The sequence below is a fragment of the Hydrogenophaga intermedia genome, from assembly GCF_023715105.1.
Lineage (GTDB): Bacteria > Pseudomonadota > Gammaproteobacteria > Burkholderiales > Burkholderiaceae_C > Hydrogenophaga > Hydrogenophaga intermedia_A.
Genome location: NZ_JAMBNO010000025.1, coordinates 1 through 45,884, shown reverse-complemented (window position 1 = coordinate 45,884; position 45,884 = coordinate 1). Strand labels below are relative to the sequence as shown.

The 45,884-nt window shown below is 65.3% G+C and carries 47 protein-coding genes and 2 pseudogenes; 37 read left to right on the top strand and 12 right to left on the bottom strand.

Annotated elements, in window-relative coordinates; all coding sequences use genetic code 11:
- Positions 1–240 precede the first annotated feature (240 nt).
- The 3 genes from M3149_RS19245 (at position 241) to M3149_RS19235 (ending at position 2,260) form a co-directional block, all read left to right on the top strand.
- Positions 241–1,002 (top strand): DUF2285 domain-containing protein, encoded by a 762-nt coding sequence (locus M3149_RS19245; protein WP_009523269.1) that lies wholly within the window; start codon positions 241–243, stop codon positions 1,000–1,002.
- An 83-nt stretch (positions 1,003–1,085) separates the two neighbouring features.
- Complete coding sequence (locus M3149_RS19240) at positions 1,086–1,376, top strand: helix-turn-helix transcriptional regulator (protein ID WP_103245942.1); 291 nt, start codon at positions 1,086–1,088, stop codon at positions 1,374–1,376.
- A gap of 26 nt (positions 1,377–1,402) precedes the next feature.
- Positions 1,403–2,260 (top strand): replication initiator protein A, encoded by an 858-nt coding sequence (locus M3149_RS19235; protein ID WP_059400232.1) that lies wholly within the window; start codon positions 1,403–1,405, stop codon positions 2,258–2,260.
- A 159-nt stretch (positions 2,261–2,419) separates the two neighbouring features.
- Here M3149_RS19235 and M3149_RS23070 read toward each other — a convergent pair whose 3' ends face one another.
- Positions 2,420–2,551, bottom strand: coding sequence for a hypothetical protein (locus M3149_RS23070; RefSeq protein WP_255581933.1), 132 nt, complete (start codon positions 2,549–2,551; stop codon positions 2,420–2,422).
- Between M3149_RS23070 and parA the strand changes: the two genes are divergently transcribed.
- From parA to M3149_RS19210, 5 genes are all read left to right on the top strand, one after another.
- On the top strand, positions 2,550–3,188 hold the full coding sequence (parA, locus tag M3149_RS19230; RefSeq protein ID WP_059400215.1) for a ParA family partition ATPase: 639 nt from the start codon (positions 2,550–2,552) through the stop codon (positions 3,186–3,188). The two genes, M3149_RS23070 and parA, sit on opposite strands and share 2 nt — an antisense overlap.
- Entirely contained in the window at positions 3,185–3,469 is a 285-nt protein-coding gene (locus tag M3149_RS19225) for a hypothetical protein (protein WP_009523273.1), read from the top strand. Before parA ends, M3149_RS19225 begins: the two co-directional genes overlap by 4 nt.
- Positions 3,466–4,011, top strand: coding sequence for a DUF2840 domain-containing protein (locus tag M3149_RS19220; protein ID WP_027477922.1), 546 nt, complete (start codon positions 3,466–3,468; stop codon positions 4,009–4,011). Before M3149_RS19225 ends, M3149_RS19220 begins: the two co-directional genes overlap by 4 nt.
- Positions 4,008–4,595, top strand: a complete 588-nt coding sequence (locus M3149_RS19215) for a S26 family signal peptidase (protein ID WP_027477923.1) — start codon at positions 4,008–4,010, stop codon at positions 4,593–4,595. Before M3149_RS19220 ends, M3149_RS19215 begins: the two co-directional genes overlap by 4 nt.
- Before the next feature lie 436 nt (positions 4,596–5,031).
- On the top strand, positions 5,032–7,026 hold the full coding sequence (locus M3149_RS19210) for a relaxase/mobilization nuclease domain-containing protein (RefSeq protein ID WP_251711081.1): 1,995 nt from the start codon (positions 5,032–5,034) through the stop codon (positions 7,024–7,026).
- Here M3149_RS19210 and cadR read toward each other — a convergent pair whose 3' ends face one another.
- A complete protein-coding gene (gene cadR / locus M3149_RS19205) occupies positions 7,027–7,482 on the bottom strand; it encodes a Cd(II)/Pb(II)-responsive transcriptional regulator (RefSeq protein ID WP_024537628.1) in 456 nt (151 codons plus the stop codon).
- A 103-nt stretch (positions 7,483–7,585) separates the two neighbouring features.
- Between cadR and M3149_RS19200 the strand changes: the two genes are divergently transcribed.
- From M3149_RS19200 to M3149_RS19190, 3 genes are read left to right on the top strand one after another with little or no spacing between them, the layout of a single operon-like run.
- Entirely contained in the window at positions 7,586–10,024 is a 2,439-nt protein-coding gene (locus M3149_RS19200) for a heavy metal translocating P-type ATPase (RefSeq protein WP_027477924.1), read from the top strand.
- Between the two features lie 22 nt (positions 10,025–10,046).
- The gene (locus M3149_RS19195; protein ID WP_082136747.1) at positions 10,047–10,349 is read left to right on the top strand and encodes a double zinc ribbon domain-containing protein; all 303 of its coding nucleotides are present in this window, start codon (positions 10,047–10,049) and stop codon (positions 10,347–10,349) included.
- 3 nt (positions 10,350–10,352) lie between these two features.
- Positions 10,353–11,045 (top strand): ZIP family metal transporter, encoded by a 693-nt coding sequence (locus M3149_RS19190; RefSeq protein ID WP_009523279.1) that lies wholly within the window; start codon positions 10,353–10,355, stop codon positions 11,043–11,045.
- 35 nt (positions 11,046–11,080) lie between these two features.
- Here the strand turns inward: M3149_RS19190 and M3149_RS19185 are convergent.
- A pseudogene (locus M3149_RS19185) lies at positions 11,081–11,773 on the bottom strand (ATP-binding protein); the annotation flags it as partial.
- Between the two features lie 175 nt (positions 11,774–11,948).
- On the opposite strand from M3149_RS19185, the gene M3149_RS19180 reads away from it, so the two are divergent.
- The 19 genes from M3149_RS19180 (at position 11,949) to M3149_RS19090 (ending at position 32,294) form a co-directional block, all read left to right on the top strand.
- The gene (locus M3149_RS19180; RefSeq protein WP_083840419.1) at positions 11,949–12,302 is read left to right on the top strand and encodes a hypothetical protein; all 354 of its coding nucleotides are present in this window, start codon (positions 11,949–11,951) and stop codon (positions 12,300–12,302) included.
- A 167-nt stretch (positions 12,303–12,469) separates the two neighbouring features.
- Entirely contained in the window at positions 12,470–13,795 is a 1,326-nt protein-coding gene (locus M3149_RS19175) for a TolC family protein (RefSeq protein ID WP_024537625.1), read from the top strand.
- Between the two features lie 2 nt (positions 13,796–13,797).
- Positions 13,798–15,390 (top strand): efflux RND transporter periplasmic adaptor subunit, encoded by a 1,593-nt coding sequence (locus M3149_RS19170; protein WP_103519492.1) that lies wholly within the window; start codon positions 13,798–13,800, stop codon positions 15,388–15,390.
- Positions 15,391–15,406: 16 nt separating this feature from the next.
- A complete protein-coding gene (locus M3149_RS19165; RefSeq protein WP_108500080.1) occupies positions 15,407–18,595 on the top strand; it encodes a CusA/CzcA family heavy metal efflux RND transporter in 3,189 nt (1,062 codons plus the stop codon).
- Positions 18,596–18,664: 69 nt separating this feature from the next.
- Positions 18,665–19,558 (top strand): LysR substrate-binding domain-containing protein, encoded by an 894-nt coding sequence (locus tag M3149_RS19160; protein ID WP_066787376.1) that lies wholly within the window; start codon positions 18,665–18,667, stop codon positions 19,556–19,558.
- 35 nt (positions 19,559–19,593) lie between these two features.
- Positions 19,594–19,866: an EexN family lipoprotein gene (locus M3149_RS19155; protein ID WP_009523287.1), complete on the top strand. Its 273-nt coding sequence runs from the start codon at positions 19,594–19,596 to the stop codon at positions 19,864–19,866.
- Between the two features lie 218 nt (positions 19,867–20,084).
- Entirely contained in the window at positions 20,085–22,082 is a 1,998-nt protein-coding gene (locus tag M3149_RS19150; RefSeq protein ID WP_024537622.1) for a conjugal transfer protein TraG, read from the top strand.
- Positions 22,079–22,525 (top strand): ribbon-helix-helix protein, CopG family, encoded by a 447-nt coding sequence (locus tag M3149_RS19145; protein ID WP_009523289.1) that lies wholly within the window; start codon positions 22,079–22,081, stop codon positions 22,523–22,525. The genes M3149_RS19150 and M3149_RS19145 overlap by 4 nt, the downstream gene beginning before the upstream one ends.
- Positions 22,522–23,556 (top strand): P-type conjugative transfer ATPase TrbB, encoded by a 1,035-nt coding sequence (trbB, locus tag M3149_RS19140; RefSeq protein WP_024537621.1) that lies wholly within the window; start codon positions 22,522–22,524, stop codon positions 23,554–23,556. The genes M3149_RS19145 and trbB overlap by 4 nt, the downstream gene beginning before the upstream one ends.
- Positions 23,553–23,930 (top strand): TrbC/VirB2 family protein, encoded by a 378-nt coding sequence (locus tag M3149_RS19135; protein WP_009523291.1) that lies wholly within the window; start codon positions 23,553–23,555, stop codon positions 23,928–23,930. The genes trbB and M3149_RS19135 overlap by 4 nt, the downstream gene beginning before the upstream one ends.
- Positions 23,927–24,199: a VirB3 family type IV secretion system protein gene (locus M3149_RS19130; RefSeq protein WP_009523292.1), complete on the top strand. Its 273-nt coding sequence runs from the start codon at positions 23,927–23,929 to the stop codon at positions 24,197–24,199. Before M3149_RS19135 ends, M3149_RS19130 begins: the two co-directional genes overlap by 4 nt.
- A gap of 10 nt (positions 24,200–24,209) precedes the next feature.
- On the top strand, positions 24,210–26,663 hold the full coding sequence (gene trbE / locus M3149_RS19125; RefSeq protein ID WP_108500079.1) for a conjugal transfer protein TrbE: 2,454 nt from the start codon (positions 24,210–24,212) through the stop codon (positions 26,661–26,663).
- On the top strand, positions 26,660–27,385 hold the full coding sequence (trbJ, locus tag M3149_RS19120; protein WP_009523294.1) for a P-type conjugative transfer protein TrbJ: 726 nt from the start codon (positions 26,660–26,662) through the stop codon (positions 27,383–27,385). The genes trbE and trbJ overlap by 4 nt, the downstream gene beginning before the upstream one ends.
- Positions 27,386–27,396: 11 nt before the next feature.
- The gene (locus tag M3149_RS19115) at positions 27,397–27,720 is read left to right on the top strand and encodes an EexN family lipoprotein (RefSeq protein ID WP_009523295.1); all 324 of its coding nucleotides are present in this window, start codon (positions 27,397–27,399) and stop codon (positions 27,718–27,720) included.
- Complete coding sequence (gene trbL / locus M3149_RS19110) at positions 27,717–29,081, top strand: P-type conjugative transfer protein TrbL (protein ID WP_024537619.1); 1,365 nt, start codon at positions 27,717–27,719, stop codon at positions 29,079–29,081. Before M3149_RS19115 ends, trbL begins: the two co-directional genes overlap by 4 nt.
- 18 nt (positions 29,082–29,099) lie before the next feature.
- Positions 29,100–29,804 carry a conjugal transfer protein TrbF gene (trbF, locus tag M3149_RS19105; RefSeq protein WP_024537618.1) on the top strand — a complete coding sequence of 235 codons (705 nt, stop codon included), beginning with the start codon at positions 29,100–29,102 and terminating at the stop codon, positions 29,802–29,804.
- Complete coding sequence (trbG, locus tag M3149_RS19100; RefSeq protein WP_024537617.1) at positions 29,801–30,781, top strand: P-type conjugative transfer protein TrbG; 981 nt, start codon at positions 29,801–29,803, stop codon at positions 30,779–30,781. The genes trbF and trbG overlap by 4 nt, the downstream gene beginning before the upstream one ends.
- A gap of 2 nt (positions 30,782–30,783) precedes the next feature.
- The gene (locus M3149_RS19095; protein ID WP_024537616.1) at positions 30,784–32,052 is read left to right on the top strand and encodes a TrbI/VirB10 family protein; all 1,269 of its coding nucleotides are present in this window, start codon (positions 30,784–30,786) and stop codon (positions 32,050–32,052) included.
- Positions 32,049–32,294, top strand: a complete 246-nt coding sequence (locus M3149_RS19090) for a DUF2274 domain-containing protein (RefSeq protein ID WP_024537615.1) — start codon at positions 32,049–32,051, stop codon at positions 32,292–32,294. Before M3149_RS19095 ends, M3149_RS19090 begins: the two co-directional genes overlap by 4 nt.
- A gap of 359 nt (positions 32,295–32,653) precedes the next feature.
- Here the strand turns inward: M3149_RS19090 and M3149_RS19085 are convergent, their stop codons facing one another.
- From M3149_RS19085 to mnmG, 6 genes are all read right to left on the bottom strand, one after another.
- A complete protein-coding gene (locus tag M3149_RS19085; protein WP_251711080.1) occupies positions 32,654–33,571 on the bottom strand; it encodes a ParB/RepB/Spo0J family partition protein in 918 nt (305 codons plus the stop codon).
- On the bottom strand, positions 33,571–34,116 hold the full coding sequence (locus tag M3149_RS19080; RefSeq protein ID WP_251711079.1) for an RBBP9/YdeN family alpha/beta hydrolase: 546 nt from the start codon (positions 34,114–34,116) through the stop codon (positions 33,571–33,573). Before M3149_RS19080 ends, M3149_RS19085 begins: the two co-directional genes overlap by 1 nt.
- A gap of 10 nt (positions 34,117–34,126) precedes the next feature.
- Positions 34,127–34,897, bottom strand: coding sequence for a ParA family protein (locus M3149_RS19075; RefSeq protein WP_251711078.1), 771 nt, complete (start codon positions 34,895–34,897; stop codon positions 34,127–34,129).
- Between the two features lie 9 nt (positions 34,898–34,906).
- Positions 34,907–35,521, bottom strand: coding sequence for a LysE family translocator (locus M3149_RS19070; protein ID WP_251711077.1), 615 nt, complete (start codon positions 35,519–35,521; stop codon positions 34,907–34,909).
- 94 nt (positions 35,522–35,615) lie between these two features.
- Entirely contained in the window at positions 35,616–36,302 is a 687-nt protein-coding gene (gene rsmG, locus M3149_RS19065) for a 16S rRNA (guanine(527)-N(7))-methyltransferase RsmG (RefSeq protein ID WP_251711076.1), read from the bottom strand.
- Positions 36,299–38,284 carry a tRNA uridine-5-carboxymethylaminomethyl(34) synthesis enzyme MnmG gene (gene mnmG / locus M3149_RS19060; protein WP_251711075.1) on the bottom strand — a complete coding sequence of 662 codons (1,986 nt, stop codon included), beginning with the start codon at positions 38,282–38,284 and terminating at the stop codon, positions 36,299–36,301. Before mnmG ends, rsmG begins: the two co-directional genes overlap by 4 nt.
- Before the next feature lie 125 nt (positions 38,285–38,409).
- On the opposite strand from mnmG, the gene M3149_RS19055 reads away from it, so the two are divergent.
- From M3149_RS19055 to M3149_RS19045, 3 genes and pseudogenes are all read left to right on the top strand, one after another.
- Complete coding sequence (locus M3149_RS19055) at positions 38,410–39,009, top strand: NADPH-dependent FMN reductase (RefSeq protein WP_251711074.1); 600 nt, start codon at positions 38,410–38,412, stop codon at positions 39,007–39,009.
- A gap of 2 nt (positions 39,010–39,011) precedes the next feature.
- Positions 39,012–39,095 (top strand): annotated as a pseudogene (locus M3149_RS19050) (YkgJ family cysteine cluster protein); the annotation flags it as partial.
- Entirely contained in the window at positions 39,095–39,397 is a 303-nt protein-coding gene (locus M3149_RS19045) for a YkgJ family cysteine cluster protein (protein ID WP_251711073.1), read from the top strand. The pseudogene M3149_RS19050 and the gene M3149_RS19045, both read left to right, overlap by 1 nt.
- Before the next feature lie 192 nt (positions 39,398–39,589).
- Here M3149_RS19045 and M3149_RS19040 read toward each other — a convergent pair whose 3' ends face one another.
- Entirely contained in the window at positions 39,590–40,489 is a 900-nt protein-coding gene (locus M3149_RS19040) for a hypothetical protein (RefSeq protein ID WP_251711072.1), read from the bottom strand.
- 177 nt (positions 40,490–40,666) lie between these two features.
- Here M3149_RS19040 and M3149_RS19035 point away from each other — a divergent pair, with 177 nt between their 5' ends.
- Positions 40,667–40,849, top strand: a complete 183-nt coding sequence (locus M3149_RS19035) for a helix-turn-helix transcriptional regulator (RefSeq protein ID WP_251711071.1) — start codon at positions 40,667–40,669, stop codon at positions 40,847–40,849.
- Positions 40,846–41,265, top strand: coding sequence for a helix-turn-helix domain-containing protein (locus M3149_RS19030; protein ID WP_251711070.1), 420 nt, complete (start codon positions 40,846–40,848; stop codon positions 41,263–41,265). The genes M3149_RS19035 and M3149_RS19030 overlap by 4 nt, the downstream gene beginning before the upstream one ends.
- Before the next feature lie 31 nt (positions 41,266–41,296).
- Here the strand turns inward: M3149_RS19030 and M3149_RS19025 are convergent, their stop codons facing one another.
- A complete protein-coding gene (locus M3149_RS19025; RefSeq protein WP_251711069.1) occupies positions 41,297–41,560 on the bottom strand; it encodes a hypothetical protein in 264 nt (87 codons plus the stop codon).
- 964 nt (positions 41,561–42,524) lie between these two features.
- Here M3149_RS19025 and M3149_RS19020 point away from each other — a divergent pair.
- Positions 42,525–43,418 carry a hypothetical protein gene (locus M3149_RS19020; protein ID WP_251711068.1) on the top strand — a complete coding sequence of 298 codons (894 nt, stop codon included), beginning with the start codon at positions 42,525–42,527 and terminating at the stop codon, positions 43,416–43,418.
- Positions 43,419–43,535: 117 nt separating this feature from the next.
- A complete protein-coding gene (locus tag M3149_RS19015) occupies positions 43,536–44,519 on the top strand; it encodes an IS5 family transposase (RefSeq protein WP_251711067.1) in 984 nt (327 codons plus the stop codon).
- Between the two features lie 883 nt (positions 44,520–45,402).
- Here the strand turns inward: M3149_RS19015 and M3149_RS19010 are convergent.
- Positions 45,403–45,693, bottom strand: coding sequence for a hypothetical protein (locus tag M3149_RS19010; protein WP_251711066.1), 291 nt, complete (start codon positions 45,691–45,693; stop codon positions 45,403–45,405).
- Positions 45,694–45,884: the final 191 nt, after the last annotated feature.

Here is a 45,884-nt window from a genome sequence, read left to right as displayed (position 1 = left end):
GTCCAGGAACTCGCGCTTGCGCGTTCGCTTGGTCTTGCGCTCGAATCCGCTCTCGCCCAGGCTCAATTGCTTCATGGCGGCAATGTCTCACATCACACAAGTGGGGTCGAGGTTGTGCAGACCTTCCCTATCGGTCTTGACACCAGAAGTTACAGCTTAACCGGATTTCCACCTTGATTTGAGGCTCCCGCATGTTCGCCGCCGTGGCGACGTTCCTGCTGTTCGACAGGAGCTTTCGTCATGGTCAGCCCTCACCATTTCGCGCACTGGTATCCCACGGCCGCTTACCTCTACGTCCTGGGGCTGGACACGCTCGCACTGGCCTGGGAGTACCTGCGCCGCCATCCTGATTACCGGCTCGACTGGCTGCGCCGTGCGCGTCGCTCTGATGCTGGGCATCGCTGGGGCTTGCGCCTGCTGGAAGACCCGGCGCTGGATGCGCGTGACGCGCACCCGGCCTGGCTGCCCGGCCACACTGGTGTGGTGCAGCTCTACCCTGATGCTGATCCGCCGCCCGACGCCGCCGCATTCGACTTCTGGAACATCCCCGGCCACAAACACCTGCTCCACGACGGCAAGCGACTGGCGCTGATCGCGCGCAGCCCCGGCCAGTGCCTGCGCTTCGCGCTGGCGCCCGGCCTGGAGGACGGCATGGCTGTCGCCTATGCCCATCACGGCGGTGCTGCCGCACCTGCACGCGGCCATGCGCCCGGTGCGGCGCTGGCCGATGCGCGGCCCCGGCCATCGCATTCGGCCTTGCTGGAACTGCACACCTTGCAGGCGCTCGACGCGGCCCTGACGGGCGCGTCCTTGCGCGACGTGGCCGAAGGTTTGTTCGGCGTGGATGCCGCGGCTGGTTGGTACAGCGACGGCGGCCTGCGCTCCAAGGTGCGCCGCCTGACGCGGCGCGGCGATGCGCTGATGCGCGGCGGCTATCGCCGCCTAGCACAGCTTGCTCCGCTTGAGAAGGGTCGTTTTGAAGGCCACGCAAAACGACCCTGAGCAGGAGAGCTTCGTTTTCTGAGACTGCCTCCATCCGGTTGCGCTGTGTGGCCGGAGCTTTGAAAGCTATGGAGGTTCTCACCATGCGTCCCGCTCCCTTGCGGCCTGCCGCCGCTCCCGCAACCACCTCGACCGCTACCGCGCAACCGCAGCGTTATCTCACCAACGACGAAGCTGCCGACTACCTGCGGCTGTCGCCGCGCACACTGGAAAAGCAGCGCGTGCTGGGTGGCGGCCCCAAGTTCCGCAAGTTCGGCCGCCGCGTCATGTACGCCGTGGCCGACCTCGATGCCTGGGCCGCCGAGCGCAGCTACGAAACTACGTCCGATCCCGAATACGCCGAGCAGCACTCGGCGGACAGCCGTGCGCGCTGATCGTTGGCGAGCGGGTGGCCTTCGCCATGTCCAGCCCTGCGCTGCCGTCCCGGCAGCGGCCCGTGCCAGAGCGCGAACAGCTCGACCTGTTCCGCGCCCTGCCGGGCGACATGGCACCGCGCGACAGCCAGGACTTGATGGCCTTTCCGTTCTTCTCGCTGGCGAAGTCGCGGCGCGTAGCGCCTATCGACTTCCAAGCCAGTGGGGTGACGATCCGCGTGGAGGGTACACAGGAGCACGGCATCGCCACGATCTGGGATGCGGACATCCTGATCTGGGCTGCGAGCCAGATTGTGGAAGCGCGCGACGCGGGCCTGCGCCCGTCGCGGCTGATGCAGGCCACACCCTACGAGATCCTGCGCTTCATCGGGCGCGGTACGTCGCTGCGCGATTACCAGCGTCTCAAGGCCGCGCTGGATCGGCTGCAGTCGACCACGGTGGCCACATCCATTCGGGAGACCACAGGAAGGCGGCTGCACCGCTTCTCGTGGATCAACGAGTGGAAGGAACTGGCCGATGCCAAGGGCACGCCCTTGGGGCTGGAGCTGATCCTGCCAGACTGGTTCTATGCCGGCGTGATGGATGCCGCCCTGGTGCTGACCATCGACCCAGCGTATTTCCGGCTCACGGGCGGCATCGAGCGGTGGCTGTACCGGCTGGTGCGAAAGCACGGTGGGCGACAGCCGGGGGGCTGGCAATTCGACTTCCAGCACCTGTACCGCAAATCGGGCAGCGTGGCGCGGTACTACGACTTCGCCGCCGACCTGCGGGCGCTGGTGGCTCGGCAAGCCTTGCCCGGCTATCGCCTGGGCATCGAATACCTCAGCACTGCTGCCGCGCCGCTGCTGACGTTTCGGCCCGTGCCGCCCACGGCACGGGGATAACTGCGGCAAAGCCTGTGGACGGGCTCGTGCTATCAGGCAACAGAAGTATCGTGCTATCAGGCAACGAATCCTCGTGCTATCAGGCAACAAAATCGGCCGCAAACCCAATGCTGGCGCGGGTTTCGGCCTCTCTTAACTTATCTAACTTAATTCCTAACATTAGTAGTAGCAGTGCGGCGTTTCGGTGGACAACCACCAAACGGCACGCGCGGGCCAGTGATTTTTGCCACCGGCAAGCCGGTTTTGCAGGCCGATCAAAGGCAGGTTTTCCAGCAAGGAGGGCTGCGCCATGATCGTCGCGCTGCTCAATCAGAAAGGCGGCGTGGGCAAGACCACGCTCGCCACCCACATCGCCGGCGAGCTGGCGATGCGCGGCCAGCATGTCGTGCTGCTGGACGCCGACCCCCAAAGCTCCGCGCTGGACTGGACGCAGCGCCGCAGCCAGCAAGGTTTGCCAAGGCTGTTCAGCGCCGTGGGCCTCGCACGCGAAACCCTGCACCAGGAGGCACCAGAACTCGCCAGGCGGGCCGATCACGTCGTCATCGACGGCCCGCCGCGCATCGCCGCCTTGGCACGCTCCGCGCTGCTGGCGGCCGAGCGCGTGCTGATCCCGGTGCAGCCCAGCCCCTACGACCTGTGGGCCAGCGCTGAGATGGTGGCGCTGATCCGCGAGGCGCAAGTCTTTCGGCCTACGCTGCGCGCGGCCTTCGTCATCAACCGGCGCGTCAGTACCACCGTCATCGGACGCGAAGCACGCGGCGCGCTGGCTGAGCAGCCGCTTCCTGCGCTGCGCGCGGAAGTACATCAACGCATCGTGTTCGCCGACAGCGTGGCCGCTGGCCGGCTGGCACGCGAGACGGCACCGGACAGCGCCGCCGCGCGCGAAATCACTGCGCTGGTGGACGAACTGCTGCGGTGGCCGACATGACTGCGAAGCCGCCACCGAACAGCAAACGCACGGTAAAGCGCGTCGGCATCGGCGCGCGTCCGCCCGCGAATCCGCACGCCGAGGCGTGGATTCGCCAGGGCGACGCCGATGCGCTGGGCAAGGGCGACCTCTATACGGCCCGCCTCACGCTCGACATCACGCCCGCCATGCGGGCGCGCATCAAGGTGTCGGCCTTCACGCAGGGCGTGACCGTGGCCGACCTGCTGCGCGGCCTGCTGGAGCGGGAGTTTCCAGAACACCGCAGGGAGAACACGCCATGACTGCATCCGCTTCGTCTGCCCCCGCGCCTGTTGCCTTCGCGGCCACGGCTGCGCTCGCAGCACCTTCCGGCCAGCCTGCCAGCGCGCCGCTGACGCGCGTGGCGCTGGCCTACATCGAACCGCGCTTCAAGCTCTACCTGCGCTTCGGCGAACCTGCGCGCACGCACCAGCTCGACCGCTGGCGGCGCTGCGCCGTGTTCCTGCCGGGCGCCATGTTCTGCCGCATTCGCTGGCAGGCCAACGACTACGGCACGATCCGCTGGCAGCTCATGGTGATGCAGGCTTGCACGCCGCTCGATGCGGCGCAGCGCATCCCCGGCGTTCAGCCGAGTGCACGCCTGCTGCTGCACGTCGAGGGCGACAACCAGGTGCGCGCCGTGCTGGAACGCATCGCCGCTATCGAGGCGCTGGGCATCGCGCCCGCTACCGCCTCGCCCGCGTACTGGCGCACGCTGGGCAACCGGCTCGCTGCGCGCTTGCCGTTGCCCGAATACAGCGCCGAGCGGCACGCCGCCTGGCTGGTCGGGAGGGCGCTGCCATGACCGCTGTTTCCACCGCCGGCACAACGCCGCGTTCTCGCTCGCGCCTGCGCGCTCGCCTCGTGCTGGCGGGCCTGTCCGCCTGCGGCCTCGCTGCGCTGGCCTGGGCGTCTTTCGTGCATCCACTGCCGCGCCTGACCTACAACCCGTCCGACAGCGTGGCGGTCGGTTGGTATCGCGTCGATCCACTTGACCATCGCACCAGCTCGCTGCCACGTCCGTTGTCCGTGGGCAGCATCGTGCTGGTGCCGCTGCCCGCAGAGGCCGCCGCGCTCGCTGCGCAGCGCGGCTACCTACCGACGCGCATCCCGTTGCTCAAGCGCGTGGGCGCGGTCGCGCCGCAGGAGGTGTGCATCGCTGACGGCAAAGTCCGCATCGACGGCGTGCCTTCGGCCGCCGTGCTGTCTGCCGATCGCTGGGGCCGGCCGCTGCCATCCTGGCCGCAGTGCCGCCGCCTTCGGCCTGGCGAGCTGTTTTTGCTCAGTGCGACTAACCCGGCGTCATTCGACAGCCGGTATTTCGGGCCGGTCAGCGCCGCCGCCGTGATCGGCGTTGCACGTCCGGTCTGGCTGGAGTCACGCCCATGATCGCCGCCGATTCGCTGCGCATCATCGTGCCATCGGGCGTGTCGTTCTGCTGTTCGTCCCCGTGTCGTCGCGCGTGCAGTGCGGGTGCATTCGCACCGCACTTCGCGCTGCCTCCGGTGCGGCAGTCCAACGTGCAGGCGTCTTGCCTCGAACGCGCCCGGCCTGCGGCCGTGTCTGCGTTCGCCGGCGCGCAGGCTGCTCGCGCAGCAGCGCCGCCGGGCCGCCGCTGCCCTGAGCGCCAGCGAGGGGCAAAGGCGGAAGGCAAGACAAAAGGACGCGGCACGGGGCCGCGTCGAAAGCCTGTCTGCACGTGGGGGTGGCGCGGCACGGAGCGGCTTCGCCGCCGTGCCGCGTGGGGCGCGAGGCCCGCGCCGATGCAGGCGTGCCCGCGTGCTTCGCACGCCCGGACACGCCAGAGCTTGCAGGGAGCGCAGCCATGACCGACCGCCGCGATGACGATTTCCGCATCCGACCCAGTGCCCCGAAGAACCGGGGCCAGGGCTTCGTCTCCAGGGTGCTCAAGCAGGCAGGCAAGGCCAGCAGTGGCAAGTCGTCGATGCGCCGTCCCGCAGCCGGCGGCAGCAGCGCACGCGCTGGCCAGCGGCCCGGCTCTCGACTAGGGCGCGGGCATACGGCGGCACGCTTCGCAGGCGCGAAGCTCACGCCTATGTCGCGGCGCGTGACCATCAAGACGTTGCTGGTCAACCAGCAACGGGCCAGCCCGCAATCACTCGCCAAGCACCTGCGCTACATCGAGCGCGACGGCGTGGGCCGCGATGGCGAGCCGGGCCAAGCCTACGGGCCGCTGACCGATGCCGCCGACCTCGACGCCTTCAAGGAACGCTGCGCCGACGATCGGCACCATTTCCGCTTCATCCTCTCGCCGGAGGACGGCGCGGAGCTGGAAGACCTGCGCACCTACACGCGGCACCTGATGGGCCGCATGGAAGCCGACCTGGGCACGGGCCTCGATTGGGTAGCCGTCAACCACTGGAACACCGACAACCCGCATACGCACATCGTCGTGCGCGGGCGCGACGACACCGGCAAAGACCTCATCATCGCGGGCGACTACATCGCCGACGGGTTCCGCCATCGTGCCGCCGAACTGGCGACCGAACGGCTGGGGCCGCGCACCGAACTGGAGATCCAGCAGACCTTGCGACGCGAGGTGGATCAGGAGCGGTGGACGAGCCTGGATCGCACCTTGAAGCGCGAGGCCGGCGATGATGGCCTGGTGCATGTCGAACGGCTCAATGAACCCCGACTGCAACGCCAGCGCTTGCTGCTGATCGGCCGCCTGCAACGCTTGCAGCTCCTGGGCCTGGCTGACGAGATGCAGCCGGGCACCTGGGCTGTCCATGCCGATGCCGAAAAGACCCTGCGCGCCCTGGGCGAGCGTGGCGACATCATCCGCACCATGCAGCGGGCCATGCGCGGCGAGCCGCGCGAGCTGGCGGTGTTCGAGCCGGGCCAAGATGCTGATGGAGGTGGCCGAACCATTCTCGGCCGCGTGGCAGCGAAGGGGCTGGCCGACGAGCTGCGCGACCGGGGCTATCTGGTCATCGACGGCGTGGACGGCAAGGCCCACTACGTCGCGCTCAACGCACACGATGAACTGGCGAACTATCCGGCCGGCGCCGTAGTGGAGGTGAAGGGATCGGCCGACGTGCGCGCAGCCGACAAGAACATCACCGCACTGGCGAGCGGCGGCCTATACCGCACCGACCATCACCTGGCCGTCGCGCAGGGTCAGGCCGTGCCGGGCCGTGATCCGCAGGAAGTCGTCGCGGCCCACATCCGCCGACTCGAAGCCCTGCGCCGCGCCGGCATCGTGGAGCGCGTGGCCGAAGGGCTATGGAAGGTGCCGGACGATCTGCCCGAGCGTGGCCATCAGTACGACGCGCAGCGCCTGGGCGGCGTGGCCGTGGAACTGAAATCGCAGCTGCCCATCGAGCGGCAGGCCCGCGTCATCGGGGCTACCTGGCTCGACCAGCAACTGATCGGCGGCGGCTCGGGCCTGGGCGACCTCGGCTTTGGCGGCGAGGCCAAGCAGGCGATGCAGCAGCGCGCCGACTTCCTGGCCGAACAGGGACTGGCCGAGCGGCGCGGGCAGCGCGTGATCCTCGCCCGAAACCTGCTGGGCACGCTGCGCAGCCGCGAGCTGGCGCAGGCCGCCAAGGACATCGCCGCCGAAACCGGCCTGGAGCACCGCCCGGTGGCCGACGGCCAGCGCGTGGCCGGCATCTACCGCCGCAGCCTCATGCTCGCCAGCGGTCGGTATGCGATGCTGGACGACGGCATGGGCTTCAGCCTGGTACCGTGGAGGCCAGTGATCGAGCAGCGGTTGGGGCAGCCGCTTGCGGCGACAGTGCGTGGCGGAACGACCTCATGGGAAATCGGGCGTCGGCTTGGGGTTTCTTTGGGCTAGTCACTTGAGGCTATGTGCCCCATGAACATGGCCCCTGCGCGTCGCCGGTTCGTGCAGATGGCGCGATGCTGAGGACAGCTCGGTCAAGATGCCGCACTGGCTGGCCTGCTGGGATTCACGGCAGCGTTCCCGCAAGGTCTTGAGCTGTCGTTCCAACGCTTTCAATTCCTTGATGCGGGTAGCCACATGGTCGATGTGCTCGTCGAGCAGGTCGTTCACCTGGGCGCAGTTCTCGTGCGGTGCATCCTTGAAGCGCAACAGAACCCGGATTTCATCCAGCGTCATGTCCAACCCCCGGCAGTGCCGGATGAAGGACAGCCGGTCAACGTGTTCTTCTGCGTACATGCGGTAGTTGCCATCCGTACGGGCCGTTTCGGGTAGCAAGCCTTCACGCTCGTAGTACCGGATCGTCTCTACCTGGGTATGTGCGGCCTTAGCCAGTTCGCCGATTTTCATGAGTTCATCTTCAGCGGTCGCGGGTTTTTCTCCAAGGCTCATTGTAGGCGCTTGACTCTGTAGTGGGTACAGGGTTTCCAATCTGACTGAAAAGGAGAATTTCATGAACTCTGCCCACCAACGCCAACACGCCGACGCTGCCTGCTGCGGGAGTGGCTGTGCAACAGTGCCTGTGGCGCCCGAGCCAACAGCGTCTGATGCAACGACTATTGGGCCGCAACGCTTTCGCATAGAAAACATGGACTGTGCCTCAGAGGAGTCGGAAATCCGCCGGGCGCTGGAAGGCATGGCGGGGATTCGCAGCCTGCGATTCAACCTGGGGGATCGAGAGCTTGCCATTGCCGCCGATGACCACGCGCTGCCCGAGGCCCTAGAAGCGATCCGCAAAGCGGGTTTCAAGCCAGAACCCCTCGGCGCGAAGAATGTCCAGCGCTTCCGCATTGCGAATATGGACTGTGCCTCGGAGGAGTCGGAAATCCGCCGGGCGTTGGACGGCATGGCGGGAATTCGTAGCCTGCAATTCAATCTGGGCGAACGCGAGTTGGCCATTGCCGCCGATGATCCTGTCTTGCAGCAGGCGCTAGACGCAATCCGCAAGGCAGGCTTCAAGCCGGAACCTCTTGGCGACACAGGCTCGTCGGCTGCTGCGGTTGCCTCGCCAACGGGCTTCTGGACGACATGGGGCAAGTCGCTGGGCGCCCTGGGGTTGGCTGTGGCGGCCGAGGGCTTGGCATTCGCCTTTCCAGACAGCGTACCTGTCAAGGCGCTGGGAATGGCGCTGGCCGCGGCGGCCATCGCGCTGTCGGGTTTCTCGGTTTACGGCAAGGGGCTGGCTGCACTGCGGCAGGGCCGCTTGAACATCAATGCCCTGATGACCGTGGCCGTGACCGGCGCTTTCCTGATCGGCCAGTGGCCCGAAGCGGCGATGGTGATGGCCCTATATGCGATTGCGGAAGCCATCGAGGCCCGCGCCGTGGATCGGGCGCGCGGCGCCATCAAGAGCCTGCTGGCGCTCGCGCCGGAGCAAGCTGAAGTGCGTCAAGACGATGGCAATTGGGTGCGCATGGGAGTCAAGGAAGTCACTGTGGGCATGACCGTGCGTATTCGCCCTGGCGAGCGCGTTCCGCTGGATGGCATCGTGAGCCTAGGTCAGAGCGCTATTGACCAGTCCCCCGTGACCGGCGAAAGCTTGCCGGTGGACAAGAGCCCCGGCGATGAAGTCTTCGCCGGCACCATCAATCAGGCTGCGGCGTTGGAAATCCGTGTCACGGCCCCCGCGTCCGACAGCACGCTGGCGCGCATCATCCACGCCGTTGAGCAGGCCCAGTCTTCCCGTGCGCCCACGCAGCGTTTCGTGGATCGCTTTGCCGCCGTCTACACGCCTGCGGTGTTCGTCCTGGCCGTTGCCGTTGCGTTGTTGGCGCCCTGGCTCATGGGGCTGACCTGGATGCAGGCCGCCTACAAGGCCCTGGTGCTGCTGGTCATCGCCTGCCCTTGCGCCTTGGTGATTTCCACGCCCGTCACCGTCGTCAGCGGTTTGGCCGCTGGGGCGCGGCGAGGCATCCTGATCAAAGGTGGTGTGTACCTGGAAGAGGCGCGCAAGATCAAGGCCGTGGCGCTGGACAAGACCGGCACCATCACCGAAGGCAAGCCCAAGCTGGTGGCCTTCGAGCCCGTGGACACAGGACTCGGCCAACAAGCCCTGGAGGGGCTGGCCAAGAGCCTCGCAGCGCGGTCGGATCATCCAGTGTCCAAGGCCATCGCAGATGGCGTGTCGTCCGCCACGCAAGAAGTGGATGAGTTTCAGGCTGTTGCCGGGCGCGGCGTGCAGGGGGTGATCGACGGCCATACCTATGTGCTGGCTAACCACCGCTGGATTGAAGAGCGCGGGCAGTGTTCGGCTGACCTCGAAGCCCGCCTTGCAGTGCATGAGCAAGCTGGCCGCACCGTCACGTTGTTGGCCAGCAGCGAACGGGTCATGGCCATCTGTGCAGTAGCCGACACCATCAAATCCTCATCCGCGCAGGCCGTGGCCGACCTGAAGGCATTGGGCGTGACGCCGGTGATGTTGACGGGCGATAACCTGGCGACGGCGCAAACCGTCGGCACCCAGGCGGGCATCGCCGAGGTGCGTGGCAACCTGCTGCCCGAGGACAAGTTGCAGGCCATCGGCGAGCTTCAGCAGCGCATGGGCGTCACGGCGATGACCGGCGACGGCATCAACGACGCCCCCGCGCTGGCGAAGGCTGACATCGGCTTCGCTATGGGCGGCGCGGGCACCCACACCGCGATGGAGGCCGCCGACGTGGTGGTCATGAACGACGACCTACGCCGCCTGCCCGAAACGATCCGGCTGTCCAGGCGCACCCACGCCGTGCTATGGCAGAACATCGCGCTCGCGCTGGGCATCAAGCTAGTGTTCCTGCTGCTGGCGATCTTCGACGATGCCTCCATGTGGATGGCCGTGTTCGCCGACATGGGGGCGAGCTTGCTGGTGGTCTTCAACGGGCTGAGGCTGCTCAGGCAGCAGGCGGGTCAGTAAAACCGAATATGGAGTGTTGAAAATGGGAATCCTGGATCGAATTTTTGGTGGGCATGGCGGCGGCCACGGCGGGGGGCATGGCGGCTCCCACGGGCATGGCAGTAGCCATGGCCACGGTGGCCCCAGCAGTCACGACTGGGGGCGCAATCCGGCGCCTTCGGCCAGCGGCATCACTTGCCCGCAATGCAAAGCGATCAATCCGAACGGCGCTCGCTTTTGCGGCCAGTGCGGGACATCGCTGGTGCCAGCGTCGTGCACGAAGTGCAGTAGCGTCATTCCGATCGGCGCGAAATTCTGTGCTCAGTGCGGCAACGCGGTAACTTAAGTCATGGTGATCTCGGCCTGGATCTACACCTTGATCCCGGCAGCGGCCGCCATCATCGGAGCTGCGGTCGCGGTGAACGTGCGGCCGGGGCCAACACTGGTCAGCGCGATTCAGCATTTCGCCGCTGGCGTCGTGTTCGCGGCGGCGGCCGGCGAAATCTTGCCCGACATCATGCACCGGGCCTCGCCTTGGGCGACGATGATCGGCGGCGGAATCGGCGTCGCCACCATGCTGCTGGTGAAGCATCTGGAAGCGTTGGCGAAGGGGCCGGCCGGTCTCCTGACCGTGATCGGCATCGACATCCTGATTGATGGCTTGGTGCTTGGTATCGGGTTTGCGGCTGGCCCAAAGGTCGGCTTGCTTCTGACCATCGCCCTGACCATCGAGGTTCTGTTCCTGGGATTGACAGTGGCCACGGAACTCGGCGAGAGCGTTCGCTCCCGTGCCAGGGTCGTCTGGATCACGGCCGCGCTCGTGCTCTTGCTGCCGATCGGGGCCTTGCTTGGAGCGCCGGTGGCGCTGTTGCCCAACCCTCTTCTGACTGGCTTCTTCGCGTTTGGTCTGATTGCGTTGCTCTACCTCGTGACCGAAGAACTGCTGATCGAAGCACACGAAACGCCAGATCGCCCCTGGGTGACGGCGATGTTCTTTGTCGGCTTTCTGGCGCTTCTCCTGCTGGAAGAAGTAATTGGCTAGTGGAGCCAGTCTGTTGGTGGTGCCCGATCCGTTGACTATTGCGCGCGCGGGGTGGGCACCATGAGCCCGATAGACGTGATGCCGTTGCTCGAATCGACCATCGTCCGCCCTCCGTGCATGCGGGCGATGGCAGCCACGATGGCCAAGCCCAGTCCATGATTGCGGGCGGCATCCGACCGCGCCGCATCTGCCCGGTAGAAGCGGTTGAACAGATTGGGCAAATGCTCGGCTGAAATCGTCTGCCCCTCGTTCACCACCCGCAGGGCGATCTCGCCGTCCAGCCGGTCGATTTGCACGACAACGGTGCTGTGCGGATGCGCGTGTCGGGTTGCGTTGCCGATCAGGTTGGATAGCGCGCGCTGCAACAGGCGCACATCGGCCAAGCCGGTGGCATCGCCGTCGATACGAACCTTCAGCCCGGCCTCTTCAATGGCCGCCTCGTGCAATTCCACCACCGCGCGCGCAACGCCGGCCAGACTGGCGACATGCTCGCGGCGGGCCTCAGCCCCACGGTCGGCTTGCGACAGAAAGAGCATGTCCTGCACGATCATCGACATGCGCTGGAGATCTTCGAGGTGCGAGCCCAACACATCTCGCAACGTGTCGGCATCGCGTGCTTTGCGCAAAGCAACTTCAGTGCCCCCCATCAACGTCGCCAACGGCGTGAACAGTTCATGCGCAACATCAGCATTGAAGGCTTCCAGTTGCCCGTACCCTGCGCTGTGGCGCCCCCTCGTGTCGCCTCAGTCGTCAAAGCGGCCACAACTCGCCGAATATCGAAGCGGCTCTGATTTGATGCAGGATGAACCTGAGAGGAGGCACGCTACGCGCACGGGGCTCTGAGAAAACCCAAGCAGCGAGGAGTGGCAAAGTAAAGCATGTAGCTGCTACACTGTTACCCCTATGCGCAAATGGCTGGCCATCGTCTTGCTGGTGTTCTTGCCGCTTCAATTCAGTTGGGCGGCAGTGGCCAGTTATTGCCAGCATGAAACCGGAGCTGCGGCCAAGCACTTCGGCCACCATGCGCATCAGCACAAGGCGGCCGACGGCCAGGATGCCAGCCCTGATCCGGCCAAGACCCTGGGTGGCGATCCTGATTGCGCGTCCTGTCATGCCGGGTGCTTCTCGGTCTTGTCAGGGGATGTCAAGCTGGCGTCGCCGGTCAGCCCGTCCCTGGATACGGGGTATCCCCCGGAGCACCTTGCTGCGCCTCCACCTGAACGTTTAGAGCGCCCTCAGTGGCGTGTCCTCGCCTGATCGGCGGGGAGCGCGTTCCTTTCCCTTCGTCCTCACCCCTGCCGTCGCGCATGGCGCGCTACGGTATCCAGCCGGCTTCGCGCGGCTGATGTGATGACGTTGCTGGCGATCATCTGGATCGCCCCCCCGCCGATTCCCTTGTGTATTTCAAATCACTGGAGAATCGGATGCTGAAGGATATTCACAATTACAACGCGAGGGCGGTTGCGGCAGGCTTGCTCCTTGCGCTCATGACGGGGACGGCTTTCGCTCAGTTATTGCCGACGGCACCAGCTCTTGGGCAGAGCGCCAACGGCGTAGAGCAGATTGAAGCAGCAACGCCCCTGACTCTGCAAAAGGCCGTCGCGCTGGCTTTGGAGGCGAATCTTGACCTAACTGTCGCCCAACGGGAAATCGAGGCGGTGGAGGGCCAGGTAATTCAGGGACGAGTACGTCCTAATCCCGAGCTGGCGTACTCGCTCGAAGACCAACGCACGCCAACCCGCACGCAAAGCGTCCAGATCAATCTGCCCATCGAGCTGGGGGGCAAGCGCGCTGCCCGCATTGCCGCGGCAGAGCGAGGGCGTGACGTCGCAGTTGAAGAACTGAACACGCGGCGCGTTGAAATTCGCGCCGCTGTGGTTGCCGCCTTCTTTGAGGCGCTGGCCGCCCAGGATCGCACGGCCTTGGCCCAGGACAGCGTTGACCTGGCCAGGCAAGCGACGGATGCCGTTGCCAAGCGCGTGACGGCGGGCAAGGTGTCCCCGGTCGAAGAAACCAAGGCTCGGGTGGCCGAGGCCGGCGTGCGGGTTGAACTGGCACAGGCGCAGAGCGAACAACGCAGTGCCCGCGCGCGGCTGGCCAGTTTGCTCGGGGCCAACCCGCCGCGTTTCACCCAGGTAGCGGGCAGCGTGGACGATCTTCCCAACGTCCCTTCGCTGGATGACATCCAGCAGCGCTTGTCGGCCTCATCGGCATTGCGCCGGGCGCAGTTGGAGATCGAACGCCGTCGGTCGCTGGCCGACGTGGAGCGCAGCAAGCAGACGCCCGATGTCACGGTCAGCCTGGGCGTGAAGCGTCCGAACGAGTTAGCGCGCAATCAGTTAATGCTCGGCATTTCCGTGCCGCTGCCTTTGTTCGACCGCAATCAGGGCAATCTGTTGGAAGCGTTGAAGCGTGAAGACAAGGCGAGGGATGAACTCCAGGCGTTGAATCTGCGCCTCAACACAGAGCTGTTGCAAGCCCGCGAGCGGCTGGCGTCGGTTCGCGGCGAGATCGACATATTGCAGCGAGAGGTGCTGCCAGGGGCCAAGAGCGCCTATGACGCGGCCACCGTGGGCTTTGGTTACGGCAAGTTCAACTACCTGGAAGTGCTGGACGCGCAACGCACCTACTTTGCCGCCAAGTCCCAGTACCTCAAGGCGCTCGCCGATGCGCACCGCGCGGCGGCGGACATGGATCGCGTGATCGGCGCATCCGAATCCACGACCACCCTGCCTGCAAACAAGGAATGAACATGAAACCCGAAACGAACAAACTGAACGTCGGCAAGAAGCAGTGGTTTGCCATCGCCGTGATCGCCGCAGTGGGCATAGGACTGGGCAGCGCCATTCTCGGCGGCAAGACGGATAAGAGCGCCGAGGGCGAGGGTCACGGCAGCCACGTTGAAGCCAAGGCCCACAGTGATGGTGAGCATCACGACAAGGCAAGTGGTGACCAGCACGACCACGACAAGGGCCATGCGGACGGTGAGCACCACGAAGGGCCGAGCAAGGGGGTGCATGGCGGCAAACTGTTCAATGAAGGGGATTTCGGATTGGAGGCGTTGCTCGCGGAGGAAGGCGGTGAGCCTCGTTTGCGAATCTGGCTCTATGACAAGGGCAAACCACTTGCCAGCAACACTGCAAAGGTCAGCGCCACCGTCACGCGCTTGACCGGCGAGAAGCAGGCGCTCAACTTCGCGCCTGACAAGGACAGCCTGCTGAGCCGCGAGGTCGTGCCGGAGCCGCACGCGTTCGAGATCAGCATCGTTGCCCAGACAGCCAACGAACCCTTCATGTTCGTCCTCAACCAAGAGGAGGGGAAAGTCGAACTCAGTGATGCACAAATCAAAGCGGCATCCATTAGCATCGACACGGCTGGCGCGGCACGAATCAAGTCAGCCTTGCAATTGCCCGGGGAAATTCGCTTGAACGAAGACCGGACTTCGCACGTTGTCCCACGCATTGCAGGAGTGGTCGAGAGCGTTCAGGCCAGTCTGGGTCAAGCAGTCAAGAAGGGACAGGTTCTCGCAGTCATTGCCAGCCCGGCTGCGTCTGAGCAGCGCAGCGAGTTGCAGACAGCACAAAAGCGTCTGGCCTTGGCCAAGACCACGTTCGAGCGTGAAAAGCGGCTCTGGGAGCAGAAAATTTCCGCCGAGCAGGACTACCTACAAGCAGGGCAGGCGTTAAACGAGGCGCAAGTCGCTGTGGCCAATGCTCAGCAGAAGCTGTCGGCCTTGGGGTTGAGCGCGGGATCTTCGGGAGGGCTGAATCGCTTTGAGTTGCGCGCCCCGTTCGATGGCCTGGTGATTGAAAAGCATCTCAGCCTGGGTGAGGCCGTCAAGGAAGACGCCGCCGTGTTCACCGTGTCCGATCTGGGACAGGTCTGGGCTGAAATCAACATACCTGCCAAGGACTTGCCACTGGTCAGGGTCGGCGAAAAGGTCACCATCAAGGCAACGGCATTCGATGCCAGCGCGCAAGGCACCATCACCTTTGTTGGCGCGCTGATTGGCGAACAAACCCGCATGGCCAAGGCCCGCGTGGTCTTGTCCAACCCCCAAGGCGCTTGGCGTCCCGGACTGTTTGTCAACGTGGAAGTGACCTCATCTGAGGCCGACGTGCCCGTGACGGTGGCCGGTGATGCCATTCAGACCGTGGGCGACAAGCCCGTCGTGTTTTTGAAAGTGAATGGTGGCTTCATTGCCCAGCCCGTGCAGTTGGGCCGTAGTGATGGCAAGCGCGTCGAGGTGGTTCAAGGGCTGAAGGCGGGGGCTCCGTATGCGTCGGCTGGCAGTTTTGTCGTGAAGTCAGAGCTTGGCAAAGCCTCTGCCGAACACACCCATTGATGCCGGAGCAACGCACATGTTTGAAAAACTCATTCGCGCAGCCATCGAGCACCGATGGTTGGTGTTGCTGGCAGTCATCGGTATGGCTGCCGTCGGCGTGTTCAACTACCAAAAGCTCCCCATCGATGCCGTACCGGACATCACCAACGTCCAGGTACAGATCAATACCCAAGCGCCAGGATATTCACCGCTGGAGACCGAGCAACGGGTGACCTACCCGATTGAAACCGTGATGGCGGGCCTGCCCAACCTGGAGCAGACCCGTTCCCTGTCGCGCTATGGACTGTCGCAAGTGACCGTGATCTTCAAGGACGGCACCGACATCTACTTCGCGCGCCAGTTGGTCAATGAACGCATCCAGGAGGCGCGGGAAAAACTGCCTTCCGGCATCACGCCTGCGCTGGGGCCAATCTCCACCGGCCTGGGCGAGATTTACCTGTGGACGGTCGAGGCCAAGGACGGCGCCAAGAAACCTGATGGCATGCCCTACACGGCCACCGACCTGCGCGAGATTCAGGACTGGATCATCAAGCCGCAGTTGCGCAACGTGCCCGGCGTGACGGAGATCAACTCGATTGGCGGCTATGCCAAGGAATACCAAATCTCGCCGATACCCGAGCGACTGGCCTCGCTGGGCGTCACCCTGCAAGACATCGTGACGGCGCTGGATCGAAACAACGGCAACGTGGGTGCGGGTTACATCGAAAAGCGCGGCGAACAGTACCTGGTCCGGGCACCTGGGCAAGTCAAGACGCTGGAGGACATTGGCAATGTCATCCTCAGCAGCGCGGGCGGCGTGCCAATCCGGGTGCGCGACGTGGCGGACGTGGGGCTGGGGCGCGAACTGCGCACCGGCGCAGCCACAGACAACGGCCGCGAAGTGGTGCTGGGCACGGTCTTCATGCTGATTGGCCAAAACAGCCGAACGGTTTCGCAAGCCGTCGACAAGAAGATGGTGGAGATCAACCGCAGCCTGCCTGAGGGGGTCCATGCGGTGACCGTCTACGACCGTACTGTTTTGGTGGACAAAGCCATCAGCACGGTCAAGAAGAACCTGCTGGAAGGCGCGATTCTGGTGATCGTGATCCTGTTCCTGTTCCTGGGCAACATCCGAGCGGCCATCATCACGGCGACGGTGATTCCCTTGTCGATGCTGTTCACCTTCACGGGCATGGTGCACTACAAGGTGAGCGCCAATCTGATGAGTCTGGGGGCGCTGGACTTCGGCATCATCATCGACGGGGCGGTGGTGATCGTCGAGAACTGCGTGCGCCGACTGGCCCATGCGCAGGCGCACCAGGGCAGGCCCTTGACGCGGGCGGAGCGCTTTCACGAGGTGTTCCTGGCATCCAAGGAATCACGCCGTGCGCTGCTGTTCGGGCAGCTCATCATCATGGTGGTGTACCTGCCCATCTTCGCCCTGACCGGCGTCGAGGGGAAGATGTTCCACCCGATGGCGTTCACGGTGGTAGCCGCGCTCGTGGGGGCCATGATCCTGTCGGTGACTTTCATCCCGGCAGCGGTCGCCCTGTTCATCGGCCATCGGGTCAGCGAGACGGAAAACTTCCTGGTCGTGCAGGCCAAGCGCTGGTATGGCCCGCTGCTGGATCGCGTGATGGCGGCCAAAGCAGTGATGCTGGCGGCAGCCGCCGTGGCAGTGGTGCTGTGCGGCCTGATCGCCACCCGAATGGGCAGCGAGTTCGTGCCCAGCCTGAACGAAGGCGATTTCGCCATCCAGGCGCTGCGCATTCCGGGCACCAGCCTTTCGCAATCGGTTGCGATGCAGCAGCAACTGGAAGCCACGCTGAAGGCCAAGTTCCCCGAGATCGACCGCGTTTTCGCGCGCACCGGCACGGCGGAAATCGCGTCCGACCCCATGCCGCCGAACATTTCCGACGGCTACATCATGCTCAAGCCGGTGTCCGAGTGGCCGGAGCCGCGCAAGTCGCGCGACGAATTGCTGGCGGCCATTCAGGAGGTCGTGGGCAAGGTGCCGGGCAACAACTACGAGTTCTCGCAGCCTATCCAATTGCGCTTCAACGAACTCATTTCAGGGGTCCGTAGCGATGTGGCGGTGAAGATTTTTGGCGACGACATGGATGTCCTGAATAAGACGGGTGAAGAGATCTCGTCCATGTTGCAGAAGATTCCCGGCGCGTCCGAGGTCAAGGTGGAGCAAACCACCGGTTTGCCCATGCTGACCGTGAATATCGACCGCCAAAAAGCCTCGCGCTATGGGCTGAACGTGGCCGACATCCAAGATGCCGTGGCCACCGCCATCGGCGGGCGTGAGGCTGGCACACTGTTCGAGGGCGACCGCCGCTTCGACATCCTGGTTCGCCTGCCAGAGTCCTTGCGCAACGACGTGGAAAGCATGAAGCGCCTGCCGATTCCGCTGCCGCGCGGAACGGGTGGCACCGGCAGTGCCGAAGGACGGACGAACTTCATCCAATTGGCCGAGGTGGCGAGCTTCGAGCTGGCACCCGGCCCCAACCAGGTCAGCCGCGAAAACGGCAAGCGCCGCATCGTGGTGAGCGCCAACGTGCGTGGCCGTGACGTGGGCTCGTTCGTGGCCGACGCCGAGGCGGCGCTGGCACAGGTCAAGATTCCCACGGGCTACTGGACGAGTTGGGGCGGCACTTTCGAGAATCTGCAATCAGCCACGCAGCGTTTGCAGATCGTCGTGCCGGTGTCGCTGCTGCTGGTCTTCCTGCTGTTGTTCGCCATGTTCGGCAACGTCAAGGACGGCTTGCTGGTCTTTACTGGCATTCCGTTCGCGCTGACCGGCGGCATCTTGGCGCTGTGGCTGCGCGACATTCCTCTGTCGATTTCCGCTGCCGTGGGCTTCATCGCGCTGTCAGGTGTGGCCGTGCTCAATGGCCTAGTGATGATTTCCTACATCCGCAGCTTGCGCGAGGACGGAACGCCGCTGGATGAAGCCATCCGCGAGGGCGCGCTGACACGCTTGCGGCCGGTGCTGATGACGGCCCTAGTGGCGTCGCTGGGTTTCATCCCGATGGCGATTGCCACGGGAACAGGCGCGGAAGTGCAACGCCCGCTGGCTACCGTAGTGATCGGAGGCATCTTGTCTTCCACCGTGCTGACGCTGCTGGTGCTACCGATTCTGTATCGGCTGGCCCATCGCCCGGACGAGCAAGAAGAGGATGTCACGGCAGAGCCCGCACATGAGGGCGTAACCGCTTGAAAGGAACAACGATGAACGCCGTTACGGCACCACGACAGACTCCTTCGAGCTTTACAGGGACATCGACTCATGGAATTTCGTCACCTTCGGTACTTTCTGGCCGTTGCCGAGGAGCTGCACTTCGCCCGCGCTGCGGAGCGGCTGCATATCGAACAGTCACCACTGTCGCGCGCCATCAGGGAATTGGAAGAAGAGTTGGGCGCACAACTGTTCGTGCGTACCAGCCGCAGCACGCGCCTGACGCTTGCGGGCAAGCTGCTGATGGAGAACGCGCCTCGCGTGCTGTTGGCGCTGGACCAGGCGCGTGAGAGCGTGAAGGCAGCGGCCAATGGCTTTCACGGCCGGTTGCGCGTGGCGCTGTCCGACGGCATCACCCCCTCGCGCTTGCCGGCGCTGCTGGCGCGCTGCCGCGAGGAAGACCCGGAGATCGAGATCCGCCTGTTCGAGGTGCCGCTGGCCCAGCAGCTCAGCGGCCTGCGTGACGATCTATACGACGTGGGCTTCTCGATGGCCGACGAGGTGGGCGACGGCATCATCATCGAACCCGCCTGGGAGGATGAGCTGATGGTCGCCATGCCCGCGCGCCATGAACTACTGGCCCACAAGAAGGTACCGCTGGATGAAGTGCTGCAACATCCCCTGGTGCTGGGCGACCCGGCAGTTTGCGAAGGCCATGCCAAGCAGATCGACCGCATCCTGCGCAAGCAGGACCGGGAGCCCTTGATCGAACAGTACGTCGCCACGTTCGACGTGATGATGACTTTCGTGTCGGCCGGCTTGGCGCTAGGGCTCGCAGGCGCCGCGCACATCGCTTCCAGCCGCGAGCCGGGCGTGGTGGGCCGACCGCTCGCGGGAAAGTCGCCCATGCTCACTACCTATCTGCTGCGCCGCGACGCCGAGCCGTCGCAGGCGCTAGCCCGCTTTATCGAGCGGGTCGAAGCCCTGGGACCGGGAGACGCTTAGCCATTGGCCCCGTTTCACTTCGGAGGATTCAAGCCATGAACCTATCCAAGATCATCGCTATGTCGTCGCTAGCAGTTCTGCTGGTCGCCTGCGGCAAGTCTGAGCCGTCCAAGCCCGCTGCCGTGCCCAGCGTGGAGGAACTGGCTGCTGACCCCGTGCGTTTGCGAGAACTGCGCCAGCAGTGCAAGACGGATCGTCCGACGATGGGCGACGTGCTGTGCAACCGAGTGGCCGAGGCGACGAACCGACGTTTCCTGGGCGACGGCAAGGTGCCTTATACGCCACCGAAGGAACCGCCGAAGTTCTGATGGTCGGCTTGCCGCAACGCACCTGCGCGTGCCTGCGCCTTTTTGCGCGCTGCGCAGCAGCGCGCTCATTGTGGCGGTCTTTCGCCCCAGTTCTTCCCTGCCGGAAACCATGTTTTTTGCGGCATCAACCTGCCGATAACGGTCTTTGACCGGCACGCCCAGCGGCACTGATCCTCACGAGGGCGGCACATGCCTGTGCTGCGATCGGAGGCTGGATGATGCAGGGAACGAACGTGCTGTTCGGTCAGATTGCCGTGGTGTTCGGCATCGTGATCGCTGGGGTGTGGAGCGCCACGCAATGGACAGCGGCGGCCCTGGGCTACCAACTACGCCTGGGCTCGCCGTGGTTCGATTTCCTGGACACACCGGTCTATCACCCGTGGCGGTTGTTCGAGTGGTGGTTCTTCTTCGATGCCTACGCGCCGCGCGTGTTCGATACCGGCGGCGCCATCGCGGGCGGCAGTGGCCTACTGGCGGTTGTGGTCGCCATCGGCATGTCGATCTGGCGCTCGCGCCAGTCGCGCCTGGTCACGACCTATGGCTCGGCCCGCTGGGCCAATGTGGAGGACATTCACAAGGCGGGCCTTGACCACCCTGCGGGCGTGTTCCTCGGCCTGCATCGCCAACAGTACCTGCGGCATGAAGGCCCGGAACACGTCCTGACCTTCGCGCCTACGCGCTCGGGCAAGGGCGTGGGCCTCGTGGTGCCGACGCTGCTTTCCTGGCCTGCATCCGCCGTCATCCACGACATCAAAGGCGAGAACTGGCAGATCACCGCCGGTTGGCGCTCGCGCTTCTCGCATTGCCTGCTGTTCAACCCCACCGATGCGAAGTCAGCGGCCTACAACCCGCTGCTGGAGGTACGACACGGCGCGCATGAGGTGCGCGACGTGCAGAACATCGCGGACATTCTGGTTGATCCCGAAGGTGCGCTGGAGAAGCGCAATCACTGGGAAAAGACTTCGCACGCGCTGCTGGTCGGGGCCATCCTGCATGTGCTCTACGCGGGCGAAGACAAGACGCTGCGCGGCGTCGCCAACTTCCTCTCCGACCCGGCCAGCCCCTTCGAGTTGACGCTGCACCGGATGATGACCACGCCGCACCTCGGCGATGGGCCTCATCCGGTGGTGGCCTCGGCTGCGCGCGAAGTGCTCAACAAATCGGACAACGAGCGTTCCGGCGTGTTGAGCACCGCCATGTCGTTCCTCGGCCTGTACCGCGATCCCACGGTGGCCCAAGTCACGTCGCGGTGCGATTGGCGCATCGCCGACCTGATCGCGGCCGAGCATCCGGTATCGCTGTATCTGGTGGTGCCGCCTTCGGACATATCGCGGACGAAGCCGCTCATTCGCCTGATCCTCAACCAGATCGGGCGGCGCCTCACCGAGTCGCTCGATGGCTCCGATGGCATCGAGCGCCGCCACAAGCTGCTGCTGATGCTCGATGAGTTCCCTGCGCTGGGGCGCCTGGACTTCTTCGAGACGGCGCTGGCCTTCATGGCGGGCTATGGCATCCGCAGCTTCCTCATCGCGCAGTCGCTCAACCAGATCGACAAGGCGTATGGGCAAAACCACTCCATCCTCGACAACTGCCATGTGCGCGTGACGTTCGCCACGAACGACGAGCGCACCGCCAAACGGATCTCCGAGACGCTGGGCACCGCCACCGAGCTGCGCGCGCAGCGCAACTACGCGGGCCACCGGCTCGCGCCGTGGCTGGGCCACCTCATGGTGTCGCGCCAGGAAACCGCGCGTCCGCTGCTGACGCCGGGCGAAGTCATGCAGCTTCCGCCTGATGAGGCCGTGGTAATGGTGTCCAGCGTGGCGCCCATCAAGGCGAAGAAGCTGCGCTACTACGCGGACGCCAATTTCAAGCGCCGCGTGCTGCCGCCGCCCACGCTGGCGGACGGGCAGTACGCCGACGCGCCGCCGGCCCGCGCCGATGACTGGAGCGGGCTGGCAATTCCTGCGGTGCCGGCACCTCTCGTCGCGGAGACCGTTGGCGACCTTGGCAGCGCCGATGACGGCGGCCCGCGTCGCCAGCCCGAACTCTCCGAAATCGCCGCCTACGACCCCGAGCTGGCCGCGCCTGCGGCCGACCTTGGGTTGCTCGATGACGACGACCTGCCGCTTCCCCTTCCTCGCCAGCTCGACCCTGCCCTGCAACGCACGGCCCGGCTGGCATCCCTCGACCCTGATGACGGAATCGACCTATGACCCAACACCGCCTCAACGTGTTCATCCAGCCGGAGCACGCCAAGCGGCTCGATGAGCTGGCCGCCAAGAAGGGCGTGTCCAAGTCGTCCATCGTCGCGGCGGCGCTCGCATCGTGGCTGTCGCCCGATGCCGCCGACCAGCGCGAGGCGGCCATTGCCAAGCGGCTTGATCGCCTGTCGCGGCAGGCCGAACGCATGGAGCGCGACCAGAACATCCAGATCGAGACGCTGGCACTGTTCATCCGCTACTTCCTCACGGTGAGCACGCCCGTGCCCGAAGCGCATCAGGACGCAGCGCGCGCCCAGGGCAAGGCGCGCTTCGAGCAGTTCGTCGAACAACTCGGGCGGCATTTGCTGCGCGGTCGCAGTCTGGTGCGAGACGTGGTGGAAGAACTGCATCCAGACCCGGCACGCATGGACGACGCGCAGGAGCGCGCGTCATGAGCGCCGTTCCTTCCTTCACCGCCGTTTCACTGGATCGCCGCATCCAGATGCTGCGCACGGCGATGGGGCCACTGATCGCCGCCGCGCTGGAAGACCCCGACGTAGTGGAAGTCATGCTGAACCCGGATCGCACCTTGTGGATCGACCGGCTTTCGTCGGGCCGCGCGCCGATGGGTGTGGAGCTGTCCGAGGCCGACGGCGAACGAATCATCCGGCTGGTCGCGGCCCACGTCGGCGCCGAGGTGCATCGCGGCCAGCCGCTCCTGACGGCGGAGCTGCCCGAGACGGGCGAGCGCTTCGAGGGCATCCTGCCGCCCGCTGCGCCGGGGCCGGCCTTCGCTTTGCGCAAGCGCGCCTTTGGCGTGATCCCGCTGTCGCGCTACATCGAGGACGAAATGATGACCGCCGCGCAGGCGGGCTTGCTGGTGCGCGCCGTGCGCGAGCGCCAGAACATCCTGATTGCCGGTGGCACCAGCACGGGCAAGACCACGCTCGCCAATGCCTTGCTCGCCGAGATCGCCGCCACTGGCGACCGCGTGCTGGTGCTTGAAGACACGGTGGAGCTGCAATGCGCGGCCTGCGACCACGTACCGCTGCGCACGCGCGCAGGCGTGGTGTCGATGACCGAGCTGGTGCGCTCGTCCATGCGCCTGCGCCCGGATCGCGTCGTCGTCGGCGAGGTACGCGGCGCCGAAGCGCTGGATCTCATCAAGGTGTGGGGTACAGGCCATCCGGGCGGCATTGCCACGATCCATGCCGGCTCCGCGCTGGGCGCGCTGCTGCGTTTGGAGCAACTGATCCTCGAAGTGGCGGTGAACCCGCCCCGTGCGCTGATCGCGGAAGCGGTCAATGTGGTCATCCACATCGCTGGGCGCGGGCGCAAGCGCCGCATCGAGAGCATCGTCCGCGTCATCGGCTTCGATGGCGTGGGCTACCACCTGGCGGATGCGCTGGAGGCTCCATTCCCGGAGCTGCTGTCGCAGTCCGACCTTTCCTCCCCGTCCCCTGACCACTCTGGAGAACTTCCATGACGCACGCTGATGCTTTCCGTATTTCCGCAAATCCGCTTCCTCGGCCCGCACGGCTGGATGGCCTGGCTCGCCCGGCCATGCAGGGCTTGATGCTCGCTGCCTTCATGCTGCTGCTCGCAGGTACTGCGCAGGCCGCCGGTTCCTCGATGCCCTGGGAAGGGCCGCTGCAATCCATCCTCGAATCCATCCAGGGGCCGGTGGCGCGCATCGTCGCGGTCATCATCATCATCGCTACGGGCTTGGCGCTGGCCTTCGGTGATACCTCGGGCGGGTTCCGCAAGCTGATCCAGATCGTGTTTGGCCTGTCCATCGCGTTCGCCGCTTCGAGCTTCTTCCTGTCGTTCTTCAGCTTCTCCGGTGGGGCCGTCGTATGAACGGCCCACACGATGGAATACCCGGCTTCGAGGTGCCGCTGCATCGGTCGTTGACCGAGCCGATCCTGATGGGCGGTGCGCCGCGCACCGTGGCCATCACTAACGGCACCTTGGCCGCTGCTGTCGGGCTGGGCTTACAGATGTGGATTCCAGGCGTGGTGCTCTGGATCGTCGGCCATTCGCTGGCGGTCTGGGGTGCGCGTGTCGATCCGCAGTTCATGGCCGTGTTCGCGCGCCATATCAAGCACCGGCCGCTGCTGGACGTGTGAGGGGAATGCCATGCTGAACCTTGCCGAATATCGCCAGCGCCCGGCCTTGCTGGCTGACTGGTTGCCCTGGGCCGGGCTGATCGCACCGGGCGTCGTCTTGAACAAGGACGGCAGTTTCCAGCGCACGGCCCGGTTTCGCGGGCCTGACCTCGACAGCGCGACGCAAGGCGAGTTGATCGCCACGTCGGCGCGCTTGAACAACGCGCTGCGCCGCCTGGGTTCGGGCTGGGCACTGTTCATCGAGGCCGAGCGCCGCGCCGCCGCCGACTATCCGCACTCGGCGTTCCCCGAGCCGCTGTCGTGGCTGGTGGACGAGGAACGCCGGGCCACATTCGAGGACTCGGGCAATCACTTCGAGAGCGGCTATCACCTGACGCTGGTGTACCTGCCGCCCGAGGAATCGCACGCCCGCGCGGCGGGGATGCTGTACGAGAACCGGCCTACCGACGGCGTGGACTGGCGCGAGCGGCTGCAAGCTTTCGCCGCAGAAACGGATCGCATCTTTGACCTGCTCGACGGCGTGATGCCGGAAATCGCCTGGCTGGATGACAGCCAGACGCTGACCTACCTGCACGCCACCATTTCGACGCGGCGCTACCGCGTCGGCGTGCCCGAAGTGCCGTTCCACATCGACGCGCTGCTGACCGACTCCGCACTTGTCGGTGGCTTGGCGCCCATGCTGGGCGACCGGCACCTGCGCGTGGTGTCGGTGCGGGGATTTCCGCCCTCGACCTGGCCGGGGATTCTGGACGACCTCAACCGGCTTGGATTTGCCTATCGCTGGTCAACCCGGTTCCTGTGCCTCGACAAAGCCGAAGCGGAAAAGGAACTCGTCCGCCTGCGTCGCCAGTGGTTTGCGAAAAGGAAGAACGTCATCGCGCTGCTGCGCGAAACGATCTTCCAGCAAGAAAGCCCGCTGGTCGATACCGACGCGAGCAACAAGGCCACCGACGCCGATGCCGCCTTGCAGGAGCTGGGCAGCGATCAAGTCGCCTTCGGCTATCTCACCGCCACGGTTACAGTGCTCGATGCCGACCCGGCCGTGGCCGACGAGAAGTTGCGGATGGTGGAGCGGGCCATCCAAGGGCGCGGGTTCGTGACGATCCCTGAAACCTTGAACGCCGTGGATGCGTGGCTGTCCTCGCTCCCCGGCAATGCCTACGCCAATGTGCGCCAGCCCATCGTCTCGACGCTGAACCTGGCGCACATGATGCCGGTGTCGGCGGTATGGGCCGGCCCCGAACGCAATGCCCATCTTGACGGCCCGCCGCTGATCGTCACGCGCACCGATGGCGCCACGCCGTTCCGGCTGGTGACGCACATCGGCGACGTGGGCCACACGTTGGTCGCAGGCCCGACCGGCATGGGCAAGTCGGTCTTGCTCGCCACCCTGGCGATGCAATTCCGTCGCTATCGCGGCTCGCGCATCTTCGCCTTCGACATGGGCCGCTCGATGCGCGCCACCATCCTGGGCCTGGGCGGCGAGCACTACGACCTCGGGATGGATGGCGAAATCGCTTTCCAGCCCTTGGCTCGTATCGACCGCGAGGGCTACCGCACCTGGGTGGCAGAGTGGATCGAAGGCCGCTTGCGGCATGAGGGCGTGGTCGTCGGCCCCGAAGAGAAGGCCGCCATCTGGTCGGCGCTCGGCAGCCTCGCCGGTGCGCCGGTGGAGCAGCGCACGATGACGGGGCTGTCCGTGCTGCTGCAATCGAACACGCTGCGGCAGGCGTTGTCGCCTTATGTGCTGGGCGGTGCCCACGGCAAGCTGCTGGACGCCGACCATGACCGGCTCGGCATGGCCGACGTGCAGTGCTTCGAGATGGAGGAGCTGATGCACAGCAAGGCCGCCGTCATGGCGGTGCTGCATTACCTCTTTGCGCGCTTCGATGAACGCTTCGACGGGGCGCCCACGCTGCTGATCCTCGATGAAGCGTGGCTGTTCCTCGATGACCCGGTGTTTGCCGCGCGTATCCGCCAGTGGCTCAAGACGCTCAGGAAAAAGAACGTCAGCGTCATCTTCGCCACGCAGAGCCTTGCCGACATCAAGGATTCGAGCATCGCGCCCGCGATCATCGAGAGCTGCGCGAGTCGCATCTTCCTGCCGAACCCGCAGGCCACCGAGCCGCAGATTCGCACGATCTACGAGGGCTTCGGCCTCAACAGGCGGCAGATCGAGATCGTCGCCACCGCGCAGCCCAAGCGCGACTACTACTACCAATCGCGCCTCGGCAATCGCCTGTTCGACCTCGACCTGGGGCCGGCGGCGCTGGCCTTCGCGGGCGCGTCCACGCCGCAAGACCAGCGCGACATGGACGCGGTGCTGGCCGACGCCGGCGTGCCCGGCTTCGCGGGCGCCTGGCTGCGCCATCGCGGCCTCGATTGGGCGGCCGACCTGCTGCCCTCGTTCCCCGGCCTCGCGCCGGGTTCCCTCGCTGACCAACCCCTGGAGAACCAGCCATGAAGAAACGTCTCATCGCCGCCGCCATCGCGGCCATGCTTTGCACCGCCACCGCCCATGCGCAATGGGTCGTGATCGACCCCACGAACCTCGTGCAGAACACGCTGACCGCGATCCGCACGCTGGAGCAGATCAACAACCAGATCCAGCAGCTCCAGAACGAAGCGCAGATGCTGATGAACCAGGCGCGCAACCTCGCCAGCCTGCCGTCCAGCGTGGTCGGCCAGTTGCGCGCCAATCTGGCGACCACACAGCGGCTGATCGCCCAGGCCAGAGGACTGGCCTACGACGTGACGAATCTGGATCGGGAGTTCCAGCGCCTGTATCCCGAGCAATATGCCGCCACCGTCAGCGGCAACCAGATGTACCGCGACGCGCAGGAGCGCTGGAAGAACACGCTCAACGGCTTGCAGACCACCATGCAGATGCAGGCCCAGGCGTCGCAGAACCTGAGCGACGACGAGGGCGTGCTGGCCGACCTCGTGGGCAAGAGCCAATCGGCCGTGGGCGCCTTGCAGGCCATGCAAGCCACCAATCAGCTTCTGGCTTTGCAGGCCAAGCAGTCCATCCAAACGCAACGCCTGAGCATCACCCAGGATCGCGCCGCGTCGCTGGAGTTGGCGCGGCAGGCTGCCGCCGTGGAGCGAGGCCGCGAGGTGAACCGGCGTTTCCTGGGTGAAGGTACGCCGTACACGCCGCAGACCGTCGATTTCTACGGCCGGTGACAGGTGTTGCCATGACCCGCGCGCCTGCTTTCTGCGGTCTCGTGCTCTTGCTGGCCGGTTGCGGCCAGCAGGAGGTGCCTTCGGTCGATGCACTCTCGGCCCATCCGGCGCGGCTGCGCTTGCTCAAGGAGCAATGCCGCGCGGGTCAGCTCGACGGCGCGTTATGCGCGCAGGTGGTCAAGGCCGACCTGCGCCGCTTTTTCTCCGGCAAGGCCGGGCCTGATGAGTACCGGACGCTGGCCGAATTGCCGCCGATTCCGGCCAGCTTCGATGAACCCACCGAAGACGGCGAGGCGGTGGCAGCGGCCTTGCCGGGGCAGGAGGACTCGCCATGAATGACATTTCGATCATTGATCGCTTCCTCGATGTGTTCTCGCGCTACATCGACTCGGGCTTCGGCCTGCTGCACGGGGAGGTGGCGTTCCTCACAGCCACGCTGATCGTCATCGACATGACGCTCGCCGGGCTGTTCTGGGCCATGAGCCATGCCAGCGGCCAGGGCGAGGACGTGATCGCCAAGCTGATCCGCAAGGTGCTGTACGTCGGTGCCTTCGCCTACATCATCGGCAACTTCAACACCTTGGCGAGCATCGTGTTCCGCTCGTTCGCCGGGCTGGGCCTGACGGCCAGCGGCTCGACCCTGAGCATGGGTAACTTCTTGCAGCCGGGACGGCTCGCCAAAGTGGGCATCGACGCCGGGGCGCCCATTCTTGAGCAGATCAAGGAGATGGCGGGCTTCCCCGAGGTGTTCATTCACATCATGCCCATCGTCGTGCTGTTCTTCGCATGGATGGTGGTCATCGTCAGCTTCTTCGTGCTGGCGGTGCAGCTTTTCGTGACGCTGATCGAGTTCAAGCTGACCACGCTGGCGGGCTTCGTGCTGGTGCCGTTCGCCCTCTGGAACAAGACGGCATTCCTGGCCGAGAAGGTCTTGGGCAACGTGGTGTCGTCGGGCATCAAGGTGCTGGTACTGGCCGTCATCGTCGGTATCGGCTCGGGGCTGTTCTCCGAGTTCAACATCCCGGCAGGTTCGGAGCCTTCGATCGACCGGGCGCTGGTCATCATGCTGGTCTCGCTGTCCATGCTGGCCCTGGGCATCTTCGGGCCGGGCATTGCGACCGGGCTGGTGTCCGGCGGCCCGCAGCTTGGCGCGGGCGCGATGGCCGGTGCTGCCATCGGCGCAGCCGGAACCGCCGTTGCGGTCGGCGCTGCTGCTACGGGTGTCGGCGGCGCCGTGGCGGCCGGAGCGCGTATGGCGCCCGCAGCCGCCAAAGCAGGGGTCAGTGGCGCCCGTTCGATGGCATCGACCGCCAGCAGCGCCAAGTCGGCCTATCAGGCGGGCTCCGCTTCGGCCGGTGGCGGCCTCCAGGGCGCCGCCGCCGGTGTGGGCAATGTCGCCAAGACTGGCGCGCAGGCAGCCGGGCAGAAGGTGGCCCAAGGCGCACGCTCGATGAAGGAGCGCGTCGCCGCCGCCTTCCGGCCTGATGACGCCGGATCGGCGTCGGGGGACAGTGCCGCACGGGCTGCGAGCGAATCTCCCGTCACAGCCCCATCCACCGCACAACCCGCTTGGGCCAAGCGCCTGCACCGCAGGCAGCAGCTCACCCATGCCGCCACGACCGCCGCCCACACGCTGCGCGGCGGCGACGGCGGCAGCTCCAGCCAGGGGCCAAGCCTGCGTGATTCCGATTCCTGATCTTCAAGGAGAACCCTCATGCGATTCAAAAGACCGCAGGTGCGCTACGCCGATACGCCGCAGCCTGCCACCCCCTACCAATCCGCCGCGCAGGTCTGGGACGACCGTATCGGCTCGGCCCGCGTGCAGGCCAAGAACTGGCGCTTCATGGCCTTTGGCTGCCTCACGTTGGCCGTGCTGATGGCGGGCGGGCTGGTCTGGCGCTCGGCGCAGTCCATCGTCACGCCCTACGTTATCGAGGTGGACAACGCGGGCCAGGTGCGCGCGGTCGGTGAAGCCGCTACGCCGTATCGGCCCAGCGATGCCCAGGTGGCCTATCACCTGGGCCGCTTCATCGGCCTGGTGCGCTCGCTGTCCATCGACCCCATCGTGGTGCGGCAGAACTGGCTGGATGCCTACGACTACACCACTGACAAGGGCGCCGTGGTGCTCAACGAGTACGCCCGCGTGAACGATCCGTTCGCGCGCATCGGCAAGGAGTCGGTGACGGTGCAGATCACCAGCGTGACCCGCGCCAGCGACACGTCTTTCAACGTGCGCTGGACGGAGACGCGCTTTGTCAATGGCGCGCTGGATCGCACCGAACGCTGGAACGCCGTGGTTTCCATCGTGCAGCAGACGCCGCGCACCGAGCAGCGCGTGCGCAAGAACCCTCTGGGTATCTACGTCAACGGGCTGTCGTGGAGCCGCGAACTGGAAGGAAACGAAGGAGCAAAGCCATGAATGATCTTTTCCGTAAATCCGCCTTGCCGATCATGTTGCTTGCCCTCGCGGGCTGCGCCACGCAGGGCAAGCCGCCGCCGTCCATTTCGCTCGATGAGCCGGCGCAGGCGCAGCCGCTGCCGGAGCCGCCTGCGCCTGTGGAAGTGGTGGCCGTGCCGCAGGTGCTGCCGATGCCGGCGCAGATGAAACCTGTGCCGGATGCCAAGCCCACGCCGGAACCCGCCGATGAAACCGTGCGTGTGTCCCGCGCCAACGCCGAGGCGCGCATTGCGCCCACGCGCGAGGGCTACGTCAACGCGATCCAGGTCTGGCCCTTCACCGATGGCGCGCTGTATCAGGTCTATGCGGCCGTGGGCCGCGTGACGGTGATCGCGCTCCAGCCCGGCGAGGAACTGGTGACGGTGGCCGCTGGCGATACCGTGCGCTGGATCGTCGGGGACACATCGAGCGGCAGCGCTGACGCGCTGCGCGTCAATGTGATGGTCAAACCGATCCGCTCGGGCCTGAAGACCAATCTCGTCATCACGACCAGCCGGCGCACCTATCTGCTGGAGCTGACCTCTACCGAAAAGACGTGGATGGCGTCGGTGTCCTGGGAGTACCCGAAGGACAAGATGCTGGCCTTGCAGCGCCAGGCGCAGGCGGCCAGCGCCGCCGCGCCGGTCGATGCCGGGCTGTCGTTGGAGAAGATCCGGTTCCGCTATGCGGTCAGCGGCAGCAATCCGCCTTGGAAGCCGCTGCGCGCCTTCGATGACGGCGAGAAGGTCTATATCCAGTTTCCGCCGGGCATCGCCCAAGGCGAACTGCCGCCGCTGTTCGTCATCGGCGCCCAGGGCGATGGGCAACTCGTCAATTACCGCTTCCGGCCGCCGTACTACATCGTGGATCGCCTGTTCGGCGCCGCCGAACTACGCCTGGGCGGGGACAAGGGCGATGTGGTGCGGATCGAACGTACCGATGGCACGCGGAGGAACTGAGCATGAGCCAGGACGATTCCCCTGACTTTGCGCCGCAGGCGGGCAAGGTCGCGCCCGAGGCGGTGGCGCTGCGCGCCCAGCCGCGCCCGGTCACACGCCTGAACCGGCGCACGCTGGCCATGCTCACCGGTGGCCTGTCGGTCGCCGTGCTCGGGGCCACGATCTGGTCATTGCAGCCGCACCGGCGCGGCGCAGGCGAGCAGACCGAGCTTTACAACGTCGATCGCGTCTCGAAGTCCGAGGGGCTGGATGGCCTGCCTTCGGATTACTCCAAGCTGCCGCGAAAGGTGCCCGAGCTGGGGCCGCCGCTGCCGGGCGACCTTGGCCCGGCCATCGTGAAGGCGCAGCAGCCGGTGACGCCCACCTACGCGCCGCCGGGCCACGACCCGGAGGATGCACGGCGCAAGGAAGCTGAAGCGGCAGCAGCTTCCTCGGTGTTCTTCCGCTCGGGCACGCCTGGCAAGACCGCCGCGCCAGCGGCTGCGCAAGTCGCTGCGGCTGGCCAAGCATCGGCCTTGGCGGGCTTCGACCCGCTCGCCGCCGGGCCGGCCTCGACGGCGGCCCAGCCCGCCGACCCGACCGCTGTGCAGAATCGACAAGACCAGAAAGAGGCGTTCCTGAAAGGCGGCTCTACGGAAACCCGCAATTCCGGGAATCTGAAAATGCCGTCCTCGCCGTATCAGGTGATGGCCGGGACGGTGATCGCTGGCGCGCTGGTGACAGGCATCAAGTCCGATCTTCCGGGCGACGTGATCGCCACGGTGACGGAGCCGGTCTACGACACGGCCACGGGCAAGTTCCTGCTGATTCCGCAGGGCTCGCGCATCCTGGGCCGCTACAACAGCCAGGTCAGCTATGGACAGAGCCGGGTGCAGGTGGTTTGGAACCGCATCATCCTGCCGGACACGTCCTCGCTGACGCTGGACAACCTCGTCGGCACCGATCCGGCCGGCTATTCGGGCCTGGAAGACGGTGTGGACTACCACTGGAGCCGCATCGTCGCCGGTGCGGCGCTGACGACGCTGCTGGGCATCGGCGCCGAGTTGGCCGCGCCGGAGAACCGGCAGGACGGCAACCGCATCGTGATCGCCGGGCGCGACAGCGCACAGGACAGCATCAACCAGGTCGGGCAGGAGATGACCCGGCGCAACATGAACATCCAGCCGACGCTGACCGAGCGGCCCGGCCTGCCGGTGCGGATCATCGCCAACCGCGATCTGGTGCTGCGTCCGTACCAGCCAATGTTCTTCCAGCGGGGAGCGATGCAATGAGCACGACCAAGAAACTGCGGCTCGGGCCACTGCCCAAGACCGAGAGCGTCAAGCTGACCTTCGCTTGCCCGGCCAGCCTGAGGGCCACCCTCGACCGCTATGCCGCGCTGCACGCGCAGGCATATGGCGAGACCGTCGATGCAACGACGCTTATCCCGCACATGCTGGAGGCGTTCATGGCGGGGGATCGGGGATTCAGGAAGGGCACAGCGACACGGAGCGCGCCAACGAAGCCGACATGATGGCGTCGCGTACCAATGGCATCCGTCGAACGCGCAGCCCCAGGCTGCGCGTTCTTCATTCTCTGGATGCCGCACGCAAAGCCTCTTGGGCTATGATGGTGCGACAGGCCCGCCGTTCCTCGGCAATCCCGCACGCTCCAGCGCGATCCGGCTTTCCCTCCCGACGCTCCTATGTGGCTCCTAGCCCACAAGGCCGCACTTCCGCAAAGTGGCCTGAAAACGAGCTAACCTACTGTCCCATATACGGTTTCAAGCTCTGCGTGATTTGCACGAAGGACTTGACACCAGAACTTTTTTGCTTCCACGTTCCTACTCCCTTGTCACTTGCAAGATCCGCTCTTGCGCCCCTGCGACGTCGCTCAGTGCCCCGCCCGCAGGCGCTCGATGATGCCGTTCAAGGCGTCCAGCGAGCCGAACTGGATCACGAGTTCGCCCATTTCCTCCACCCGGCCGTGGCGCTTGACGCGCTTCTTCACGCGCACCTCGACCTCGGCGGTCAGCAGGTCGGCCAGTTCCTCTTCCACGCGGCGGATATCGCGCGACTTTTCCTTGCGCGGCTTCTGCGGGGCCAGGGCGAACTCGGCCGAGAGCTTCTTGACCAGGCTTTCGGCCTCGCGCACCGACAGTTTTTTCGTCGCGATCTGGTTACCAGCGGTGATCTGCGAGGCCTTGTCCAGCGGCAGCAGCGCGCGCGCGTGGCCCATGTCGATGTCGCCGGCCATGAGCATGGTCTGCACCGGCTCGGCCAGTTGCAGCAGGCGCAGCAGGTTGCTGGCAGCGCTGCGCGAGCGACCCACGGCCTGCGCCGCCTGTTCGTGAGTGAGCCCAAACTCTTTCACCAGCCTTTGCAGGCCGTGGGCTTCTTCCAGCGGGTTCAGATCTTCGCGCTGGATGTTCTCGATCAGCGCCATGGCCGCGGCCGACTCGTCCGGCACCTCGCGCACCAGCACCGGCACGGCGCTCAGGCCAGCCAGCTTCGAGGCGCGAAAGCGCCGCTCGCCGGCGATGATCTCGTGCTTGCCGGCGTTCGGGCCGCTGGTGAGCTTGCGCACCAGGATCGGCTGCATGATGCCCTGGGCCTTGATGCTCTCGGCCAGCTCGTAGAGCGCGCCCTCGTCCATGCGCGTGCGCGGCTGGTACTGGCCGGGCACCAGTTCCTCGAGCGCCAGCGTGGACGGCGCGCCGGCCGCCGCTTCACCGGCGGGCTTGTCTTCGACTTTGGGACCGAGAAGGGCTTCTAGGCCGCGGCCCAGGCCCTTGGGTTTCTTGTTGACCATCAGGGGTTGTCTTTCATGAGTTCGGCCAGCCAGGCATGGCCCTGCGGCCAATCGCCCAGGCCGGAGTCGGCGTTGATGTGACCCGCGTTGCCGAGGTCGATGAAGCGCGCGCCCCAATCGGCGGCAAAGCCCTGGGCACGCTCGAAGGTGCAATACGGGTCGTCGCGGCTGCCCACCAGGATGCCGGGAAACGGCAGGCGCTGGCGCACCACGGGCGACCAGCTCGGCAGCAGGCCTTGTAGCTCCTCGCGCTCCGGGTCGCCTGGCGCCACGAGCAGCGCGCCCCGCACACGCGCGCTGTTCTTCGAATGCGCGGCCCATGCCGCGGTGAGCATGCAGCCCAGGCTGTGCGCCACCAGAACCACCGGGCCGTCGGCCGCCAGCACGACGTCTTCCAGCCGCGCCATCCAGTCGCCGCGCTGCGGCGTCATCCAGTCGTGCTGGTCGACGCGCCGGTAGCCGTGGGCCATCTCCCAGCGGCTCTGCCAATGTGCAGGCCCGCTGTTCTGCCAGCCCGGCAGGATCAGGACGTTCTCCGGTTTCACGTGAAACGTCCTACATCTTCCGGATGCGCTGGACCATCTCCTCGGCGAAGGCGATGAAGGCCTGGCTGCCGCGCGCGGCCGGGTCGAACACCACGCCGGGCAGGCCGTAACTCGGCGCCTCGGCCAGGCGCACGTTGCGCGGAATCACGGTGTCGAACACCTTGTCGGCGAAGTGGGCCTTGAGCTGGTCGCTCACCTGTTGTTGCAGGGTGATGCGCGGGTCGAACATCACGCGCAGCAGGCCGATGATCTGCAGGTCCTTGTTCAGGTTGGCGTGCACCTGCTTGATGGTGTTGACCAGGTCGGTCAGGCCTTCGAGCGCGAAGTACTCGCACTGCATGGGCACGATCACGCCATGCGCCGAACACAGGCCATTCAGGGTGAGCATGCTCAGGCTGGGCGGGCAGTCGATCAGCACGAAGTCGAACTGCTCGCTGACTGCGGCCAGCGCCTGCTTGAGCCGGCGCTCGCGCCGCTCCACCTCCACCAGTTCGACCTCGGCGCCCGCCAGCTCGCGGTTGGCGCCGAGCACGTGGTAGCCGCACTTCTCCGAGAAGACCGCCGCCTCGTTCACCGTGGCCGACTCCAGCAGCACGTCATAGACCGAGAGCTTCATGGCGCGCTTGTCCACGCCCGACCCCATGGTGGCATTGCCCTGGGGATCGAGATCCACCATCAGCACACGCTGCCCCACCTTAGCGAGGCCCGCGGCCAGGTTGACCGTGGTGGTGGTCTTGCCGACGCCGCCCTTCTGGTTGGCCACACAAAAGATCTTCGCCATGTCGGGTGCTTATTTGGAGAGGGCCAGCTTGACGCCGAAACCGATGAGGAACACGCCCGCAAGCTTTTCAAGCACGCGGCCGAACAAGGGGTTGGCGCGCAGGCGCTCGGCAAGGAAATGCACGATCAGCGTCATGCCCATTCCGTAGGCGAAGGTGAGCGCGGCGATGGTGGCAGCCATGGCACCGAAGGTGACCAGGCCCTGGTGGCGGGCCGGGTCCACGAACAGCGGGAAGAAGGCCATGTAGAACACGATGGCCTTGGGGTTGAGCAGGGTGATGGCCGCGGCCTGCTGGAAGTACTGGCGCGGGCGAATGTTCAACACCGGGGCGTCGCCGGGCTTGGCGGTGAGCATCTTCCAGCCCAGCCAGGCGAGGTAAGCGGCACCCACCCATTGCACGGCACCGAACAGCGCCGGGGTGGCGGTCAGCAGCGCGGCCACGCCGGCCACCGCGGCCCACATCAGCACCTGGTCGCCCGCGATCACCCCCAGGGTGGCCGCCAGGCCGCCCCGCACGCCACCCTTGCCGGTCGAGGTGATGAGGGCCAGATTGCCCGGGCCGGGAATGGCGAGGAACACGACGACGGCGATGACGAAGGCGCCGTAATCCGCAATGCCGAACATGGTGTGAGCCCCCGAAAAAGCAGGGGTCGAGTGTACGTGACCGCTTGCGGCGATCCGGACCGGCCGGGGCCCCCGGCGGCCCGAAAAGCGGCTTTCAGGACCGGTGGTCGCGCATCCAGACGATGCAGCGATCCGCCTTGAGGCCCGGCACGGCGATCGGTTCCACGTGAAACACCTCCACCCCCGGCGGCAGGGCCAGCAGTTCGGCCTGCGGGTGCTTGCCCTTGAGGGCCATCCACAACCCACCGATCTGCAGCGCGCGGTGCGACCAGTCGACAAAGTCGACCAGCGAGGCAAAGGCGCGCGAGGTGATGACGTCGAAGCCCTCTTCCCCACGGTTGCGCCGGTCCAGGGTCTCGACCCGGGCGTGCAGGCCGCGCAGGTTGACGAGCGCCAACTCGGTCGCCACTTGCTGGATGAAGGCCGCCTTCTTGGCGACCGTGTCCACGCAGGTGACCTCGATGTGCGGACAGGCGATCGCGATCACGACCCCCGGGAGGCCGGCGCCCGCGCCCACGTCCAGCAGGCGCACCGGGCGGCCGTCGGTCTCACGCAGCAGCGGCCCGACCACGGCAAGGCTGTCGAGCAAGTGGTGGGTGAGCATCTCGCCGGGGTCGCGCACAGCCGTCAGGTTGTAGACGCGGGTCCACTTTTCGATCAGGGCGAGATAGTCGAGCAGCAGTTCGACCTGCGCCTTGTCGAGCTCCAGGTCGAGCGCACGCAGACCCAGCTTGAGTTCCTGGCGCAGTTCGTCGCGCAGTGCTTGGGGCAGGCGGGTCATGTCGCGGCGGTCTCGGCTTGCGGGCGGGGCGCAACGCCGAAGCCCTTGAAGCCACCCTTCTTCAGGTGAATCAACAACAGGGAGATGCTCGCGGGCGTGATGCCCGAGATGCGAGCCGCCTGACCAAGGGTCTCGGGCCGGTGTTTGGCGAGCTTTTGCCGCGCCTCGAACGACAGCGACGTCACCTGCAGGTAGTCAATGTCCGGCGGCAGGCGCAGGTGCTCGAAGCTCGCCGCGCGCTCGACCTCGGCCTTCTGCCGGTCGATGTAGCCGCTGTACTTGGCTGCGATCTCCACCTGCTCGATCACCGCGTCGGCCAGATCGCCGAGTGTTTCACGTGAAACCGCATCGCTCTGGTAAGCGCCACCGTTCATGCCAGCGAGCGCCGCGTACGACACCCCCGGGCGGCGCAACAGGTCAAACAGGTTGTGCTCGTGCTCGATGGCCTTGCCCAGCACACGTTCACCCTCCTCCGCCGGCAGCACGCGTGGGTTCACCCAGGTCGCTTTCAGGCGCTCGGTTTCACGTGAAACCGCGTCGCGCTTGCGGCAGAACGCGTCCCAACGCGCGTCGTCCACCAGACCCAGGCGGCGACCATCCTCGGTGAGGCGCATGTCGGCGTTGTCCTCGCGCAGTTGCAGGCGGAACTCGGCACGACTGGTGAACATGCGGTAGGGCTCGGTCACACCCTGCGTCACCAGGTCGTCGACCAACACACCCAGATAAGCCTGGTCGCGCGACGGCACCCAGGGCGCCTCGCCGCGGCACTGCAACGCAGCGTTGATGCCCGCGAACAAACCTTGCGCTGCCGCTTCCTCATAGCCCGTGGTGCCGTTGATCTGCCCTGCGAAAAACAGCCCGGCGATCTGCTTCGTCTCGAAGCTGTTCTTCAGGGAGCGCGGGTCGAAATAGTCGTACTCGATGGCATAGCCCGGCCGCAGGATGTGCGCGTTCTCCAGCCCGACCATGCTGCGCACCAGCGCGTACTGGATGTCGAAGGGCAGGCTGGTGGAAATGCCGTTGGGGTAGACCTCGTGCGTGGTCAGCCCCTCGGGCTCCAGGAAGATCTGGTGGCTGTCCTTGTCGGCGAAGCGGTTGATCTTGTCTTCCACGCTCGGGCAATAGCGCGGGCCCACGCCTTCGATCTTGCCGGTGAACATGGGGCTGCGGTCGAAACCGCTGCGGATGATCTCGTGCGTGCGTTCGTTGGTGTGCGTGATCCAGCAGGGCACCTGGCGCGGGTGCATGTCGGCACGGCCCATGAAGCTGAACACCGGCACTGGCGAATTCGCCGGCGTGCCATCTGCCAAGGGCATGCCGTCGCCCGGCTGCTCGGTGCACTTCGACCAGTCGATGGTGCGGCCGTCCAGCCGCGGCGGCGTGCCCGTCTTCAGGCGCCCCTGCGGCAGCTTGAGCTCTTTCAACCGGACCGACAGCGACACCGCGGGCGGGTCGCCCGCACGGCCAGCGCTGTAGTTGTTCAGGCCCACGTGGATCTTGCCGTCCAGGAAGGTGCCGGCCGTGAGCACCACGGTGCGCGCGCGGAAGCGAACCCCCACTTGCGTCACCGCGCCCACCACGCGGTCGCCCTCCACCATGAGGTCGTCCACCGCCTGCTGGAACAGCCACAGGTTGGGTTGGTTCTCCAGCCGGCGCCGGATGGCCGCCTTGTAAAGAATGCGGTCGGCCTGCGCACGCGTGGCACGCACCGCAGGGCCCTTGCTGCCGTTGAGGATGCGGAACTGGATGCCGCCTTCGTCGGTAGCGATGGCCATGGCACCACCCAGCGCGTCAACCTCCTTGACCAGGTGGCCCTTGCCAATGCCACCGATGCTGGGGTTGCAACTCATCTGACCCAGCGTCTCGATGTTGTGCGTGAGCAGCAGCGTGGCGCAGCCCATGCGGGCCGCGGCCAGCGCAGCCTCGGTGCCGGCGTGGCCGCCGCCCACCACGATGACGTCGAATTCCTGCGGATACAGCATCTTGAACTCCAAAGCCCACGCAGGCCACAAGACCGGCGCGGGCAAGCCCGCGATTGTCCCACCAAGGGCCTCGCCCCGGACGGCGCAGGGGCGAGTCGCCGTGTGCTGCGCCACAATGCCGGCCCATGAACGCCTCCCCCCTCCCCGTCCTTGTGTTCGCGGGCAGCACCCGCGCGCAGTCACACAACCGCAAGCTCGCCCGCGTGGCCGCCGACATGGCGCGCGCCGCCGGTGCCCAGGTAACGTTGCTCGAACTGGCCGAGCACGAACTGCCGCTCTACAACGCCGATCTCGAAGCCCGCGGCACACCCGCTGCCGCGCGCCGCCTCAAGGAGATCTTCCACGCCCACCCGGCCTGGATCGTCTGCTCGCCCGAGTACAACGGCAGCTACACCGGCCTGCTCAAGAACACCATCGACTGGGTGTCCAGCCCCATCAAGGGCGACCCCGAGTGGTCCAGCGGCACCAAGCCCTTTGCGGGCAAGGTGGTGGGCCTGCTCAGCGCCTCGCCCGGCGCGCTCGGCGGCCTGCGCAGCCTGTCGCACCTCACGCCGTTGCTGCTCAACCTGCAGTGCTGGGTGACGCCGAAACAGTTTGCGTTGAGCAAGGCAGCCGAAGCCTTTGACGACAACGGGCAACTCGTCAGCACGACCGCCCAGGCGTCGGTGCAGGGCGTGGTCGAACAGGCGATCCGCGCGGCGAGAAAACTCAACACCCCTGACTGAGCATGGACTGCCGCCCCGGCTGCGCCGCCTGCTGTATCGCCCCCTCGATCAGCAGCCCGCTGCCGGGCCTGCCCCAGGGCAAGCCATGAGGGAGCTAGTGGAACTCGGCCTGCCATCGTATCAAGCATCAAGTTGCCGACCAGGGTGCGGCGCGTGCTGCATTGCGCCTTCCATCTCGACACCCATGCCGAAGATGCCTTATGGAAAACGAGCCGGCCAGAGGTGCGCGCACCTCACGCCGGAAATGGCATGCGAGTTGTTCGGCCGACACGAGCGGCCAGCAGTCTGTGGTGGGTTACAGCCAAGCAGCGAGATGTGCGGTACGTCGCGCGACCATGCCCTGCTGTGGCTTGAACGGCTGGAGCAGCAGACCAGCCCAAGAGGCTGAAGGGCGAGCCTCCCTGGGTCCTCGAACACAAGAGAGGCGCCAGAAGGCGCCTCTCTCCCCTTGCGGGGCTGCACAGTGCATTTAGCGAACGCGGCATAACCCACGAGCGGGCGTGCGGGGCGCACGCCGAATCAGGTAGTCCCCGATGACCTGTTCAAACTACGTGAGGTCTGACCTGTGTAGCTAGGCGATTTATACGCCCCGCTGCCGCAGGTCATGTAGCGTGACCGTGCTTGAGCCGACCCACACCAGCGGGTCACGCAGCTCGACTGCCACCAGCTTGACGCGCCGCTCCAGCATGACCCGCTCGGCGTGCGGACGGTCGCCCCACAAGGAAGTAGCGGCCAGGAGGATGCGCCGGGCGTGGTTCAACTCGCGGTCGTAGACGAACACCAATCCGCCCACCCTGTAGAGGCCTCCAGCGTCCAGCGAGCGCCCCACCAGCTCGGCCGCCCTCAGGCACTTCTCCAGCTCCTGCCGGGCTTTCGCGGCAACCTCCTGCTCGACCAGCTCCACCTCCATCGGGCCACTGGCCCGCCGCTGCCAGACCATCCCGTCTGGCAACTTGCGCATGACACGTACCAGGGCATCGACGCTGAACGGGGCCTTGCGGCGCAGCAGCTGGTACTCGCCGAGCACTTGTGCGCCCTCCACCTGGCGCTCGACGAGGTAGCGAGTGGCCAGGGTGCGGTGGAAAAACGTGCTGCCGGCCACGCTGGACAGGTCCAGCGTGTGCTGTGCTTCAACCCCGCGCAGCTCCAACCATGCCGCCCCGCCTCGGGTCAGGCAGAGGCTCCGCGAGCCCAGGGCGTTGCGACGCTCAAGCAGCAAGCCAGAGGCAACCAGCCTTGCCGCCATCCTGCGCGCCAGCTGCTCTGCGTATCGAGCCTGCGGCCACACCGAACGCGCCAGCTCACTGATGCGCAGGTGCCCAAACTGGGCGACAGCCCGCAGCGCCTTGTGCTCGTTGAGCCGGGCTGTCTCGCGCCCGCTGCGCTGGAGGGTCGGACGTGCGCGGCGTGATGGGCTGCGGTCGGGCTCGGCAGGCTTGCTCAGGAGGCCATGCAGGTATTCGGTGGGGAGTTGCTTCATGGGGCAGGCTTGGTTGGTGCCCCGTGTAGCTACCAATGTGGCTGTGCATGAAAACGTCTAACGGACTCATCCCGCAAGTGCGCATCTACGCGCAAGGCTAAAACCCCGCCCCTAAACAAGTCGAGACCAGCGCCTTGCTGGCTCCGCCACCGGTCGATACCGGCACGGAGAGACTTGATGACCTTCCTTAGCAAAGCCGCCCTAGTTGAAGCCCTGGGCATTTCCACACGCACCCTGGAGAACTGGATTTCCAGCCGGGGCTTCCCCGCGCCCATGCACGTTCACGGCAGCCGGCTCGCCTTCTTCAAACTCTCGGCCGTCGAAGCCTGGTTCGAAAGCCAGCTGGAGGGTCAGAAGTGAAGCGCGCCCGCAACCGCATCCCCAGCGACGAGAACAACCGCTGGTACGAGGGCTACGGCGAGGGAGGCTTCTTCTGCCTCCCCCGCAAGCTCCTGTTCAACGTGGCAGACAGCATCGACAACGCGACGCTGTACGTCTACGTGGCGCTTGCCTCCTGCCACTACGAGGGCAACACGACTTACGCAGGCCCGTACCTAGCCAAGGTGACGGGCAAGGACGAGCGTGCCATCCGGCTTCACCTCTCGGACCTTGAAACCCTCGGCCTCATCCGGCGCGAGCCGCTGGGTCAGGGATTTCGCATCCTGTTCGAGTGCCCGGACCGAGAGCGCATCAGGCAGGGGGTGCTCGCCATCGAGGCACGCAAGCAGGAGCGTCTGAGGAGACGCCAGGCTGCAAAGGCCTCCAAAGGGGGGTGACACGAGGCGGCCAATAGGCCGCCCTCCTCGTTCATCCGTCCGAGCCGTGCAGTCCGGTGCCGAACATGCTGACGCTGTCCACGGGGAATGGACTAACGTGACCGTAGGGCTTGCCCAGCACGTCCACCGCGCAGTCGAGCATGGGCGTGCCGTCTACGTTGACCAGGGGGCCGGCCGGCTGAAGCAGCGAGCAGACGCCCTCCGGCAAAGACGTGCCTGCGGTGGGCTCCTGAGGGGTAGCGAACTCCTGCCAGAGGGACGAGAAGATGCCGCCGAGGAAAAGGCCGATGCTCATGGTTTGCTCCAAGTGGTTGTGACGCCCTCAGTCAGCACGGCCACCTGGAGCACCTGACACCGGACACGCCACACGGCGGGCTGGCCTCTTCGAGCAGTCCACGGGCCTCCCCTTGCACAGCCGAGGGGCGGGCGCAGCCCGTCGCTATCTGTCACCCACAGCGGACAGGCTACCCCTCAGATGAACTCTTGCGGGTGACCGCCACCCTCGGTGGCCTTTTTCTATGTTTTTTGGGAAGTGGTTCTCCACCTGCTCGTTCTTCGTTATAGGTCTTTTTATTTGTGGGTGGAGGCATCGGGGTCGCCAAGCTCCGGGTGTAAATCACCCGGTACCTAACAACCGGCTCCCTTTTGTTGCCACTCACAGTGCCCAATGCACCGCTATCGACCCATCGACCACGCGAACACGGTCCAACGCCATCAGAGTGTCCAGAAGGGTGTACAGGCGGTCGCGCCAGCGCCCACGGCGCGGCAATTAGCGGGCCACGCCATCGGGGTCAAGACTGCGCCCGATGCTGCCCATCACCCGGCCGCGACCTTGATTTGCTCTGTCAGTCCTATGGGCACCAGGGGTAGCACTTTGGCGACCTTGGCCGGCTTGACTTCATAAGCACGACCTCGCCCCTGTTATCTGCCCCGGTGTCGCTGGTTACTTGTTTGCCCTTTCCGCAAACAGGAATTTCCGCTGCGTCATCATATTTGTCACCAAGCGCTGGCACAGTTTCGCACGGACTGCAACTGAGACACACCCAACGTGTCTCATTTCATGCTGCCTTGATATTCCGGCCGGAGATGGCGATAGGCGGCATTGCGCTAACAACGCGTACGTCAATTTCATCTACTCGCGTCATCACCTGGGCTCAGAGGGATGTTGAAACAAGGCATCCTATCGACTATAGTTATCAGGAAAAGACCGCCGGAAACTCCCTAACTCCGCCCTCCATCACAATAGAAGGTGATACTTTATGAGTGACAAAGAATATCTTATCGCACAAATTGAGCGCAACGGAATCCACATAGCTGCAAGTGGACACAGCACGGCCGAATTGACGGAGAAACTCAAGGATTCATTGCGGCTATGGCTTGCCTTCAATGAAGCATCCAAGAATCCAAATTCACCACGTGGGCCCGCCGATATTTCCGACAAAGCACAAATATTAGTAGATGAAGCGATTGCCGAGGGAAATTGCAAGATATTCAAGCTGACCGCTATGGGCGAACTATTTGAGGGAAGAAGGAAAATAAGCGAGCTTACCAGCAAAAACGAGACGTCAGATGCAATGAGGTACTTCGCATGCCTGTGGCAAATCACCAAGTCGAATAAGAATGCAGGCGGCGTACTAAGTGCCATACCAACTCCTGAAGAGCTTCGGTGGTTGGTCACTGATACTGGTTTTTTTATTACGAGGCAAAATCCTTCACCTGCGCAACACAAATATGCGGACGAGAGAAAACAACTAGTCAAGGACTTTATACAGCATTTTGAAGTTGCCTACAAATTTGGAGCGCCGCCGAAAGTGCTAGCCGTACTTGCGGGTATTGTTAAAGATGCCCTGACAAAGCTTGGCGAGGAGCAAGGCAATTACAATCACCTCTCCATTAGCGAACTAGAGGAAAAGTTAATTCAAGTGGAGGGTGCCGAAAAGGCTGTGGCAGAAATGGCAAAAATGGCAGAAATGGAGTCTTTAGGGATTTCCTTTAAATCCCCAAAGCTCAGTTCTGAGGAATTGAGAGGCATTATTGCGAAAAGAAAATCCGAAGGCAATTCGGATGCAAACCCTCTCGCGGACTTCAACATCAATTCCGAACTTCGCCGCTTTATGGATGCAGCAGCCGAAGGCAGTGTAAAAATGTCATGAAAGGTCTGCAACACCCCAGTCCCCGTACGATGAGAAGAACCCAGTGATGCCATGCGCCGAGCTAGGGAAGGTCTGCATAACCCTGCCGCCACCCGCGTGATGTGAGACATTGCCGACATGAAGCAAATGAGCCTGGGCGAGAGCGGATACGAGCGCAAGACCAAGCGCACGCGCAAGCGCGAGTTCCTCGACGAGATGAACCTGGTGGTGCCGTGGGCCGAGCTGGTGGCACTGATTGCGCCGCACGCACCGGCCCCCGGTGCCAAAGGCGGTCGCCCGCCGTTTGCGGTCGAGACGATGTTGCGCATCCACTTCCTGCAGCAGTGGTTCAACCTGTCGGACCCGGCGATGGAAGAGGCGCTGTACGACACGCCGATGTTTCGCGAGTTTGCGGGGCTGGACATGGGTGAGGAGAACCTGCCCGACGAGAGCACCATCCTGCGCTTTCGCCACCTGCTGGAGCAGAACAACCTGAGCCTGCAGTTGCTGGCCACGGTCAATGCCACGCTGACCGCCAAGGGGCTGCTCTTGAAGAGCGGCACGGTGGTGGACGCCACGCTCATTGCCGCGCCCAGTTCGACCAAGAACGGCAGCGGCGAGCGCGACCCCGAGATGCACCAGACGAAGAAGGGCAATCAGTGGCACTTCGGCATGAAGGCGCACATCGGGGTGGACGCCGACTCGGGGCTGGTGCACACGGTCATCGGCACGGCGGCCAACGTCAACGACGTGACGCAGGCCGGTGCGTTGGTGCATGGCCAGGAGAGCGATGTGTTCGCCGACGCGGGCTACCAGGGCGTGAGCAAGCGAGAAGAGACGCGGCACGTCGAGGCCAACTGGCATGTGGCGATGCGCCCGGGCAAGCGCAAAGCTCTGGACAAAGCCACGCCCATGGGCGCTGTGCTCGACAAGCTCGAACACGTCAAGGCCAGCATCCGCGCCAAGGTCGAACATCCGTTTCGGGTCATTAAGCGCCAGTTCGGGCATGCGAAGGTGCGCTACCGCGGCTTGGCCAAGAACACGGCGCAGCTGCACACGCTGTTCGCGCTCTCCAATCTGTGGATGGTGCGACGACCGCTTTTGCAGGGGGCCCGGGGATGAGTGCGTCCGCAGCGGCCGAAAGGGTCGACAACGGGGCGCGAATCGGCCCTCGAATGACCCGAATCACGCCGCAGTTGCCGCCATCTGAAAACTCGCGCATCAGCACTCGTCGCAACGAGCGTTGTGCAGACCTTCCCTAGTACCGCTCATCGCGCCGCGCGCAGGCCCCATTCGGCCCTTGGCTACAAGCCTCCGGTATCCCGCCTCTTCGAAAACAACCTATTGCAACTCAACAACTAGGTCCATCTGTCGGGCCCGCTGATGGCAGAGGTGCACTTCGACACACTGATGCTTCGCGAATTCTCTGAGCTGAACATGGGCAAAGACAACCCACCCGACGAGAGCACCCCCCTGGGCTTTCGTCGTCAGCTGAAGCAATAGGAAACCTGTTCCGGCAACTGCTGGCCACAGTCAGGCGTCCAGCCGCCGTCCAGCAAGCCGCACCCAGCCCACTGGGTCGGCACGCTGCCGGGGGAGCCGCAAGCAAAGCCCCGCCCTAAACGGGGATAGGAGCGCCCACGCTCCGGTTGCGCTGCGGGGGCAAAGCCCCGCCCCCAGCTCGCTGAAAGCGGGCGGGCAACCCGGGGGGTGTCCGGCGTCCAGCCGGAGCCGGCAGGGGCTGCGAACAGCGGCAACAACGGCAAGCACCGCGCGGGTTGCCCGCCCGTTGACAGCGCCGTGTGGTGTCAGCGGGATGGGGGCGCGGTATCAGCAGGGGATGGGGGGCGTCCAGCCCGCCAAGGTGGCGTGTCCCCCTAGGGACCAAAGAGCCGCCGACCCCGTGGGCTTACGGTGGGAGCGTCAGCTTCTACCGTCTCGCTACCGGCGACGGTCTGCAAGACGGTCGCGCATGACGGTGGCGCTCGGCGCCCCAGGTCAGGCGTCAGTCACCTTGTTTGGGCTGCAGGTGCTTGGGCAAGGGTGGCAACGCCAGCTTGCCGGTCAGGGCATCTGCGAGTGGCGCGTCATCAGCCAGCGGGACCCACACCAGCTCACGGCGCCCAGGCGCGAGGGTGGCGGCCAGCATCTTGTCGGGCCACACCCAGACGGCGGTGTAAGCCCGAGCCAGGCGGTCTCGCAGCGCCGCCCGCTCCGTCGCCAGCTGGTCTGTGACGTCCAAAACGGCCGCCATGGCCTTGCTGCGCATTCCACTGATGGCGGACAGTGATTCCATTTCCATCGCGGACAGCGTTCCAGGCGATGGCGGACACGTTGCACAGGTGTCCTGAGTGACGCTTAAATCGTAGCCGAAGTGTCCGCCATCAGCGTGGAACGGCGGTCGGCGTGGCCGGCTCAAGTGGCCTTGGCCAGCTTTCTCATCGACTCGCCCTTGAGGACTATCTTGTGCGAGCCGTGAACGATGCG

What these genes read in the sequence shown, in the direction of transcription:
- M3149_RS19020 (WP_251711068.1), top strand. Translation starts at nt 42,525, where the DNA reads ATGAGTGACAAAGAATATCTTATCGCACAAATTGAGCGCAACGGAATC.
- M3149_RS19155 (WP_009523287.1), top strand. Translation starts at nt 19,594, where the DNA reads ATGAACCTATCCAAGATCATCGCTATGTCGTCGCTAGCAGTTCTGCTG.
- mnmG (WP_251711075.1), bottom strand. Translation starts at nt 38,284, where the DNA reads ATGCTGTATCCGCAGGAATTCGACGTCATCGTGGTGGGCGGCGGCCAC.
- M3149_RS19130 (WP_009523292.1), top strand. Translation starts at nt 23,927, where the DNA reads ATGAACGGCCCACACGATGGAATACCCGGCTTCGAGGTGCCGCTGCAT.
- M3149_RS19180 (WP_083840419.1), top strand. Translation starts at nt 11,949, where the DNA reads ATGCGCAAATGGCTGGCCATCGTCTTGCTGGTGTTCTTGCCGCTTCAA.
- M3149_RS19015 (WP_251711067.1), top strand. Translation starts at nt 43,536, where the DNA reads ATGAAGCAAATGAGCCTGGGCGAGAGCGGATACGAGCGCAAGACCAAG.
- M3149_RS19045 (WP_251711073.1), top strand. Translation starts at nt 39,095, where the DNA reads ATGAGGGAGCTAGTGGAACTCGGCCTGCCATCGTATCAAGCATCAAGT.
- M3149_RS19215 (WP_027477923.1), top strand. Translation starts at nt 4,008, where the DNA reads ATGACCGCTGTTTCCACCGCCGGCACAACGCCGCGTTCTCGCTCGCGC.
- M3149_RS19010 (WP_251711066.1), bottom strand. Translation starts at nt 45,693, where the DNA reads ATGGAATCACTGTCCGCCATCAGTGGAATGCGCAGCAAGGCCATGGCG.
- M3149_RS19085 (WP_251711080.1), bottom strand. Translation starts at nt 33,571, where the DNA reads ATGGTCAACAAGAAACCCAAGGGCCTGGGCCGCGGCCTAGAAGCCCTT.
- M3149_RS19235 (WP_059400232.1), top strand. Translation starts at nt 1,403, where the DNA reads ATGTCCAGCCCTGCGCTGCCGTCCCGGCAGCGGCCCGTGCCAGAGCGC.
- M3149_RS19210 (WP_251711081.1), top strand. Translation starts at nt 5,032, where the DNA reads ATGACCGACCGCCGCGATGACGATTTCCGCATCCGACCCAGTGCCCCG.
- M3149_RS19070 (WP_251711077.1), bottom strand. Translation starts at nt 35,521, where the DNA reads ATGTTCGGCATTGCGGATTACGGCGCCTTCGTCATCGCCGTCGTCGTG.
- M3149_RS19150 (WP_024537622.1), top strand. Translation starts at nt 20,085, where the DNA reads ATGCAGGGAACGAACGTGCTGTTCGGTCAGATTGCCGTGGTGTTCGGC.
- trbG (WP_024537617.1), top strand. Translation starts at nt 29,801, where the DNA reads ATGAATGATCTTTTCCGTAAATCCGCCTTGCCGATCATGTTGCTTGCC.
- M3149_RS19165 (WP_108500080.1), top strand. Translation starts at nt 15,407, where the DNA reads ATGTTTGAAAAACTCATTCGCGCAGCCATCGAGCACCGATGGTTGGTG.
- M3149_RS19245 (WP_009523269.1), top strand. Translation starts at nt 241, where the DNA reads ATGGTCAGCCCTCACCATTTCGCGCACTGGTATCCCACGGCCGCTTAC.
- M3149_RS19220 (WP_027477922.1), top strand. Translation starts at nt 3,466, where the DNA reads ATGACTGCATCCGCTTCGTCTGCCCCCGCGCCTGTTGCCTTCGCGGCC.
- M3149_RS19040 (WP_251711072.1), bottom strand. Translation starts at nt 40,489, where the DNA reads ATGAAGCAACTCCCCACCGAATACCTGCATGGCCTCCTGAGCAAGCCT.
- M3149_RS19225 (WP_009523273.1), top strand. Translation starts at nt 3,185, where the DNA reads ATGACTGCGAAGCCGCCACCGAACAGCAAACGCACGGTAAAGCGCGTC.
- M3149_RS19075 (WP_251711078.1), bottom strand. Translation starts at nt 34,897, where the DNA reads ATGGCGAAGATCTTTTGTGTGGCCAACCAGAAGGGCGGCGTCGGCAAG.
- M3149_RS19200 (WP_027477924.1), top strand. Translation starts at nt 7,586, where the DNA reads ATGAACTCTGCCCACCAACGCCAACACGCCGACGCTGCCTGCTGCGGG.
- M3149_RS19095 (WP_024537616.1), top strand. Translation starts at nt 30,784, where the DNA reads ATGAGCCAGGACGATTCCCCTGACTTTGCGCCGCAGGCGGGCAAGGTC.
- M3149_RS19135 (WP_009523291.1), top strand. Translation starts at nt 23,553, where the DNA reads ATGACGCACGCTGATGCTTTCCGTATTTCCGCAAATCCGCTTCCTCGG.
- M3149_RS19175 (WP_024537625.1), top strand. Translation starts at nt 12,470, where the DNA reads ATGCTGAAGGATATTCACAATTACAACGCGAGGGCGGTTGCGGCAGGC.
- M3149_RS19190 (WP_009523279.1), top strand. Translation starts at nt 10,353, where the DNA reads ATGGTGATCTCGGCCTGGATCTACACCTTGATCCCGGCAGCGGCCGCC.
- trbB (WP_024537621.1), top strand. Translation starts at nt 22,522, where the DNA reads ATGAGCGCCGTTCCTTCCTTCACCGCCGTTTCACTGGATCGCCGCATC.
- rsmG (WP_251711076.1), bottom strand. Translation starts at nt 36,302, where the DNA reads ATGACCCGCCTGCCCCAAGCACTGCGCGACGAACTGCGCCAGGAACTC.
- M3149_RS19160 (WP_066787376.1), top strand. Translation starts at nt 18,665, where the DNA reads ATGGAATTTCGTCACCTTCGGTACTTTCTGGCCGTTGCCGAGGAGCTG.
- trbJ (WP_009523294.1), top strand. Translation starts at nt 26,660, where the DNA reads ATGAAGAAACGTCTCATCGCCGCCGCCATCGCGGCCATGCTTTGCACC.
- M3149_RS19025 (WP_251711069.1), bottom strand. Translation starts at nt 41,560, where the DNA reads ATGAGCATCGGCCTTTTCCTCGGCGGCATCTTCTCGTCCCTCTGGCAG.
- M3149_RS19090 (WP_024537615.1), top strand. Translation starts at nt 32,049, where the DNA reads ATGAGCACGACCAAGAAACTGCGGCTCGGGCCACTGCCCAAGACCGAG.
- M3149_RS19240 (WP_103245942.1), top strand. Translation starts at nt 1,086, where the DNA reads ATGCGTCCCGCTCCCTTGCGGCCTGCCGCCGCTCCCGCAACCACCTCG.
- M3149_RS19035 (WP_251711071.1), top strand. Translation starts at nt 40,667, where the DNA reads ATGACCTTCCTTAGCAAAGCCGCCCTAGTTGAAGCCCTGGGCATTTCC.
- M3149_RS19115 (WP_009523295.1), top strand. Translation starts at nt 27,397, where the DNA reads ATGACCCGCGCGCCTGCTTTCTGCGGTCTCGTGCTCTTGCTGGCCGGT.
- trbF (WP_024537618.1), top strand. Translation starts at nt 29,100, where the DNA reads ATGCGATTCAAAAGACCGCAGGTGCGCTACGCCGATACGCCGCAGCCT.
- trbE (WP_108500079.1), top strand. Translation starts at nt 24,210, where the DNA reads ATGCTGAACCTTGCCGAATATCGCCAGCGCCCGGCCTTGCTGGCTGAC.
- M3149_RS23070 (WP_255581933.1), bottom strand. Translation starts at nt 2,551, where the DNA reads ATGGCGCAGCCCTCCTTGCTGGAAAACCTGCCTTTGATCGGCCTGCAA.
- M3149_RS19195 (WP_082136747.1), top strand. Translation starts at nt 10,047, where the DNA reads ATGGGAATCCTGGATCGAATTTTTGGTGGGCATGGCGGCGGCCACGGC.
- trbL (WP_024537619.1), top strand. Translation starts at nt 27,717, where the DNA reads ATGAATGACATTTCGATCATTGATCGCTTCCTCGATGTGTTCTCGCGC.
- M3149_RS19170 (WP_103519492.1), top strand. Translation starts at nt 13,798, where the DNA reads ATGAAACCCGAAACGAACAAACTGAACGTCGGCAAGAAGCAGTGGTTT.
- cadR (WP_024537628.1), bottom strand. Translation starts at nt 7,482, where the DNA reads ATGAAAATCGGCGAACTGGCTAAGGCCGCACATACCCAGGTAGAGACG.
- parA (WP_059400215.1), top strand. Translation starts at nt 2,550, where the DNA reads ATGATCGTCGCGCTGCTCAATCAGAAAGGCGGCGTGGGCAAGACCACG.
- M3149_RS19145 (WP_009523289.1), top strand. Translation starts at nt 22,079, where the DNA reads ATGACCCAACACCGCCTCAACGTGTTCATCCAGCCGGAGCACGCCAAG.
- M3149_RS19055 (WP_251711074.1), top strand. Translation starts at nt 38,410, where the DNA reads ATGAACGCCTCCCCCCTCCCCGTCCTTGTGTTCGCGGGCAGCACCCGC.